Here is a 50,634-nt window from a genome sequence, read left to right on the forward strand (position 1 = left end):
GTCGAAATCCTTGTCCGTAAACCCATTACGCCCTGCGGACTTCTCCTTACCAGGCAGCAGACTGAGCTGGCAAAATGGGTCATATTAAAGGAAACGTGCTTTAGTTGGCTTCGGCTGTCTCACTGGGCTGATAAATAAACCCGTGCGACGGGTAAATTCGGCCAAATGTGCCAATGGTGTTCATCAGGCGTAACTGGGTCCAGTCATTTTTGGGCGAAACATCCTCGACCGGCTGGCGCAAATGCACCTTGCCACGCGTGCGCGAATCACTGCCCCAATTGGCCTGGTTTACCAGGATATGACGTTTATCAAGAACAGCCGCGACCACAGCAACATGGCCATAACGCAAGCGTTTGGTTTTTTTGAATGCCAGGACCGACCCGACAACCGGCACATGACCCCGTTTGAACTGGTTTTGGGCCTTGGACCACCAGGTCCAGGCATCGCCATAAATTTCAATACCCGAAACTGCGCGCGCATAAGGCACACATTGCAAAAACGCGTCGGTCGGGGGAAAATTGTTTAACCGCGAAGAAGGCAGCGAAACACGGGAAATCTGGGTAACACGCGCGTCGCGATCAAAATCGGGCTGAACAGATACACCGGTCGCACTATTGGCGGTAGAAAAACACCCGGCAAGAATCAAACTCAGACAAACAATCGCAACCTGACGCATTCCACGACCCCCAAATAACTGCATTCCACCATACCCTATCGATATTTAAACAAGTGTTTACACAGTCACTTCCACGCCATGCTTATGACCCGGAATTAAGTTACTCTGCCGCCGATAGGCGAGGTAACACAACCCGGCCAAGCTGCCAGATCGCTACCAATGCCACCAGCATAATCAATAATCCGGCACAACCCGCCGTTAAGCGGATGTCACTTCATTGCGAGATGGCGCCCAAAATGGTGCCCCCAGCGCAACGCCGCCAAAACTGGTTGCGCCCCAGAAGCTCATTACACGGCCTCGCAGGGTGTTGTCGACAGTCAATTGCAAGGCTGTTTGCCAGCCCACCCCCATCGCTGTCAGGCCAAACCCCGCCAATCCGACCAAAAACACCGCCAATTCAAACCACCGGCAAAAACACAAACCCCGATCCGAAATCACACCCAAAATCGGGCCGAGATTAAAAGCTGGTGCAAAATGCGGGGCGGCGCAGGGATATCGCAGGGCATAAAGGTGTCGTAATAATCTGTCGGTTAACAGGGACAATGCCGCCGGTACGTACCCGATGACCCATCAGCGCATATGACCATAACCATGGCACGCGGGTTGCTATCCTGATTGTGATATACCGGTGGCTGGCAACGCCATGATTTATCCACATATAAAGTATAATGTCAGATCAATAACAAGCACAAATGCGCAACCGCTTCGCAGGGAAAGGTTCGTCATGACGACTGATTTCAACCAGATTGAACGCGAACAGTTCGCCCTTCATCCTGCGGCCTGCGAATGGACGATGCGCGCCATGAGCGTGCTGCGCAACCGCGTTGACATTAATATCAAACTGCATGGCGACCGCGACCATATCGCCAAGGGCGACATTTTCATGTTCAACCATTTCGCCCGGTTTGAAACCTTTATCCCACAATATTTAATTGCACTGGAAACCGGCATCTATTGCCGTTCGGTGGCATCAGCCGAATTTTTTGCCGAAAACAATGCCCTGTCAAAATATCTGCGCGCACTGGGCGGGGTGCCCAACAATTACGTCCGGCTATTGCCATTTATGGCCGAAGAAATATTGCGCGGCGGCAAGGTCGTGATTTTCCCCGAGGGCGGCATGGTCAAGGATCGCCGGGTGATGACCGACGATAGCCCCTATGTCGGGGGCAAGCCCGATTACAGTATTTATTCGCGCTCGGCCGATCAAAGGCGCGCCCATCATACCGGGGCGGCGGTACTGGCACTAGGCCTTGACGGCTTTAAAACCGGGCTTGGCTGGCTGATCAATCATGGCTGCCCCGACGAGGCCCTGCGCTGGGCCGATATCATCGGTGTAAGCCCCGAACAGTTGCGCACCGCCATTGCCAAACCCACCCTGATGTTTCCCGCCAATATTACCTTTCACCCGCTGCGCGTTGACCAGAATTTTCTCGCCCGCGGGGCAGAAATGTTTATGGGCGGTCTCAGTCCGAAAATGGCCGAAGAACTTGTTATCGAAGGCAACCTGATCCTTAAGGAAACCGATATGGATATCCGCCTTGGGGAACCGGTTTTGCCCCATGAAAGATTTAACTGGCTGGACCGGCGCTTGCTGGCCCGCATGGTGCGCCACGCCAAAACCATCGACGACCTGTTTCGCCCGGCAAAAGACCTGCCACATCTAGGGGACCGGGTTATTCAAACTACCTTAACCCGGCATGTGCATCCCCTGCGCGACCAGTGCATGGCAGTGATGTATTCCAACATCACCCTGAATGTCAGCCATTTGGCCGCGCGGTTAATGAAAATGATGCTCGCCGATGGTGAAACCAGTGTTGATATCGACCGGTTTGATAAAATCATTTATCTGGCGATCAAAAATGTGCAGCAAGCCGCCAATGTGCATTTGCATCGCGGCATTCGCAACCCGGCAGCCTATATCGGTATCTTCAATCTTAAATGTCCGCAAATTCGCCAGTTCATCGACAGCGCAGTTCAGCTTGGCCTGATCGAACGCTGCGATGGAAAATATTGCTTTTTACCCAAATTGCAGGCCGAAGCCGGCTTTGACCAAATCCGTATGGACAACCCGGTGATGGTCTATGCCAATGAAATGGCCCCGATCCAACCGGCCTGGGATGCGTTAAAAGCCGCACGCAAACAAATCGATAAAAACCAGCCCGGCGACTATGCCCGCCTGCGTTTTGACGATGAAATACGCGCCTGGAAATGGAACTGGCAAAAATTTCACCGTCCCCGGTTTGCCGCCATCAACGATCAGGAAACGGCATCATTGTCGGGCGAACCCTATTTGCATTTGCCCCAACCCGCCCGGCACAGCAAAACCGGGATTCTGGTGGTGCATGGTTTTCTAGCCTCCCCGGCAGAGCTTCGCAATGTGGGCGATGCCCTTGGTGCCAAAGGCCATGCCGTGCTTGGCGTGCGCTTGTCCGGGCATGGAACATCGCCGCATGATTTGCAAACCCGTAACTGGCAGGACTGGCTGGCATCGGTCGCGCGCGGCTATGACATTCTGTCGGCCTTTTGCGACCGGGTTGTGATTGTCGGCTTTTCAACCGGCGCAGCCCTGAGCGCCATTTTCGCCGCCCGCCACCCCGAAAGGCTGGCCGGGCTGGTCATGGCCAGTTCACCGTTAAAATTTCGCAATCGCAATCTGATGTTTGTGCCCTTGTTATATGGTGCCAACAAATTAATGGGCTGGGTGCCCAATGCGGGCGAAATGCTGGGTTTTCGGCCCAACCAGTCCGAACACCCGGAAACCAATTACCGGCATATTCCGATTAACGGCCTGTATCATTTGCGCCGGGCTGTTGCCGAAATGAACGAAAAACTGGCCCATATTGATGTTCCGGTTCTGATCATGCAGGCCGACAATGACCAGGTTGTGGACCCGGCCAGTGCCAATATGATTGCCCGGCGTTTAACCGGCACCCAAAATAAAACCGTTAAAATGCTGCCATCTGACCGCCACGGCATTTTAAACGAAGACATCGCCGGTGCTGTTTATCTGGTGATGGAATTTGTTGCTAAAGCCGATCAGGCCGAACTGCCGATTTCATCGCCACCGTTAGAAATAACCAATGTGCACGACAACAAAACAGCGCAAATTGCGCCCCCTGACCCCGCAATTGCCGCCATCCCGGTGATCAGCGCCCGGGAAAAAAGCCGTTCAATACTGGCCCGCGCCGGATTTGGCAAATCAGCAACGGCCAACACCAAAGAACCCGCACAGACCGTACCGACCGATCCCGCCGAATTGCCCACAAACCTTACCCCGGCACAGCCGGAATAACCTGTTTCATATCAGGTTGACGATGAAGAAAGGTAATCTCGATCACGCCGGAAACCTCAATGTCATCTTGTGTCGAAATCACCTTGTGTCGCGATTTGCGCCCTTATGCAGCTGCCACAATTTCAATCTCCACCAGCCATTCAGGCATCAGCGTCTGCACAACAATCGCCGTGGTCGGAACGCGTCGTTCGCCGAGGATATGAAGACGGGCATTCTGGTTCGCCTCGACAAACGATACGTCTGACAAATAGCTTGTGACGCGGACGATATTTTCAGGCGTCATATCGGCCTCTGCCAGAATGCGGCGAATATTGGACCATAACAATGACAACTGGTCACCAAGGTCACCAGGCGCCGTGCCATCAATATCAAGCCCCATGGTGCCACTCACGAACAAGAAGCGGGCAGCGCCGGTCACTTCCATCGCATGAACATAATCGGGTGTGGCCGGGTAGATGCCATTGTCAGGATTTTTTGGTGTCATCTGCATGTTGAATCTCCTTTTGCCAGAGGATAAAATCACGGAATAATTTTCTGAAAAACAGGATTTTACCGAATGAATAAAGAAACAGATGATGTTCCGCAGAATGATCGACCGGCTCGCCCCCTGGACGCTTTTGACCGAAAAATATTAAGATCGCTTGTTGAGGATGCGCGCTTGTCCTATGCGGAAACAGGAGAAGCAGCAGGGTTATCTGCGCCAGCAGTGCATGAACGCGTCAAAAGGCTCCGGGCTTCCGGCGCCCTGAAGGGAATGCAAGCGACACTGGACGGCGCACTGGTGGGCAAACCATTTCTGGCCTTTGTCCATGTCGACGCGGACGGCTGGGGCAAAAGCCAGCGCATGATCCGGTTAAAAGCATTTCCCGAAGTCGAGGAAATGCACTCTGTGGCCGGGGATACCTGTGTGATCTTGAAGGTCAGAACCGCCAGCGCCCTGGCAATGGAGCAGTTCCTTTCACAGCTTTATGTCCTGCCAGGCGTCAGAGGAACGAAAAGCTATGTCGTTTTGTCGACTTATCTTGAACGACCGGTTCAGGCAGACGTTACCCGTGAATGGCCGCAAGTGCCAATGCCACCTGAATGAACAGCAACTAATCCCACAACATTCCTGTGAAAAATTTACACCCGAAGGTTCCTGTGAAACTCGATGCCATTTATCAAAACCGCGATTTGGTCGCCCTTTATGATGCCCTTAACCCGGCGGGTACGGACACCGCATTTTATGAGAAAATAGCCGAGGATGCCAACGCGATATTGGATATCGGCTGTGGCACTGGCCTGTTAACCGCGCGTCTGGCACAGCAGGGCAAAGATGTAACTGGCATAGACCCGGCTTTGGAAATGCTGACCATTGCCCGCCAGCGCCCGGCAGGCACGCTTGTCAACTGGCAGCAGGGCGATGCGCGTTCCCTGTCACTGGGCCGCACGTTTGATCTTGTCATTATGACCGGGCATGTCTTTCAGGTTTTCCCCGGTAATCAGGATGCATTGGCAGCCCTAACCACGGCCTTTAACCATCTGTCGCCGGGCGGAAAACTGGTATTTGAAAGCCGTAACCCGAAAATTCAGAGCTGGCGCGATTGGACACCGGAAAAAACCCGGAAAACGATCTACCTTGCCGATATTGGCGATGTCACGGTTGAACATGACCTGCAATCGGTTGACGGCGAATATGTGACGTTTCAAACCCGGCATTATTTCCCCGGCACACCCACTCCACAGGTCATCACCAGCCACAGCACCTTGCGCTTCATGGATCGCGATAGCATGACCAACCTTCTGATCAAGGCCGGGTTTGGTACAATTACCTGGCTGGGGACCTGGCAGGGCGACCCGGTGCAAGAAAACAGCCCGGAGCTGATCGCCATTGCTGTTCGTGAGTGATAGCATATCTCGACGAGAATAACGCATGGAGATCTGGTTGGGTGTAACAGTGCCGCGCGGCTTGTGAGCGATTGGCAAGGGCTCTATGAGCCCGCCCGTTGACTGAGGGCCTCATTGATCGGTTTCGATCAATAAAGTTTGCTATGGGTCCAAACGCAACACAATGCCATGCCATCATCTGCCGCCGCGCCGCCCCAACAAAGACCGGCGATCGCACCGCATCACAGAAAGGAACAAAACCATGCCGATCTATGACAAACAGGATTATCCAACGGTTGATGTGCGTCGTTTTCTGGAGCCCGGGCCCGTTGTGCTGGTCAGTTCGGCACATAAGGGCGAGACCGACATCATGACCATGGGCTGGCACATGATAATGGAATTTAGCCCCGCCCTGGTCGGCTGCATCATTTCACCCGCCAATCACAGCCACGAACTGGTCCGGCGCAGTGGCGAATGCGTGATCAACGTTCCCACAATTGAACTTGCCAACCAGATGGTTGATATCGGCAACAGCACCGGCACCCGGATCGATAAATTCAAGGAATTTGGCCTGACCGCGCACACGGGCAATATCGTACATGCCCCCATGATCGGTGAATGTTTTGCCAGTTTTGAATGTAGGCTGGCCAAGGACGACATGATTGATGAACTGGGATTTTTCGTCTGGGAAGTGGTCAAGGCCCATGTGGATCAAACCGTCACCGCCCCTAAAACCCTGCATTACCGGGGCCGGGGCGAATTTATGGTAGCCGGAGACAGCCTTGATTTAAGCGCACGTTTCAAACCGGAAATGCTTGTCTTATGATTTTTAAGCTTCATCTGCGAAGATGAAGCCCTGGCTACACCAAGCTTGGTGTAGCCAGGGCGGCGGCTGGATCGACATAGGCTGGGTCGCAAGGGACCGTTTTAAAGTATGATCAGCCACCGTCTTCGCATGAGGCCTGAACGGATACAGAGCGGCGCGAAGCCCTCTACGACAAGCATAGGACACGCGAAGACAATGAAAGATAGCATCGGAATCGATATTTCAAAAGCCACTCTTGACGTCCATCGTCTGAAGACTGGCGAGACCGCGCAATTTGCCAATTCCCCGACCGGTCTGCGTGCCCTGCACCGCTGGATCGGGACGCAGATGCCCGACATTGTTGTCTATGAGGCAACCGGTGCCTATCACCGTGCCCTTGAATGCAGTCTGTCGGGCAAACTGCCTCTGGTGAAGGTCAACCCGCTACAAGCGCGCTATTTTGCGAAAGCCTGCGGGACACGGGCCAAGACCGACACTCTGGATGCGCAGATGCTCGCGACAATGGGGAAGTCGCTCAACCTCTCCCCGGATATGCCAATCGACAAGGACCAGCATGTTCTCAAGGAGTTACAGGTCGCCCGCAAGGCACTCATCAAGGAGCGTACCCGGCTTGGGAACCGTGAGAAAACACAAACCTTTCCGCTTCTGAAACGCCAGTCCAAAGCCCGCCTCGACCAAATTGCACGTCAGCTAATGCAACTCGAAGAAGCCTTGCTGGCCTTGCTCAAACAGTCCCCGAAAAAGGCACGGGCATTTGATATTCTGTGCTCAATCCCCGGTCTTGGCCCCGTCACCGCGATGACCATTCTGGTCGAGTGCCCGGAAATCGGCACCATGACCCGCAAACAGATCGCATCCCTCGTCGGCCTTGCCCCGATGGTCCGACAGTCGGGGCAATGGCGCGGCAAGGCATTCATCCAGGGCGGGCGGAAATTTCTGCGCGATGCGCTTTATATGCCCGCGCTCGTCGCCGCACGCTACAATCCGGATTTGCGGCAGAAATACCAAACCATGACAAAAGCGCAAAAACCTGCAAAAGTTGCCTTGACCTGTTTGATGAGAAAGCTCATCGAACTGGCAAACGCCCTGATCAAACAGGACAGGAAATGGCTGCCAAAAACTGCTTGATCAAGACGGATACTTTAAAGGAAATATACTTTGAAAATGGCCCGAAACCGAATTACCGGGCGGGCCATTCAACGCGCGATGATCATGTTGCGCGCGGTCGCCATTCACGCCGAACCATGATCAGTTTTTGATAAACTTTTGCGCCTGTGCCAGGGCGTCGCTGCGTTCGCTTTCGTGCAGGGGCACAAGGCCGTTATCAACCAGCAACCCTTCGTCACCAATGATGGCATCGGAAACATAGCTGGCGATGAACGGGGCCAGATCGGGAACCAGCTGGCGGTGGTCATCCTTGACATACAGGAACAAGGGACGCGAGCCGGAATAACTGCCATCCAGAATGGTTTCGTAACTGGGTGCGATACCGCCAATTGGAATGCCCTGCATCGACACCATATTGCGTTCCAGGTTGTTAAACCCCATTACCGCATAGGATGTCGGGTCTTTTTCCAGTTTGCTGATCAAAAGCCGGTCGTTTTCGCCTGCTTCGATATAGGCACCATCTGTACGCATGGTCCGGCAGAGAAGGCGAAAGCTGTCAGGCTCGCCGGTTTCCATCGCATTGATGTCGGCAAAGGTTTTACAACCCCGTTCCATCAAAAGCTGGCCTAACAGGTCCCGTGTGCCGGATGTGGGCGGCGGGCCATAAACGCGAATGGCAAGCTCGGGCAAGGAGGGGTCGATGTCGGACCATTTCTGATAAGGGTTGGGCACGCTGGCACCCTGAACCGGCACCGTCCGGGCCAGGGCCAGATAAAGCTGACGCGGGCTTAACTTCATTGCCGGGGCTTCTTTGGAGCCGATCAGGACAATGCCATCATACCCAATGCGGATTTCGGAAATATTGCGCACGGAATTGGCAACACAGACCGCCCGTTCGCTGCCGGTCATCGGGCGCGATGCATCCACAATATCGGGAAATTCATCACCAATGCCACCACAAAACAGCTTGAACCCGCCGCCCGACCCCGTGCTTTCAACCACCGGCGACGGTTTGTCGGTGGTTTTGCCGTAATGTTCGGCAACCTTGGCTGTTAGCGGATACAAAGTAGATGATCCGACAATGCGGATCTGGTCGCGGGCCTGTGCAACATTGGCAGACAAAGCCACACCCAACACCAGTGCGATAACGGCAGAACAAACGGAACGGCGCATCATATCCCCCGATGCAAACACATACTAATCAGATCAGATTTACCAGCACCTTAGTTCTTCCTGGTCTTTTCTTCCATCTTCTTATCATTACCGTTTTCAGACTCGACATCCATTTTCTCGATATTGTCGCGTGCGGCCGTGGCCGCCGGGGTCCCGTCACCCTCCTCAATCACGGCGAGCCAATCCTTGCGGGCGGCGTCTTTATCGCCCGCAATACGGTACAGGTTGCCGCTTTCAAGGTGGGCCTGCAAATGGTCGGGTTGCAGTTCAAGGGCGCGGTTAATGTCGGCGCGGGCAAGGTCGTATGTTTCAAGCGCGCGCCATGCACTGCCGCGATAGACCAGTGCATCAACATTTTTCGGATCAAGGTCCAGCGCCTTGTTCAAATCATCAATGGATTCCCAGAACTGCCCGGCCATGCCCAGTGTCACCGCACGGTCAATCCATAATGACGGGTCCTTGTCGATCAGTTTTAACGCGCGCGTCTGGTCGCGCCAGGCAAATTGCAGGTTGTTCACCATCGTCCAGGCCTGTCCGGCCTGGCCCAGAAACCCGGCCACAATATCGGAGCTTGAGGAACTGTTATCAGCCAGATTATCAAGCTGGGTGGCGGCCTTGGTATAGTCGCCCAAGCCAATCAGGGCGACGGCTGCGCAATGCTGGGCCGGTTCGCCGCCGCCAAGGGCAGCCCACTGGTTGGCACTGTCATAGGCATCTTGCGGTTTTAAGCGGGCCAGTTTCAGGCAGGCGGTATATTGATGGGCGGCTTCGCTTTGCGCACCACCGCTATTGGATTGTGTTTGCGCCATGACAGATGCCGGGGCCACCATCAGCGTTCCCACAAATGCCCCGATCATTCCGCCACGAACGGCTGTAAACAGGGGCAGTCGGCGAAGGCCGGAAAAAGGCGAAACGGTGCGTCCGGGCATGAAATCCTCATTGTGTGACACGGCGTTAACAGAGACATCGATTGTCAGCTCAACATAACCGATTTGCCGACATCCCATGCGATGAAAACGGCAACAAGATGATAGTGTTCCCTTAAAGCCGGTTCATTTTGCGATAAATCTGTTTTTAATTCAGTTCAGGCTTTGCCATTGGCGGTAAAAATACAGGCCCGCACGCGCCATATTTCGGGTGCTCATTGTGCATGGCAGGATGGCAAAGCAAGAGTCTCCTTCTAATCGGGGTGAAAAAATCCTACTGTGCGGCAAAATCAGGTGAAAATCCTGCCTGCAATGAACAAGGCCGTTTTGTTATGACCAACAAGCTTTTTTGTTTCGGTGCCGGTTTTAGCGCCCGTCTGGTGGCGCGCACATTACGGACCGAAGGCTGGGATGTCGCGGGAACCACGCGCAGTGCCGATAAATGCGATGCCCTGATCGCCGATGGCATAACCCCCTATGTGTTCGCCGACGGAATGCCGGTGGCAAATATCGCCAAAGCCCTTACCGGTGTGACCCATGTGCTGGTATCGACCCCGCCCGGTGGCGATGGCGACCCGGTTTTAAACCTGCATCGCGGCGATCTGGCGGCGTTACCATCGCAAACCTGGATCGGCTATTTATCGACCACCGGGGTTTATGGCGACCGTAACGGCGCCGCTGTGGACGAAGATAGCGCCTTGTTGCCCAGTGGCAAGCGCGGCCGACGCCGGGTTGCGGCTGAAAAGGCCTGGTTTGATTTGGGAATGCGCCATGATTTATGCGTGCAATCGTTTCGGCTGGCAGGCATTTACGGGCCGGGGCGCAATGCGCTTGAAACCGTGCGCTCGGGCCGGGCGCGGCGCATTGTCAAACCGGAGCAGGTTTTTTCGCGCATCCATGTCGAGGATATCGCCCGCACCGTTCTGGCATCCATTGCCCGGCCTCATGCGGGTGCGGTCTATAATGTCTGCGATGATGATGCCGCCCCGCCCCAGGACGTGATCGCCTATGCCTGCGGGTTGCTGGGCATTGATCCCCCGGCCGAAGAAGATTTTGCCACCGCATCGCTAAGCCCGATGGCTGCCAGTTTTTACGAAGATAATAAACGGGTGGAAAACGGGCGCATCAAGCGCGAACTGGGTGTTAATTTGCGCTACAATAGCTATCAGGCCGGGTTGAACGCCCTTTTGGACGACATTTTACGCAAAAGCACCGGCGATATTGGGGGAAATTGATAAAACCACATTGTTGACGGGGCTATTGCGTCGTATATAACCCTTTGACAGATGTATCAAAGTGGCCCGCATATCCATGACGGTGACCACCCCCTGAATGGGCAGCCATCGGGCAGCCATCCCTTGGCACGCCATCAGCGCGGACCCTTGAGGCCGACGAGGAGAGAATTTACAATGGATCGTCGTATCATCACCGTATTTGGCGGCACCGGCTTTGTTGGCCGCTATATCGTCAAGCGCTTGCTGGAAGCCGGGTACACTGTACGCGTGCCAACCCGCTTTTTCGAGCGCACGAAAAAACTGAAACCGATGGGATATCTGGGCCAGATGGTTCCGGTGCATTGCGACATCAAGGATGCAGATGCGATTCGTCGCGCTGTGGATGGTGCGGATGCGGTTATTAATCTGGTCGGTATTCTTTATGAACGCGGTGCCAGCAGCTTTATGAACATGCATGTTCTGGCCGCCAAAAAAATTGCCGAGGCCGCAAAAGCGACCGGGGTGAAAACCTTTGTCCATATGTCGGCGCTGGGGGCCAACAAAAACCCGCATTCGCAATATGCCACTTCAAAGCTGGCGGGCGAAAAAGCGGTGCGTTCGGCTTTCCCCGAAGCGGTCATTTTCCGCCCGTCGGTGATTTTTGGCCCGGAAGATAACTTCCTCAACAAATTCGCCAGCATGTCGCGTTTCCTGCCGTTCATTCCGGTCGTCGGTACGCCAGCCTTGCCGCATGTCGATCTGGGCAAGGGATCGGTTGATTTCTTTGGCAAAGGTGGCCCGAAATTCCAGCCGGCTTATGTCGGCGACGTTGCCGATGCCTTTGTTAAGGCGGTCGAAGACAAACATCTGGCCGGTGAAACCTTCGAATTGGGCGGGCCGGAAAAATACAGCTTCCTGCAATTGCTTGAAGATATCCGCGCGTTGACGCGTCAGCGTGTGTGCCTGTTGCCGGTCCCGTTCTGGCTGGCATCGATCCTGGCGTTTTTCATGCAATTCCTGCCCACGCCGCCTTTGACCCCCGATCAGGTCCGGTTGCTGAAAACCGATAATGTGGTGTCCGATGATGCCAAGGGCTTTGCCGATCTGGGGATCGTTCCCAACTGTGTTGAAACGATTGCCCCGGCTTATCTGAAACGCTTCCGTCCGCCGCTTAAAAGTGGCGAGTTCCGCCGTTTTAGCTAAGGTTTGGCATTGGGGCGTAAATCGTCGCCCTGGGCGAACCGGTGATATAATAACGAAATACCCCGCGACAGAAATGTGGCGGGGTGTTTTGTTTGGGCAGGTTATACGAAAATCCGGATGGCAGGATATGCTGCTACATTTCGCCCAGGCCAAGGGCGCGGCCCCGGGCGTTATCCAAATGACGGCGCAGGGCCGTCACAGCGCGGTCCGGGTCACGCGATTCGAATCCGGTGATGATCTCGAGATGGTCGTTCATCACATTGGTCAGCAATTTTTCGTTCAGGCGAAACCGTTCCTGACGGATCAGGCGGATTTTAACGGAATTGACCCGGTAAACATTGGAAATGATCGCGTTATCAAGCGAGTCGATAATGCAGTCATGCAAGGACCAGTCGACAGTCTGGGCGCGTTCCAGCAATTCCGGGGTGATGCCTTTTTCGGCATCTTTTAAAACCGATTCGTGGGCGGCGCGAATTTTACCAATCATGGCATCGGTGGCATTGATGGTAAAAAGGGCGGCGGCCTCAAGTTCAAGAAACATGCGCAGCTGAAACGCATTGCGGACCAGGTCAAGGTCGATATGGGCGACCTGCATGCCGCGTTGGGGAACCGTCGCGATCAGCCCGTCTGCTTCCAGACGGGGAACCAGTTCGCGAATAGCGCCAAGCGGCATGCCGGTAATTTCAACCAGTTCACGCTGAGACAGAAATTGCCCGGGCAATATATCCCGGGCCAGAAGCCGTTCGGTAAAGCTGTCATAGGCGCGGCTGCGAAGGCTGCGTTCTCCTCTGGGCCGGGCGGCTTCTGTCATTGTCTTACCTCGTTGGCGATGCGAACAGGTCGTCGTAACGTTGTGCAAGGGCTTGATACTGCGCTGTGCTCAGTGCTGCAAGGGGCGTGCGTGCGGCGCGCCAGGATTGATCGTTGCCAAGATGGCCAACCAGAGCCTTTACTGCCGGTGTCACCGGATATTGCAGAATGGCTTCGACCAGTTCGGGCAGGCGTTCATCGGCCGGTTTGCCTGCGAGAATCGCGGTCAAAAGGTCGGGGCGGAAATTGGCAACACCGCTAATCGCACCCGCTGCACCCAGGGTAACGCCCCGTGCCAGCAGGCGTTCATCGCCAATCAGAATATCAAGATCGGCAAAGCGTTTCAGAAGTTCTTCGGTGTTTTCCCAGTTTCCTGCCGAATCCTTGACGCCTGTAATCAGGGTCGGAAATTCGGCTTTGAGTGTCGCAACCATGTCCGGCGTGACAGCGGCGGCTGTTACCTGCGGGATATGGTATAAAATGACCTTTAAGCCGCTGGTGGCAATTGCGGTTAACAAGGCGCGGAACCAGCCCAGTTGGCCGTCATCTGCGACACCTTTGAAATAGTAGGGCGGGGCCAGCAAAATGTGTTTGCTGCCCAGATCGGCCGCCTGACGGGCAAAGGCGACGGCATTGGTCAGGGACGATTCGATAATGGCCAATACAATTTTTTCCGCCGGAATGCCTGCGGCGGTCATGGCGTTGTGCGCGCTGACTTTTTCTTCCTGTGACAAAGACGGGCCTTCGCCGGTGGTGCCCCCCAGCGTTACCGAGGTGCAGCCCAGTTCCAGAACATGCTGAACGTGGCGCACAAGCAGGCCGTTATCGACGGTACCGGCAGCCGTAAAAGGGGTGGTCAGCGCGGCAGAAATGCCAAAAGGGCGGGTGGTGTCAAAAGTCATGGAACGTTCCTGTCAGGCAATAGGCCCAAAATAGTGTTTGTTGTTGATGGATTAACTGTTGTGTATCACTAACATGTTAGTTATACAATATGTTTGTTGGCACTATGAACCAGGTTGATTTTCCGCCGGTAGCCATCCAAAAAGAACAATAAACGAAAAAGTTCAGGTTAATAGTCCACGGGAGGACCCTAAATGTTCAAACATCTACCCAAATACACAGCCGGTATTGCAGCGGCGGCCATTCTGGCATTGTCTGGTGTGGCAAACTCGGCCATGGCGGACCCGATTAAATTGCGCATTTCGACCCCGGCGGTTGAAAGCGACTGGCATGCCAAAATGCTGACCGTTTTCAAAGACGAGCTTGAAAAGAAGGCACCGGGCGAGTTCGACGTTGAAATCCATTTGAATGCCAGCCTGTTCAAACAGGGAACCGAGCCCGCAGCAATGCAGCGCGGCAACCTCGATATGGCCATGATTTCCGCCCAGGACATCGCCAAGCAGATTCCGGCATGGTCCGTCTTTACCGCGGGTTACCTGATCCGTGACCCCGATCATCAGCGCCATGTTTTCCACAGCGACATCGGTAAAGAATTTTACAAGATTGTCGCCGATGACATGAATATCGAGATTCTCGATGTGGGTTATCTTGGCACGCGTCAGCTTGATCTGCGTGGCGACAAGAAAATTGAAACCCCGGCCGATCTTGCCGGTGTGAAACTGCGGATGCCGGGTTCCGATGCCTGGTTGTTCCTTGGCAATGCCCTGGGTGCGAATGCTACCCCGTTGGCCTTTGGTGAAGTTTACACCGGCCTTCAGACCGGCACGATTGATGCGCAGGACAACCCGTTGCCGACCGTTAAAGCTGCCAAGTTTTATGAAGTGACCAATCAGATTGTTCTGACCGGTCATCTGGTCGATGCCGTGTTCTTGTCGATGGCCAAGAAAACCTATGATGGCCTGAGCGAAGAACAGCAGAAAATCGTCCATGATGCGGCCGAAGTTGCGACACTTTATAACAATGTGCACCGCATTGGAGATGAAGAAAAGCTGATCGAATTTTTCAAGGAACAGGGCCTGAAGGTTTATAAACCTGATGTCGCAGCCTTCCGCGAAAAAGTTCAGAAAGCCTATCTGAATTCCGATTTCGCCAAAGACTGGCCGAAAGGCATTGTCGAGCGCATCAACGCAATTAAGTGAGCCTGGTTGTGCGATCATTTCGATCGATAATGAAAAAAGGTTGCGAGGGCATCGCGGTGACATTGTTCATCGCGATGTTCGCGACCTTTCTTTTGCAGATCTTTTCCCGCTATGTCCTGAATGCCCCCCTGGGCTGGACGGTCGAGGTCTGCGTTATTTTGTATATTTGGCTGGTGTTCTGGACTGCGGCCTTTTTGTTGCGCGATAGTGAACATGTTTCGTTCAACATGCTGTTTTTGATGGCCAATCCGCGTCAGAAACGGGTGATGGCGATATTGGGCATTTTCTGTATCGGTGCAGCGATGGCCGCAGGTCTGCCGGTGATTATCGATTATGTGCAGTTCATGCGCATTGAAAAGGCACCGGTCACACGCATTCCGCTTGATTACATTTATGCGATTTTCCCGGTTTTTGTCATCGCGGTGGTGATCCGCTCGGCGGTGTCCTTATATCGGTTGTTTACCCCGCGCTGGCGCGCTGAAGTCGACGCCATTGCCGGTGAGCAACAAGAAGAACAAGCACAAAGGGATCTGCCATGAGCCTGGCCTTTATGTTTAGCCTTGGCGGATTTTTGCTGCTGGGCGCGATTGGCATGCCGATTTCACTGGCGGCCTTTGCATCCTCCATCGCCTATCTGTTCATGACCGGGCAGGATGTGGGGCTGGTGGCCGAACAGTCGTTGAACGGGCTGTTTAACAGCTATGTTTTGCTGGCCGTGCCACTGTTCATTCTGGCTGCCAATTTTATGAATGCCGGGACGATCAGTGACCGGTTGCTGAATTTCTGCGTGGCCATTGTCGGCCGGATGCGGGGTGGGCTTGCCCATGTGAACGTGCTGGCAAGTTTGATCTTTTCGGGCATGTCGGGGTCGGCCATTGCCGACGCGGCGGGTATTGGCCGCGTGATTATTGACCTTATGTGTCGCAACAATCGTTATCCGCCGGGCTATGCGGCGGCATTAACTGCGGCATCAAGCGTGATCGGGCCGATCATTCCGCCCTCGATCCCCATGATCCTTTATGCCCTGATTTCCGATACCTCGATCGGGTTTCTGTTTTTGGGCGGGATTGTGCCGGGTCTGTTGCTGGCCCTGGTTTTGATGATTTTAAACGCCATTACCGCGCGGCGACGCAATTTTGCCCGCGATGAGGCGGTGCCCCTGCGCGATATTCCCAGGCTGACCATGCGGGCGTTTCCGGCCCTGATGTTGCCGGTTATTTTGCTCTATGGCATTTATGGCGGTGTAACAACCCCGACCGAGGCCGCCGCCGTTGCTGCGGTCTATGCCCTGATCCTGTCGGTGCTTTTCTATCGTTCGCTGACCTGGAAGGATTTTTACAAGCTGGTGCTGGACGGGGCCCGTTCGACATCGGTGGTGGGGTTGATCATTGCATCGGCACTGGTGCTGAATTATCTGGTCGCCAGCGAAAATGTTCCTGCGATGGTGGCAGGCCAACTGGCCGGGCTGGAAATGTCGCCGGTGGTGTTTTTGCTGGGCGTTAATGTGCTGATCCTGCTTTTGGGCTGTTTGTTTGATGCAACGACCCTGCTGCTTATCGTGGTGCCGCTGTTTTTGCCTGCCGCGAAAATGCTGGGCATCGACCTTGTGCATTTTGGCGTGGTGATCACGGTCAATATCATGATCGGTCTGGTGACACCGCCTTATGGCGTGGTGCTGTTTGTACTGAACGGTGTGACCGGCATTCCGCTGCGCGATATTATCCGCGAAATCTGGCCGTTTATCTTTGTGCTGCTGCTGGCCTTGCTGGCAATGACGCTGATCCCTTCCATCGTGTTGTGGCTGCCCCGCATGTTTGGTTATGGCGGTTAACCGGCCTGACTTTTTGATGGCGACCCGGAATAAACACACCCCCCGCAAGCGATGCTGCGGGGGGTGTGTCTCGTCCGCCCTCTGGAGAAGCTCTAAAGGGCAAAGCCGAACCTGGCCGGGGGTAAACCAGTTCGTCTTCTTTCCGGTGGTCAGTCGGCGCGCACGCGGCTGACAAAATTATTGGCCTCAAGTTGCAGGTTCTGCGTTCTTGTCAGCACATCATTTGCAACATTCCGGGCGTGGCTGGCAAGGTCCTGTACCATGCTGGCGGTTTGCGAAACACTTTCCATATTGGCCGATACATGGCGAACGCCATTGGCGGCTTCTTCGGAACCGGTGGCAATTTCGCCGGTCGCAGCCCCCTGTTGGCGCATTGCTGCCCCGATCGAGGCCGATATGACATCCATTTCGCCAATGGTCTGCGCGATTGCCGAGATCGTTTCAACGACCTCTTTGCTGACCGTGCGCATTTCTTCGATCTGGCGGCCAATATCGTCGGTGGCGCGCTGGGTCTGGGTGGCAAGGTTTTTGACCTCTCCGGCCACCACGGCAAAGCCCTTGCCAGCATCACCGGCGCGTGCGGCCTCGATGGTGGCATTCAGGGCAAGAAGGTTGGTTTGGTCGGCGATATTGGTGATCAGATCGATCACTTCGCCGATGCGCGATGCGGTTTCAGACATATGACGGACGGTTTTGTCCGAACTGCGGGCCTGATTGACGGCATTTTGCGAAATTTCCTCGGCCTTGCTGATCTGGCGTTCAATTTCGCGCACCGATGCGGAAAGTTCCTCGGTGGCCGAGGAGACCGAACTGACATTGCGCGATGCCTCGTGCGAGGCATTGGTGACTTCGCGGGCACGTTCGACATTGTTGCCCGCATTGTCGGCCATTTTGCTCATGGTTTCGCCAAGGTCGCCAGCGGCACCTACAAGTTCGGCGACCAGGGCATTGACCGTGGTTTCAAAACCGTCTGCCATTTCCAGCAGGGTCTGGCGGCGCAGTTGTTCGGCGCGTTCTTCGGCGGCTTCGCTTTTTGCCCGCTGGCGCCGGGCTTCCAGCCCGTTCTCGCGAAAGGTTTCAACCGCAACAGCCATATCGGCAATTTCATCATGCCCGTTATTAATAACCGGGGTATCAAGGTCGCCGCCTGCCAGGCGTGTCATGGCACGGTTCAGGCCGATCAGCCGACGCAGAAGGTTGCGCTGGACATAAAGCCACAGAATAAGACCGGAAATCACAATAACGGCCAGGATAACGGCCATCAAGACGGTTTTCGAGGCTTTGATCGTGTCCGCTACCGCGTGGTTGGCTGAGCCGATCTTGCTTTGCATTTGTTCAAGCACCTGTTGGGCGCTTTGGGCGATGTCGGCTGAAATGCTGTTATTCTGGCTGAGAATGTCTTTAAGCGTGGTGCCTGTTTCCAGGCGTTTGCGTTGCAGATCAAACAGGTTCTGATCGGTATTGGGGTTCAGATTGGCATGAATGAGGTCATATTTTTTTTGACTTGCCGTTTTTGCCTGTTCATCGGCAATGCGTTCAATGCCTTGTTTAACCTGGGTCAGTAACGGGTCGGCGCGAAACTTGATACGATCCAGTGCTTCGATATTGTTGGTGCCCAGTATCTGGTCGCCGGTTGCCGGAATTTGAAATGCGTTGGCGCGAAGATCGCCCATGTTCTGGACATTCAGGGCATCGACATCAAGCAGGGTGTTTAATGTATCCTCTGCCTTGGATTCCTGATCTGCATTGCCAATTATGGAATATAGCGAGCTTGCATTGTCGGTCAGATCCATCGCCGCGTTCACACCCAGATCATTGGCAATTTTTTCCAGGGCGATGGCTGCTTCGGCGTTTTGTCCGACCCGTTCTTCAAGTTTTGCTGTCTGGGCAAACAGTGATCGGCGTGTGTCGCTCAAAAGGCGGATATTTTTACCAAGCTGGCCGGTTTTGCTGGAAAAACTGTTTAAAATTTCGGCATCGACACCCAGTTGCGCCAGACGGGCAATATCTGCGCTAATGGTGTTTTCAACCGGTGCGAGCCGGGCCGTCGCGGTGTTGACGGCTTTTTCGTTTTCGGCCGCAGCAACCATGCGGCCAATTTCGGTCAGAGAATTGCTTCTGGCATAAAGTTGCTGGGCGGTAACAAGGGCCGGAATCGCCTTTTCCGATACAATATTTTGTTGTTGTTGTGTGGTTTCAAAAGAAAAAATGCCGATGCCAGCCGCGCTTGCGGCCAGCAGGGCAATCGGTACGATGGCAAGCATCAGGCGCCCGCGCAATCCAAGACGACCAGTCATTCCAACTTCCCCATATACTGGTTGATGTCGTCGTGCGGCAACTTTGGCCGTTCTATCGACGTGGACGTTCCCCCGCCCCTGTTGCGCTGCTAGCGGATATGGGGCCGCAGCCGCACTGTGCCTGTCGTGCGACCCGACCGTATTATCCGTTGCAAGGCAGCAGAAATATTCCGTCTCAGGCTGTCGCTGGCAAGGAGTTTAACCGATTTTTACCTTGTGGCGTGTACGTTGGGGAAAAGTGCAATTCAAGGTATAATATTTCTGGTAATATTGGTGCAAATGGGCAGTTTTCCGCCAATATTGTCATCTTGTTGAAATATTGGCCGGGCATGGCCGAACCCGCCCTTTGGGCAGATTCGGTCCCGTTTCAGTCCTGATGCTGCTTTTGGTCCGAGTCCGGGGCGTGTTTTGGCAAGAGGAAGATTATTGCAAGGCGTGGTGACGGGCGACCTTCTGGACGACGTCGTCGGCGCTGGTTGCATAATCGACAGCCTGAAGGGGTGGGCGTTCGATCATGATGACCGGAATATTCCGGTCGCGGGCGGCAACCAGTTTGCCCTCACTGGCATCCCCGCCACTATTTTTGGTGATGACAACATCAATGTCGTAGCGTTCAAGAAGTTCGTGTTCGCGTTCGACGGTGAAAGGCCCGCGCGCCGACAGCCATTCGCCATTGGCAAGATCAAACGGATGATTTGGGGCTTCTATTGTCCGCACCAGTAACCAGCAATCATGCAGGTTATTAAAATAGTGCAGGTTCCGGCGGCCTATGGCGACGAGCGCACGTTTGCCAACAGTTGGCAGTTTTTGTGCTGCCGCCGCAATATCGGTGGCCGGAATCCAGTTATCGCCTTCGGTCGCGGTCCAGGGTTGGCGATGAAACTGGATACAGGATGTGCCTGTCTGGTTGCAGGCCTCGGCAATATGGCTGGAAATGCGGGTGGCAAAAGGATGGGTGGCGTCAATTACCAGATCAATGCGGTCGCTTTCCAGGGTTTTGACAATCCCTTCCGGTCCGCCAAAACCCCCAATACGAACCGGTACGCCATCGGGCAGGTTGGGGGCACTGGTGCGCCCGGCCAGGGAAAGTTGCAAACGAATATGCGATCCAAATCTGACCAGAAGTTCACTGGCAATACGATTGGCATCGCCGGTGCCACCAAAAATAAGAACATTAAGCGGGGAAAGGTGGTTTTTCAGTCTCAGGTCAGGATCGGACATCGGCAATCAGTTTCCATTTGTTGTGGTGGTTTCAAACCAGACAGATAGCGAAAGGGTACTTTCGCTATCAAACAGGCAAGGTGGGCAAGGTACCAGGCGCATATAGAACGCTACCACGAGGCGACGACTTGCGACTTGCCTGGCGGGGCGGCGGGGCGTGGGGCAGCGGGGTTTTTTGCCTTTTCCGGTCAAAACTGCCCCGCCCGGCCAATCAACCCGCCCTGGCGGTCAAAGATGACCACCTCGATAGCGCAGGCACCATCAATGGTTGCCATGGCGGTTTCACGCGCCTGTCTGGCGATAACCCTGGCTATTGTAACGTTTTCGTCGGCACAAAGTTCCAATACATGGCGGGCAGTATTGGCGGTTTTTATGGCGTCGCACAGATTTTCGCTGGCACCGCTCTGCCGGGCGGTTTCTGCCAGCTTGGCCATATCGACCTGTGATCGGCTGCTATGAAGGTCCATATGCCCTTGTGCCAGCTTGACCAGCTTGGCAAATCCCCCGGCAATTGTGACCTGGGCAACGGGGTTCTTGCGCAGATATTTCAACATCCCCCCGGCAAAATCCCCCATATCAAGTAACGCTTCATCGGGCAGGCCATACAGGGCCTGTATGGCATTTTCCGATGTTTTGCCGGTGGCCCCGGCAACATGGTTGCGCCCGGTGGCGCGGGCCACATCAATGCCGCGATGGATGGAATGGATCCATGCCGAACAGCTAAACGGGATTACAACGCCGGTTGTTCCCAAAACCGATAAGCCCCCGACAATGCCCAGTCGGGGATTCCAGGTTTTTTGGGCGATTTCTTCACCGCCGGGAATGGAAATTTCAATTTCCACATCGGCGGCAACGCCAAACCGGGTGGCCAGTTCGGTAATTTGGCCGATCATCATTTCGCGCGGTTTGGGGTTGATGGCCGGTTCGCCAACTGCGACAGGCAGGCCGGGCTTGGTGACAATGCCCACACCCGCCCCGGCATGAAAGGATATGCCATGACCGGGTTGGGCGTGCCGGACGGTGACAATAATTTCGGCGTGATGGGTGACATCGGGATCGTCGCCTGCATCCTTGATCACGCTGGCACGTGCCCATCCCGGCCCGGTTTCGGCTTTGACCAAATCAAAACACGGGGTTTCGCCGCGCGGCAATGTGATGCAAACCGGATCGGGAAATGCGCCACCCAACAGCGCCTGCCAGGCCGCACGGGTGGCGGCAGTGGCGCAGGCCCCGGTCGTCCATCCTTTGCGAAGCGGGCCTTCGGGTTTGCGGGTCATGATTGCGGGTCTGGTTCCTGTCAGGTGATCGGGCGGGCTATCAAATCAAAGGGGTTATTTTTACCATGCTAGCGGTTTTGGCAAACGGGGGCCATGGTGTCGTTTGCTGAATTTATAACACAAAATAATTGTTCTATTTTTAATATTACCATAAATAATTGGATTTATCTGTTGCCCTGTAGTGGTTATTGCTGTGTAAGATAGCCGGTAACGAGCACCTGTAAAATAGGGATACGCGGCAAGGCCGTGGCGCGGCATCCCCCTCATTCGGATAAGTTTGGCGTATGACAGCACTTGGTATTGATTTTCCGGTATTTGAAGCAGGCTGGGTGTGGCTGGTGGGCGCAGGCCCGGGCGACCCCGGCTTGCTGACCCTGCACGCCGTGAATGCCATGCAGCAGGCCGATGTTGTTGTCTATGATGCCCTGGTGGATGACCGGATTTTAAACTTGCTGCGCCCGGATACCAAACGGATTTATGCCGGGAAACGGGGCGGGCGGCCTTCGGCCCGGCAAACCGACATTTCATTGGAACTGGTTGATCTGGCCCGCCAGGGATTGCGGGTGCTGCGCCTGAAGGGGGGCGACCCGTTTGTGTTTGGCCGGGGCGGTGAAGAAGGGCTGACGCTGGTGGATCACGGGGTGCCGTTTCGAGTGGTGCCCGGCATTACCGCCGGTATTGCCGGGGCGGCTTATGCCGGTATTCCCGCAACCCATCGCGATTGTAATTCAGCGGTGACGTTTGTGACCGGGCATGGGGCCAGCGGCGATGTGCCCGATAACATTAACTGGTCGGCACTGGCGCAAGGATCGCAGGTGCTGGTGATGTATATGGCGATGAAACACCTCGATCGTATCGCAACCGAATTGATTTCTCATGGCCGGCCAGGCGATGAATCTGTTGCCGTCATCAGCCGGGCCACCACCCCCCATCAGCAATTGCTGATTACCACCCTGGCAAAGGCGGCCCGCGACGTTGAAAATGCCAATATGGACCCCCCCGCCATTTGTATTGTCGGCAAGGTGGTTGATTTGCGCGACCGGTTAAACTGGCTGTCGCCACAAGATAATGTATCGGCCGTGCGCCATGTTGCCTTTGATCAGATTTTGGAACTGATCACGACGCCTGGTGAAACCCTTGAAACGCAGCCTGCCCCGAGCGAAAAATAAATCTGGTCATCAACAGATACCGCCGGGCGGGGATTGATCTATATCGTTGTGCTTTGATCGTCGCGCCGTCACAATCGCCGCCGGGCCGGGAAATGGCCGTTTCAACAGGTAGGCCGATGGACGAGCAGCAAATTCTTATTCGCATTATTGAAAGCGGCTGGGCACAGTGCAGTACCGCTGTACGCCAGGATGGCGGTGTGATGGTTACCGCTCTGTTGGCCGGGCTGGTGGGCAGTGTGACCCACTGTGTGGGCATGTGCGGGCCGTTTGTGGTGAGCCAGGTGACGGCGCGGATGGAAAAAATGCCGCTTGATAAAATGTCCGAGTTTCGCCGCTTAACCGGTGCTGCCCTGTTTCCATATCATTTCGGTCGGGTAACAACCTATATTTTCCTTGGGGTTTTGGCCGGTCTGTTTACCGATAGCATCACAGCCCTGGCAAAAGTTTGGTGGATTGGGCCTGTTTTGTTGTTGCTGGCGGCAGTGTTTTTTCTGGTTTATGGCGTGTCGGGCCTGGTTCCCCATCTTGGCGGGTTGCTGCCAGCCGGGGCGGTGGGCAAAACCCGGTCTCGAACGGGGGGATGGCAAATTTGGCAGCGCCATGTTTCCGGTCGGTTAAGTCCGTTTTTTAGCGCGCCGTTCGGGGCGCGGGGCTATGTTCTGGGCATATTGCTGGGGTTTATTCCCTGCGGGTTGATTTACGGGGCGCTGGTTCTGGCGGCGGCGGGCGGGTCGGCCCTTTCGGGTGGCATGGTGATGGCGGCCTTTGGGCTGGGAACGGTGCCGATGCTGTTTGCCACCGGGTGGATCGGCCAATATGCCAGCCGTAAATTTCGCGGTGTGATGGCCCCGGTGGGGCGCGGATTGATGGTGGCCAATGCGGTTGTGCTGGCGTTGCTGGCCTATCATCAGATCGCCTGATGCCCGCTCTTGATGAGGATGGTTCATGAAGAACCGGTTAGGCGCGACGGCGCCGCGCGGCTTGTGACGCGATTGGCAGGGGCTCAAGACCCCGCCCGCCGGTTGAAGGCTTTATTGGTCGGTTGCGATCCATAAGGTTTGGGGTGAATTATTTGTCAGACAGATCAGGTTCAGGGCAACATGTTGGCCCTGTCCCGGTTTCTGTTTTGGATAGGCCAATTGTCACAAATTGGTGTAGGTAAGGGCCAGGGCTTGCAACCATTAGTCAGCCTTTTATAGTGACGGTTGGTTGGGCCACAAATGCAAGGGATAGGTCACACGTGAACAGAAGAACCTGGCTGATTATTGTTGCCATTGTCGTGGTGCTGACATTTGGTTTTGGCTTTCGCCTTTATAATATGGGGCGCGATATTTCGGCGGAAAACGGCGGACAAACCAGTTCATCGGGTGTTGCCACCATTGGGGGCCCGTTTAATCTGGTTGATCAGAACGGCAAAGCCCGGACCGAACAGGATTTTCGTGGCGACTATATGCTGATTTATTTTGGCTATACCTATTGCCCGGATGTCTGCCCGACCGAATTGCAGGCAATGTCCAATGCGATGGATATTTTGCCTGCCGATGTGGCGAAAAAAGTGCAGCCGATCTTTGTTTCGGTGGACCCCGAACGCGACACGGTGGCCGCGATGGCCGATTATGTGCCGCATTTTCACCCGCGCATGTTAGGCCTGACCGGCACGCTGGAACAAACCAGTGCCGCAGCCAGGGCGTATCGGGTTTATTATTCAAAGGCGTTTGAAGAGGGCGAGCCGAAGGATTCGGATACCTATCTGGTGGATCACTCGTCCTTTATCTATCTGATGGGCCCCAATGGTGCCTATATTCGCCATTTCAATTATGGCGAAACACCGGAAAAAATTGCGGAAGGTATTGAAAAAGTTGTCGCAAACCAGGGCTGATCGCATCCCTGTTCCGGGTCTTTTAATTGCGGCTCCGGCGTCAAACAGCGGCAAAACCGTTGTGACGCTGGGCATCTTGCGGGCGTTGGCCAATCGCGGATTATCGATCCCGGCGGCCAAGGCCGGGCCGGATTATATTGACCCTGCCTTTCAACAGGCAGCCAGCCGTACCCCCTGTCTTAATCTTGATCCGTGGGCGATGACCCCGGATGCAATTTATGATCTTTCGTGCTGGCATGTTGGCATGGATGAAGGTCGTTTTTTGATCTGCGAAGGGGTGATGGGCCTGTTTGACGGGGCCGCAGGCGGTGGGGGTTCGTCGGCTGATTTGGCGGCAATGATGGGCTGGCCGGTGGTTTTGGTGGTCGATGTTCGCGGGCAGGCGGCGTCGGCGGCCGCGGTTATTCAGGGTTTTTCACGCTTTCGCCCCGATGTGCGGGTGGCCGGGGTCATTTTAAATCGCGTTGGCAGCGACCGGCATCAACAAATGATTATGGATGCCTGCGCGCAGGCTGTGCCCGATATTCCCGTTCTGGGTGCGGTGCGGCGCAGCAACGACCTTGTTTTGCCCGAACGGCATTTGGGTCTGGTGCAGGCGGGCGAACATCCCGAACTGGAGACGTTTCTGGACCGGGCCGCGATGATCATGGAGCATGATATTGACCTGGACGCGTTGATAACGCTGGGTCGTGCGGCGCGGCGCAGTGGCGACATTCAGGGCGGGTCCAGGGGTGAACCCCGGACTGAGGCTGGTGCACATCTTGGTGCGGCTTTTGAAAGGGGGGCGCAACTTTTACCGTCGCCTGCGTCTGCCACCACGGGCGGGCAGGGTACTGCACCGGTTACAATCGCTCCTTTGGGCCAGCATATTGCCGTGGCCCGCGATGCTGCCTTTGCCTTTTGTTATACGCATCTTCTGGCGGGCTGGCAGGCAGCGGGGGCAAAAATCAGCTTTTTTTCGCCGCTGGCCGACGAAGTGCTACCGGCGCAATGTGATGCAATTTATTTGCCCGGCGGATATCCGGAATTGCATGGGGCGGTTTTGGCAGCAGCACATAATTTTCGCGCCGGTCTGCAAGATGCGGCCCGGCGCCGGATTCCGATATATGGCGAATGCGGGGGCTATATGGTGCTAGGAAAATCTTTATGCGATGCCAAGGGCATAAGCCACGCGATGATGGCATTGTTGCCGCTGGAAACCAGTTTTTTTGATCGCAAGCTGCATTTGGGCTATCGTCAGGTTGAAATACGCCAAAGCTGTAAGCTTGGCGTGCCCGGGACGCGGTTGCGCGGGCATGAATTTCATTATGCCAGCACCGTGCGGGCGGATGGCGAGGGCTGGTTATGGGCGCAAACGGCGGATGGCCGTGATTTGGGGCCGGTTGGTCTGCAAAATGGATCGGTGTTTGGGTCTTTTTTTCATCTGATCTGTTAAGGCGCAGATCTACTTTCCACATCAGAACGTACATATTCGTGATAAGAGCAGGCCCATTGGTGTAATTGCGGCCTGAGACTGGATAAATAATGACTTTGCCTTTCTGGAAAACCAAACGCCTGGAGGAAATGAACCGGGACGAATGGGAATCGGTTTGTGACGGCTGCGGTAAATGCTGTCTGCACAAGTTGCAGGATGAAGACACCGATGTTCTGTTTTACACATCGGTCGCATGCCGATTGCTTGATTGCGACAGCTGTTTGTGCAGCGATTATCCTAACCGTCGAAAACATGTGCCGGACTGTGTGAAACTGACCAGAAAGAACATTAGCGATATCGACTGGATGCCCTCGACCTGCGCCTATCGGCTGTTACGTGACGGCGAAGACTTACCCGACTGGCACCCTTTGGTTACCGGTGATGCGAAATCGACGGTACAGGCGGGAATGTCTGTTTCGGGGCGGGTTACATCCGAGCTTGATGCTCATCCCAACCTGGAGCTTTACATCGTCGACTGGCCTTCCTGATTGTTTATTCGTGCGGGATAAATTCGGCACGGAAGACACCTTATGGACTTTTTCACCGATAAACTATACCATTATATATAATTCCTTCTTAAGGTCAGATTTTAATAACCCTTAAGTGTAGTTTTTTGGATTCTTGTCAGGTGGAAACAGAATGGTATTTTCGCGGTTTTTTCAGTCGAACAAAGCGCAAGAGTCGATTCAGGTTCGTGATGCCTTAAATCTGTCGATGGCTGTGATCGAGTTTTCGCTCGACGGGCGAATTTTGGATGCAAACGCGAATTTTCTGACGATTATGGGCTATTCCTTGTCGGAAATTGTTGGAAAACCTCACAGTATTTTTGTCCCCGTCGAAGAACGTGACACAGCAGAATATCAAAGTTTCTGGAAGCAATTGCGCGACGGAAAATATCAAAGTGCTGCCTTTCGCCGGATCACAAAAAAGGGCGATCAGATTTGGCTGGAAGCCAGCTATAATCCGGTTCTTGATCACAAGGGAAAGCCTGTAAAAGTTATTAAATTTGCCACCGACATTACCGAACGCCGCAAGGAACGTGCTGTCTTGCAAAGTGTGTTTTCGGCGATCAGTAAGGCGCAGGCTGTGATCGAATTTGACCTTGAAGGCAATATTCTAACGGCCAATCCGAATTTTCTGTCGCTGCTGGGCTATCAACTGAGCGAACTTAAAGGAAAGCATCATAGCAGCCTGGTTGAGGCCGGGGTTAAAGGAACGCGGGAATATACCGAGTTCTGGCGCGCCTTAAAGCGCGGTGAATTCCAGCAGGGCCAGTACAAGCGGATTGGTAAAGGCGGCAAGGTCATCTGGCTTGAAGCATCCTATAACCCGGTGCTCGACCCGATGGGAAAACCGTTCAAGGTGATCAAATTTGCCACCGATGTTACGGAACAGATCAATCTTTTGATTGAGCTTAAGTCCATGATCGACAATAATTTTTCCGATATAGATGTCAATATTGGCATGCTTGGTAAAACCGCGGATGATGCGGTAAAAGCGGCAACAAACACATCGGAAACCGTGCATACCGTGGCGGCAAGTGCCGAACAGCTTTCGGCATCAATTGCCGAAATATCGCGCAGTATGGCCCAGTCGCGCAACGCAACGGAACAGGTGTTTGACCAGACGGTGGCGGCTGATTCTTCAACCCAACGGATGTCGAAGGTTGTGGCGGCGATGGGGAATATTGTCGAGGTTATTCAGAATATTGCCGGGCAGATCAATTTGTTGGCGCTGAATGCGACGATTGAGTCCGCCCGGGCAGGGGATGCGGGCAAGGGATTTGCCGTGGTGGCCAACGAGGTGAAAAACCTTGCCAACCAGGCTGCCCGCGCAACGGACCAGATTGCCGACGAAATTGCGGGTATCCAGTCGATTACGACCGAAGTGGTTGATGTTTTGGGCACCATTCGCAACTCGGTTGAGATGGTGCGCGACAGTGTGACCAATATTTCATCTGCGGTGGAAGAACAAAGTGCTGTTACCGATGGTGTGTCGCAAAATATTCAGTCGATGCGCAATACCGTTGAATCGGTTTCACGCAATATTGGCGATATCCAGAAATCCGCCAGTTCGGTCGCGGCGTCGGTGGACCGTACCCGCAAAGCCGCCGAAGTGCTCACCCGTTAAACCAGGTTTGGTGCCAAGAGAAAGGCAGCCCGGATAAGGGGCTGCCTTTTGTGTATGACGGGTACCGCTGACCTGCGAGGGCAGGCCGGGCGGGGCCGGATCAATGGACCGAAAGCGGTTCCATATCATGCTGGCGAATGGCGGCATAGGCCACGGCATAGCTTTCAAATGATGCGATATGGGTTCCGTCGGCAGTGTAGACACCAAAAATTCTGGCGGCTTCGGCATCTTCGGGGTTCCGCATTTTGCGGACATAGGCAAAATCCTGGATACCCAGCAAGGCGAAATCGCCTGACGATAGCATATGCATATCCTGCTCGGCCGGGATGACACCTTCTGCGTCGTCATGGTCTGAGATGCGATTGCTCATATGAACCACTCCTTATAACTGGCCTTGCGGCTATTTAGACATTTGTCTCATTATCGTCGTCATCGGCCTTCATGTCGATGGTGCGTGACGGAACATTTTTTGGGCGGTTCGAATTGATGGCAATTTCACGGACAACCGGTTCGGGAACGGGGCGGTGCAGGTCAATATGCAGCAAACCGTTATCAAGATGGGCACCAACCACTTCTATTCCTTCTGCCAGAACAAAGGAGCGCTGGAACTGCCGCGAGGCAATGCCGCGATGGATATAGACCCGGTTGCTTTCATCTTCCTGGTGTTTGCCCCGAATGATCAACTGGTTATCTTCGGTCGTGACAGCAAGGTCATCATCGGAAAACCCGGCAACAGCAACCGTGATACGGATGTGATTGTCACCGATCTGTTCGATATTGTAGGGCGGGTACCCTTCAGCCTTGGTTTTGGAAACCTGATCAAGAACGCGTTCGATCTGATCAAAACCAAGCAATAAAGGGCTGTTAAACATTGAAATACGCGACATGGCGGTTACTTTCACCTCCTCTGACTGAGCGAGCGTGCAACGGATCAGATCCTTTCGGCATCTGTCTGCCCTGGCCCGGATTTCCGGCACCAAAGACGCACTTTCCTTATAATTACATGTTATTTTGTTAGGGGTAGTCAAGCCCCAACAATCGTACCCTTTACGCGGGGCAGCCCTGTTATCTGTTAATGTGTCCTCAGCCGGGGCTCTTTTGCCTGCCGGTTGTTTCGCGCTGCCGCAAATGGGGTAACCTGGACCGGGTTTTATCGAAATGCGCCTGAGGCAGGTTGTTTTTCGTCCCGTGCGGTTAGGGTTGGCAAGGTGGTCAGGGCATAATATTCCACTTCGCGATCCTTACCCCGTAACGATTCCCGGTACATCTTTGTTCCCTCGGGGATGTGCAGTTTGCCGCGCGTAATCACATCCTGGGAAATGATCAGCGGCACGCCATGTTCCTTGCATTTGGCCTCCAGCCGGGCGGCGGTATTGATGCTGTCGCCAATCGCGCTGATCTGTTCGTGCCGGGGAGGGCCCATTTCACCGACAATGGCATCGCCAATATGAATGCCCAGGCCGATCCGTAAATCAAACGGCAGTTCCGATTTCAGATGGGTATTGAGTTTTTCGATTCGCGCCAGCATTTCGGCGGCACCCCGAATGGCATTTTCGATGGCCCGACGGATATTGAGGTCTTCCAGGCCATAAAGGGCCATCAGGCCATCGCCGGTGAATTGGGCGTAATAGCCGCCCGTTGCCCGCAGGGCTTCGGTCATTTCGGTAAAAAACTGGTTCAGGATGAACAAAACATCATAGGGCATTTTGGTTTCGCCCAGTTTTGTCGAATCGCGTAAATCGGCAAAAATAACGACAACCTGTCGTTCGCTTCCCGTCAGGCCACCGGGGCGTCGGCCATCGCTGGCGGTGGCGTTGGCGGGCAGAAGCGGGGTAATGGCAAGGTCGGCTTGCGGGCGGATCTGGCAGGCCAGACGCCAGTCGCCAGGGGCATTAATGCTTCGCAGGGCTGCACTTTCAACGGGGTTGGGGGCTGGCAGGTCAGACAGGCCACCACGGCAATGCAGGCGACATGTGGTGCAGCGCCCACGGCCCCCGCAAACCGATGCGATGGGGACTTTGGCTTCGCGTAGCGCCTCAAGGGCAGTGGCCCCCGGTGCCACCCGGACTGTCCGCCCGCCGGGCAAATGCAGGGTGTGTGCCTGGCGAACCCGGTCTGCGATCAGGCGGACCTGGCGCACGACAAAAGGGCTGAGGGCCAACAATATTGTGATGACCAATAAATACTCAGACATGCGGGTATAGAAGGCAAAGGATTGCGCTGTGCGGCCTGCATCCTTGATCAGGTTTTCCAGATAGGGATTGCCGCCTGCTGCCGCACGTTGCAGCACGGTATTGGCCGCAGATGTATAGCCAGCCAGGGCCAATGTCGGAATGATTACAGCCAATGCGCCGAGCAAAGCACGGTAACGCGGGTAAAATGACTTGACCGATAACCAGTAATGAATGCCGATGCAGCCGTGGCTCCAGACGACAAGCAGGCTGATCGCCTGCAATATGCCGATGTCGGGGCGAAAAACGGTGATGTCGGCCAGAACCCGTTCATAAAGCGGGTCGACATGCCAGAAAATTTCGGCAACCCGCGTGCCCAGAATATGCTGAAACAGCAAAATCGGAATGAGCAGGCCCAGAGCCGTTTGCAGCCATTCCTTGGGCTTTAGACGCAAGGTGCGACGGCGCACCAGCCGCCCGGTTGCCAGCAGAAAATGGGTAACAACCGCCAGCATCAGCAATTGTTCAAGCGGTGGATATTTCCAGGGCCCTGTCAGCAAATCCTCTACCTCGTCCATCGCTTCGGGCGAAATGATGCCAAAGGCATGGTTGCAAAAATGCATCAGAACATAGGCAAACAAAAATAGCCCCGAATACAGGCGCATTGCGGGAACACGTGCCGCCAGTTTTGCATAGACCGTATTGGCAGAAGGGGCTGCGAGCATGAGATGACCAATTGCTGGAATAAAAAATCACTCTATCGGGGGTTTGCTCTGGCCCAAAGGTGTGAATTGCCAGAACACATAAAATTTATGGCGACCGGGTAACGGGCCCGGTCGCCATTGAGCTGTTTTACAGCCTGTAGCTGTAGTGTCGGATGTCGGGCGGTGGCACCCTGTTTGGTGGTCAGGCGGCCTTGCGGTTACGCTGACCTTGCAGAAATGACAGCAGCCAATGGGCGAAGCTTTTGCCGTCGGCCTGGTTTTCCATCGATTTTTCGGCAATGGCAGCGACACTTTCGTCAATGATAATGCCACGGCGCGATTGCAGCAGGGCGTTTTCATAATCACGCGAAAATTCGGGATGCGGCTGGATCGAGGCGGCATTGTCGCCATAGTTCAAACCGGCATAGGGGCAGAAATCAGAACTGGCCCATATTGTGGCATTTTTTGGAAGGTCAACCACCTGGTCCTGGTGAAAGGCGTGCAGCTTCATCGTCGCGGGAGCATTTTTCACCCATTGCGGGGCGTTATGTGCCAATTGATATTCATGCACACCAATGCCCCAGCCCTTGTCGGACTTAACGACCTTGCCACCCAGTGCCTCGGCCAGGATTTGATGGCCGAAACAGACGCCAAATACCGGGATATCGGCGGCAACAATGTCGCGCAACAAGGCCTGAAGGCGAATCATCCACGGCAGGTTTTCATAAACCCCGTGTTTTGACCCGGTGATGATCCATGCATCGGCATCAGCGATGCTGGCGGGAAACTGGTCAATCAGAACAGACCAGCTTTCAAACTGCAAGGAAGGGTCAAGGGACCCCAACATGTTTTGAAACATCACGGGATAGCTTTTGAACTCGCCCTGCATGTCTTCGGGGACGAAACCGGTTTCGAGAATGCCGATCTTCATGGTTTACCTTGTGAGGCTGCGGGAATGCTTTTTCACAGGTAGGCCAGACGGTTTCCAAAGACAAGGTTTAAGCCATGCGCCCGACGGAATACCTGCCATGCCTGCAACCGGCCATCAAAATGGATGGCCGGGGCATCGCGGGGACGGGCCAGCAGAACGGGGGTTATTTGCGCAGAAAACCCCGGTGCAACGCCATACCAGATAGCATGGCGAGCACAAACACCAGTGATTTGATCTGGAGTTGTGACAGTGCGGAAATGGCCGGACCCGGGCATAAACCGACCAGCCCCCAACCAACACCGAACAGCAATGATCCCATAATCAGCGGGCGATCGAGGGTGCGTTTGGTGGGCAAGCTTACCGTGCCGCCGAGCAGGGCATTCGAGTGGGTTTTTGCCCAGATGAAAAACGGTGTGGCAACGATCAGCCCGCCGAGCATGACCAGGGCCAGACTGGGGTCCCAGCTATTGGTGGCGATGGCAGCGACATCGAGAAATGCCAATACCTTTTCCGGGTTTATCATACCCGAAACAGCAAGCCCGGCCCCAAACAGGGTGCCGCAAAACAAAGCGCCTAAAATACGCATGTCAAAACCCCGCCAGATGACGCATCAGATATGTTGTCGCAACGCCACTGCCCATGAAAGCCAGTGTTGCGACCATTGAACGCGGCGAAAGGCGTGCCAGCCCGCAAATGCCATGGCCGCTGGTGCAGCCACTGCCAAGGCTGGTGCCAAAGCCGACCAGAAGCCCGGCAATAACAAGCAAGGGCAAGCTGGCATTGATGATGATCGCGGGGCTGCTCTGGGTCACGATGGTGACAAGTAACGGGCCAAGGATCAAACCTGCAACAAAGGCCATTCTTTCGAACTGTTGCTTGCGCGGGCCACTTGCAAGGTTGCCAACGATACCGCTTATTCCGGCGATCCGGCCATTCAGCATCAGGTATAAGCCTGCCGCCAGTCCGATCATGGCGCCGCCGCAAAGGGCACTTATCGGGGTGAAATTTTCCATGGTGATGTCCTGTTGGTAACCAATTAATTTGTATATTTTAATATGTTAATTTAATTCAGAATCAAACCCAAGCCATTTTGATGTTTTGCATGCCTGACATATTGGGACTGCGCGATCCGGGCACAAGCACGCCGTTTTTGGCACTTATTTCCCAGTTTGGCGCATCGACATTGCAGGTTTAATCGTAAGTATCTGTTTTAAAACAATTTAATCCATCTTGCCAAAAGCCCGAAACAGGCAGATACAGCGGTTGGTATTAATTGCATCCTGTGCGATGCCTTTCCGGGATTTCATATCCATGAGCAATGACCGGCTTTCGGCAAGTCGGCGACTTGATGTCGCCCTGGCGATGGCAGAACGTGGCGATAGCGAAGCGGCAATCGAGGTTGCCACTGCCGCGATCGAGGCAGATTCTGACTGGGACGAAGCCTATTTTGCCTTGGGCGAGATTTTGGAAAAAGCCGGTCGAAAAGACCCGGCGATTGACGCCTATCGCCAGTATCTGATGCGCGATGCCACCGACCGTATGGGGGCCGAAGTGCGCCTGATGCTGTTAGGGGCGGTTGCCATGCGCGACCGGTTGCCGCCGGAATATGTGCGTGCCCTGTTTGATGACTATGCCCCGCGATTCGAAAACTCGCTGCGCGACAAGCTGACATACCGGGCACCCGAATTGATGTTTGAAGCGGTGCGTACCTTGCTTGCCGATATGCCCCATCCGCTTGAAGTGCTTGATCTGGGCTGTGGCACGGGCCTGGTTGCCGATGTTTTCGCCGGAAAAATCGATGTTATAGATGGTGTTGATTTATCGCCGCGCATGTTGAACCGGGCGCGCGCCAAAGGAAGCTATCGCGATCTGGTGGTCGCCGATATTACCGCCATGCCCGATATGGCAACATCGCGTTACGGCATGGTGATTGCGGCCGATGTGTTGAATTATTTGGGGGACCTTGAACCGGTGCTGGCGATGATCCATGCGCGGTTGCTGCCTGGCGGCATTTTGGTGATGTCGCTGGAAGAAGGTGCGGTTTACCCGTTTGACCTGGGGCCGGGGCAGCGGTTTCGTCACCATCCCGATGTGATTGCCGGTTGGCTTAAACGGGCCGGGCTGGAAGTGATTTCGGACCAGCAAGGAACCTTGCGTCAGGAAAAGGGCAATGCCGTGACCGGGCGGATTGTGGTTGCACGGGCTGTTTCTGCGATTATTGGTCCGACCTTGTTGCCTGAACTGGCTGTATCAGCGGTGGAAGGTGACCCCGGCGCGCCGATTGTTCTGCATTAGGACAAACACCGGACCTGGAACCTACGCGCTCGCAGATGCTGTGCGTGCAGATATGAAATTTTAGCTGCTAAAAAAGGCGGACCGCACCGGGACCGCCTTTTGTTTGGGTTGGGTCAACGCGCTTTGGTCCTATTCGGCCGCACTGGGCTGGTTTTTGGGCCGGGCCGTTTGGGCGGCGGCGCGTTTGCTGATTTTGCTGGCCAAGGTGATGACGATAATGGTGACCAGATACGCAATGATCTGGGTCAGCGTCGGGCGATCCATATAGCCCACCAGCGTATGCAGGGCTTTGCCCACCAGGCTATCCTGGCTTAACAGCCATGAACTGTCCCACAGAACCGGGCCGAGATCGAGGATGTCGGCGGCAGAGAGAAAATTCATCGCCTGTGCCGCCATGCCAGCGGCCAACAGCGTGATCATGATGCTGGTGACAGAAAACAGATAGCGGGTGGGAATGCGCAAAAGGCCCAGATACATGGCGGCCCCCACAACAACCCCGGCCGCCAAGCCAATACCGCCGCCGATCAGTGTGTTGGATAACCCGCCATCGGCCATGGCAAGCCCGTATAAAAACAGTACGATTTCCGAGCCTTCGCGCAAAACCGCAACGCCCACCACAATTGCCAGTGCCGATAATGATTTTTGGCCATTGCGCACGGCATTGCCTGCATCGCGCATTTCCATCGCCATCTCGCGACCATGCACCGACATCCAGGCGTTATGCCAGCCCAGCATCAGCACCGCGATCAGCAGGATCGCGGCATTGAAAATTTCCTGCCCGTATCCGGCCAGTGCCCCGGCAATGGCTCCGGCGAAATAGGCAACAATGGCGGCTCCGGCAATGCCGCCTGCAATTCCGGCGACGATCCAGCGGCGCGCGCCTTGCACACCGTTAACCGCAGCCAGAACAATTCCGACAATCAGGGCAGCTTCAAGAACTTCGCGAAAGACAATGATCAGGGCAGCGGACATGGGATCAATCCCGTTTGTGACAGCAACAAAATGAAAGGGTTGTGGGCCATGCGGTGGTTATGTGACGGGGAGGGCAAGAATTATAAGGAAGGGGGCCTTTTAACGGGCGTGTTCGTGCTTATTGAACATGGACCTTGCCCTGGGCGGTGCGGGCGTGAAATTCACCCATAAAGCTGTATTCACCGGGGCGAAGGCCATCGAGCTTGATCTTTGCCGTCATGCCGGGTGCAATGATTTTTTCGCGGCGCAGATCGTGGCTGTCAAATTCCTCGACAGCGGCGTCGGCATTTTTAACCTGCAAAATCACGGGCGTATTGGCCGGGATGGTGATTTCAGCCGGGGTGAATTTGTGATCCTCGATCACCATCTCGATGGTCCGGGTATCGTCGGCATGGGCGGTGGCTGACAGAGCGGTGCCAACCATAAGAACGGACAACGCAGCAAAGAATTTGGTCATATCGGAACCTGATGAACCTGAAGGAAGGATATGGGCAAGACGGGCTGGACAGCCACAGAAGAAGACACGCAATTGCAACTGACTTGCGATTGCGTCCTTCATACGCCCGGAAAGCGGTCAGGGTCAAGTCTGGAACCAAAAATGTGATCCTGGAGGAGGTCAGGATGTGAAAACACAAATCTCTTCACCTGACATATTATTATGGTGGCAGTTGTTGGAGGTGGTTTTGTTTGCCGCACCGGGCAAGTCACAAAACAGTCAGCAGAGACCGGGGTGATTTACGGCACAGACAATACACTTAACCGTTCAGGAATGTCGCGGCTTGCGGCTGACGCGAGGGGGATATGCCTGTGTTGTTTTCAGCATTTCTGTGCACCAGATACAACAAAACCCGACGCTTTAGGCGACGGGTTTTGATTGGTGGAGCCGATCAGGATCGAACTGACGACCTCTACAATGCCATTGTAGCGCTCTCCCAACTGAGCTACGGCCCCACAATATTTTAGTATCGTCCGCGCTGCAATTTTCAAGTGCTTGTCCGTTGCAGCGCGGGGATATTTAGAAGGTTAGGCGACGGTTGGCAAGACCTAATTTTAAAAAAAACTAGCGGTCTTCGTTGTTACTTTCGACATGTTCAAGAACCTCGCCGAGATCGTCATCGTCCTCGCCCAGGTCTGATGCGTCTTCGAGAAGATCGTCGTCGATTTCGGCATCGACATCGTCGTCGAGATCCACAACGTCATCAATGTCGTCGTCCTGTTTTTTCGGCTTTGCCGCGGCTACCCGTTTGGGTTTGGCGACGCCGTCTGCCGTGCCACATTTCGGGCAGACAACCGGTGTCCGATTCAGGTCATAATATTTGGTGCCACATGCAAGGCAGTGACGTTTCTTACCGCGGGCTGACATTACGGTAGACCCTCTTTAATACCAAATTTTTACAAAAGTGGGACGAAGGACTACCGCCCTTCAATCTGAAGGGCCCAATTGCCATCTTGTTACAGGCTTGTCAAAAGGAAATTGCACCTGTTTTAACAATGGGTGCCATTGTGATTATCCACAGGCTGTTGCCGGGCGATTTGTGTTGCGATAAATCCCAAGGATGCTGGTCTGTCGGGCATTCTCTATGCTAAAAAACGACCACAGGCGATTTTGCGTATTTTTACCCGGTTTTCGCCGGGGCATTTTCGTGCATATTGCCGTTTTGGAAGTTTCTTTTATCAAAAGGTCCGGTTCGGGTATCCATCAAAGTCTCGCCCCGGCGGTCCGGTTCGCAGCAAATGACAGGCAGTTCAGATGAGTTCAGCGCAAATCAAACGTCCCTTGCAATCCGCCAGATGCGGCGCCCTGACCGGTGATGTGCGTGTGCCCGGTGATAAATCGATTTCGCACCGCTCCTTGATGTTTGGCGGTCTGGCCGAGGGGGAAACCCGCATTACCGGCCTTTTGGAAGGCGAAGATGTGCTGGCAACCGCCGAGGCCATGCGCAAGCTGGGGGCGATTGTGACCCGCGACGAGGACGGTACCTGGCATGTGCGTGGTGTTGGCGTTGGCGCCCTTCGCGAACCCGATTCGGTGATTGATATGGGCAATGCCGGTACCGGAATTCGCCTGCTGGCCGGGATTGTAGCGACCCACCCGATCACCACGTTTTTTACCGGCGATGCGTCATTATGCAAACGCCCGATGGGCCGCGTTGCCGATCCGCTGACCGAATTTGGCGCAAAGTTCATCACGCGCGATCTGGGCCGCCCGCCGATGGCCGTGATTGGCACTGACGAAGCCTTGCCGGTTACCTACACCCTGCCGATGGCATCCGCCCAGGTGAAATCGGCTGTTTTGCTGGCGGGCCTGAATACGGCGGGCACCACCACTGTGATCGAACCCAAACCGTCGCGTGACCATACCGAACGCATGTTGCGCCATTTTGGTGTCGATGTGGATGTGCAGGTGAACGCAGATGGCGGTCGCACCGTGAGCCTGACCGGGCCGTGCCAGATGACGGCGGCCGATATTGTGGTGCCGACCGACCCGTCTTCGGCGGCGTTTCCGCTGGTGGCCGCATTGATCCATCCTTCCTCGAACGTGACGATTCGCGATGTGTGCCTGAACCCGCTGCGCACCGGCCTGATCACCACCCTGATCGAGATGGGCGGCGATATTACCATCACCAATGAACGCGAAGAAGCCGGGGAAACCATTGGCGATCTGGTGGTGACCGGTAAAAACCGTTTGAAAGGCATTGTGGTGCCCGCCGAACGGGCGCCGTCGATGATTGATGAATATCCGGTGCTGGCGGTGGCGGCGGCCTATGCCGAGGGTGAAACAAGGATGTGCGACCTTGAAGAATTGCGTGTCAAGGAATCGGATCGTTTGGCGGCGGTGGCTGCCGGTCTGGCAGCAAACGGTGTTGTTCACCGCATCGAAGGCGATGATCTGATTGTGACCGGCGGTGTGGTGCCGGGCGGCGGCACGGTGGAAACCCATCTTGATCATCGCATTGCCATGGCGTTTCTGGTGTTGGGGCTGGGCGCCGAGCAACCGGTAATGGTTGACGATGCAGCCCCGATTGCGACAAGCTTTCCGATCTTTGAGCAACTGATGGCGGATCTGGGGACAAATTTTGCCCCGGTAAAAAACTGACCATCGGGCTGTGACGGTTGGGGGCGGTTTTGGGGGGCTTGTTGTGCCAGGATCGCCATCGTTTTTGTCATTATAAAATCGGGATCGGAAACGTGTATGATCATTGCTATTGATGGGCCGGCAGCATCCGGCAAAGGGACTTTGGCGCGCCGAGTCGCTGCTGCCCTGGACTATGCCTATCTTGATACCGGCCTTTTATACCGGGCAACCGGGGCAAAAGTATTGGCAATGGGCGGTGACCCCGATGATGCCGCCGTGGCGGTTGAGGCGGCGCAAAACTTGCAGCCTGAAGAACTTGAAAACGAAGATTTGCGTGGCGAGGATGTTGGGACGGCCGCGTCGCGGGTGGCGGCAATCCCGCAGGTTCGTGCGGTGTTGCTGGATTTTCAACGTCGGCTTGCAAAGACCCCGCCGGGCAATCGCCACGGGGCGGTTCTTGATGGTCGTGACATTGGTACGGTGGTGTGCCCGGATGCCCCGATCAAGTTTTTTCTGACCGCCAGCGTTGCCGAACGGGCAAACCGACGGTTCAAACAGTTGCAGGAAAAAAATCCCGCTGCTATATACGAGCGCGTTCTCAACGAGCTTGAAGAACGGGACGCCCGCGATAGTGCCCGCGACGTTGCACCGCTGAAAATGGCAGACAATGCGATCCACATTGATACGGACCGTTTGAATGCCGATGCCGTGTACAACGCCGTTATGGCGCATATCCGCACCCATATGGGAACGGATGACTGATCGGGGGTTGTTTCAAACCGTCAGGCGATAGAACAAGGCTGTAAGGTGAACGACATTGTCGTTCGCCTTTTCGTGCATGTGAAACCCGTTGGGTTTGGCAGGTGCCTGCCTGTTACATCATTTGGCAAAACCCGCTGTAATTTTACGGCAAGACCATCGGATACAACCGATTGGCCGGAATAGTGTCGATACTCGAAAGGAAGTCTGCTTAATGGCAACCGCTGAACAAGCACAATTTACCACCGGCGAAAGCTTCGCCGATCTGCTGGCCGAAACCCTTGGTTCTGAAGACGAAGGATTTGTTGGTCGTGTGATGACCGGTACGGTCGTCAAGAAAACCGACGATGATGCCATCGTTGACGTTGGTTTGAAATCTGAAGGCCGCGTACCGCTGAAAGAATTTGGTGCTGGTGAAGTCAGCATCGGTGACACCGTTGACGTTTACGTTGACCGTTACGAAAACAAGGACGGCCTGATCGTTCTGTCGCGTGAAAAAGCCCGTCGTGAAGAAGCCTGGGTCGAGCTGGAAAAACAGTTCAACGAAGGCAAGCGCGTCGATGGTACCATTTTCGGTCGCGTCAAGGGTGGTTTCACTGTTGATCTGTCAGGCGCCGTGGCATTCCTGCCGGGCAGCCAGGTTGACATCCGTCCGGTCCGTGACGTTACTCCCTTGATGAACAACCCGCAGCCGTTCCAGATCCTGAAAATGGATCGTTCGCGCGGTAACATCGTGGTGTCGCGTCGTGCCGTTCTTGAAGAAACCCGTGCTGAACAGCGTGCCGAGCTGATCCAGAACCTCCAGGAAGGTCAGGTTCTTGACGGCGTGGTTAAAAACATCACCGATTATGGCGCATTCGTCGATCTCGGCGGCGTTGACGGCCTGCTGCACGTTACCGACATTGCCTGGAAGCGTATCAACCATCCGTCTGAAGCCCTTCAGATCGGTCAGACCGTCAAGGTTCAGGTTATCCGCTTCAACAGCGAAACCCAGCGTATTTCGCTTGGCATGAAACAGCTTGAAGCTGATCCGTGGGAAGGTGTCGAAGCCAAATACCCGGTCGGTTCCAAGTTTGAAGGCCGCGTGACCAACATCACTGATTACGGCGCATTCGTCGAGCTTGAAGCCGGTGTTGAAGGCCTGGTCCACGTTTCTGAAATGTCCTGGACCAAGAAAAACATCCATCCGGGCAAGATCGTTTCGACCTCGCAGGAAGTCGAAGTTATGGTCCTCGATGTTGACAGCCAGAAACGCCGCATTTCGCTTGGTCTCAAGCAGTGCACCTCTAACCCGTGGGACGCTTTCCTTGCTGCTCACCCGGTTGGTTCGGAAATCGAAGGCGAAGTCAAGAACATCACCGAATTCGGTCTGTTCATTGGCTTGCTTGGCGGTATCGATGGTATGGCGCACCTGTCCGATCTCTCGTGGGATCGTCCGGGCGAAGAAGTCATCAAGGAATACAAGAAGGGCGACGTCGTCAAAGCCAAGGTTCTTGACGTTGACGTTGAAAAAGAACGCATCTCGCTGGGCATTAAACAGCTCAACGAAGATCCGTTCAAAGAAGCTGCTTCCGGTATCAAGCGCGGTGACACCGTTACCTGCGAAATCCTTGAAACCAATGACGGCGGCATCGAAGTTTCCGTTGGCGAAGGCGATCTGAAGGGCTTCATCCGTAAGGCTGAACTCGCACGTGATCGTTCGGACCAGCGTCCGGAACGTTTCGCTGTTGGCGAAAAAATCGACGCCCGTGTTATCTCGGTTGATCGTAACTCGCGCAAGGTTTCGCTCTCGGTCAAGGCTCTTGAAGTCGCTGACGAGAAGAAAGCCATGGCTGATTACGGTTCGGCTGACAGCGGCGCATCGCTTGGGGATATCCTCGGTGAAGCCCTGCGTAAAAAACAGCAGGACGCTGAATAAGCATCGCTTGCTAATGAACTTGCCCTTTGGGGCGCAGAACGGGTCGTGCTTTGCACGGCCCGTTTTTGTTGGGCCCTGTTTGCGGTGATGGAAACTATTCCGGGTCTGGATTAATTCTCGCTGATTAAAACCACTTTTCAGGCGGCGTCGATGCACCAGTCAAGGCAGGTGTTGCTGCCGCTATGATTGGCTTGGGTGCGTGGTGGGCCGGGTTTGGGGATCAAATCGGGCTGATATGGGGTAACAGGCCAGGGTATCTGCGAAAATTTTGGTCAGGCTGCTTTTTTTCCTTGCCAAGCGGGTGAAGAGAAACCATTTGAAAAGGCACAGTTTTTTTCTTTCAGTCAGGTAAGTAAACTTCAATGGCCCTTGATGCCGATTTCATTCTTGACCGTCGCCGTTTGAAAAAATCGATCCTGCGGTGGCGCGTGCTTGCCCTTGTGGCGATTTTGATCGCGATTGTCGTTGGTCTGGCGCGAAGCGGGGTGTTTACCGGCATGACCGGCCCCTATATTGCCGAAGTAACGGTAGAGGGGATTATTGAATCCGACCCGTTGATGCTGGCTGCCCTTGATAAGCTGGAGCGCGATACAGACGCCGTGGGCGTGATTGTGCATATTGACAGCCCCGGTGGCACCATGGTGGGCGGCGAGGAGCTGTATGAAGCCTTGCGCCGGATTGGCAAGACCCGACCGATTGTTGCCGAAATGGGGACGGTGGCGGCTTCGGGCGGTTATATGACAGCGATTGCTGCGGATCATATCATCGCCCATCGCGGCACGGTTACCGGGTCGATCGGGGTTATTTTTCAGTCGATGAATGTAACTGCGGCGCTTGAGAAGCTGGGTGTTGAACCGGTCACGGTGAAAAGTGCGCCACTTAAGGCATCGCCCAATCCGTTCGAGCCGACAACAGATGAAGCCCGTAACGTGATGAAAGGCCTGATTTCTGACATGTTTAACGTGTTTGTCAGCATGGTTGCAGAACGGCGCGATATGACGGTTGAACACGTTACGACGCTGGCCGATGGCCGGGTCTATACGGGGCGGCAGGCGGTTGAAAACGGCCTGATTGATGAGATCGGCGGTCGTCGCGAGGCTTTGCACTGGTTGGAACAGGAAAAAGGCATTGCAGCGGATACGCCGGTTGTACCCATGAAGGTTGAAGATCCTGATGGTTCACTCATGACGGATCTGCTTAAGGGAAGTATCGGAAATATGCTGTCATCTGAGGGGCTTAAACTTGACGGGCTGCTAACTGTCTGGCACCCTTAAAAAAAGCGCCGACTTTCCAAGTGTGAACCAAAGGTTGATACCCAACAACTGCGTAACCGAACTGGATGGGGCTTGAATATGACGAAATCAGAACTAATCGCCCGGTTGGCCGAATTGAACCCGCACCTTTACCAGCGGGACGTCGAACGGATTGTTGCCACGATTTTCGACGAAATCACCGAAGCGCTCGCGCGGGGGGACCGGGTCGAATTGCGCGGATTTGGCGCTTTTTCGGTTAAGGATCGTGAATCGCGTGTCGGGCGTAATCCGCGCACGGGCGAAGCCGTGCCGGTCAGCGAGAAAAAAGTGCCCTATTTCAAGACGGGTAAACAGCTGCGCGAACGGTTGAACTGATACCGGCTTTAGGCACAAAGCCCGGAAAGGGTGCGGGTTCGTTTAAACAAACGGGGCGCGCCAACGCAGTCTTGGCTTGTTTTTTATTTGAAAATGGCCGGTAGATGCCCGGTTCTTTGTGGGGCCGTGTCGCGTTTATGTGTATTGCGGTATCATGCCTTGGCGGTTGGCAAACCGGTCGCCAGCCATTATTGACGACATGACGGTATAAAGATCCGGCCAGATTGCCGGTTACGATGCTGGCTTGGCCTGCGATACGGCAGAACAGCGTCAGACATCGGAAAGCAGGAGGTTGAGTTGCGCGTTCTTTACTGGATCATTGCCATTCCCTTGACGATTCTGATCACGATTTTTGCAGTTGCCAACCGTCAGGCGACAACCTTGTCCTTGTGGCCGCTGCCCTTTGAAATCGATCTGCCGCTTTTTGTGCCGGTTCTGGGTGCGCTGCTGATCGGGTTGTTGATCGGATTGCTGTTTGAGTGGCTGCTAACCGGCAAACATCGCCGTGCTAACCGCAAAATGGGCTCGGAACTTGCCCGCATTCAGCGCCAGCAAGAGGCCGCCCGCGAAGAAGAACGCGCCGCCATTGCCAGCCAAAAATCATCTGGTGTGCCGCCAGCGGTGAATGCGGGGTCAAAAGCAGACACTAGCAATACGGCACCGGTTCAACCCGCCGGGGTCTGACCGGTGCGGTAAATGGTGGCAACACAACCGTTAAACATGCGGTTCCTGGCTGCGAACTCAAACCGAATCGAAGGCGGTTTTCCCCAACAGGAAGCCGTCTTTTTTTATTGGCGCTTTTTGTGCCAGAACGGGTGGCAAAAGGAATGGTTTTTACGCGCCGAATCGACTAAAGCCTGTGTCACCCGATGCGTGTGTGCGTGCCTGTGGGCAGGTTTTGATGGTTTGTCGGGGGTCGTTTGGTCAGTATCGCGTCGCGGTTGCACCTGCTTGTTGGGTTGGTGCCCCTTGTTTGTGACCAAATGCTGCCCGTTGCTTTGTCATCGCAATCCCCTGGGCCAGCCCCGCATTTTAGCCAACCGGAGGATGCCATGACCGCCCAAAATTCCCAGATTGCTGCGAAAGACCGTATTTTTTGCGCCATTGATACCACCGATCTGGATCATGCGATTGATCTGGCGAAAAAACTGTCGGGCGTTATTGGCGGGGTGAAACTGGGCAAAGAGTTTTTTGCCGCTCATGGCCCGCAGGGTGTGCGCGCCGTTGCTGCGAAGGGCATGCCGGTTTTTCTCGATGTGAAATATCACGATATTCCCAATACGGTTGCCGGTGCCATTCGTGCGGTTACCCCGCTGGGTCTGAAAATTGTTAATCTGCATGCGGCGGGCGGGCACGAAATGATGAAACGTGCTGGTGAAGCCGCGCGTGAAGCCGCCGACAAGGCCGGTATTGCCGCCCCGTGGGTGATTGCGGTGACGATTTTAACCAGCCTGGATCAAAATGATCTCGACGAGATCGGTTTGCGCGGCCCGCTGAGCGAACGGGTGGTAAAAATGGCCGAACTCACCCAGAAATCCGGCCTTGATGGCATTGTGTGCTCGGCCCGGGAAATTGAAGCGGTACGTGCCGCCTGCGGCCCCGATTTTAAATTGATTACGCCCGGTATTCGCCCGTCATGGGCCAGCAGTGATGACCAGAAACGAATCGTCACCCCCAGGGATGCGGTCGCCAGCGGGACGGACATATTAGTGATCGGCCGCCCGATTACCAAGGCCGATGACCCGGTTGCCGCCGCACAGCGCATTGTCGCCGAGCTGTCCTGATTTCCAGATACCAGCGAAATTACCCTTATTATACAGGCCTCCATCACCCGATGGGGGCCTGCTTTGTAATAAAGGCCGGGATATTGGCGGGTGTTATGATGTGAATATCGCTGGGCGGGGCAATGGCCGTTTCGGGCAACAAGCGGTGCCAGGCCATGACATGATGGCAGGCTGTGCGCATGTCCTGGCGCAAATCATGATGCAAAACCGCACTCAGCCGACCTTGCTGTAACAGGGCGATGTTTTCCAAATCCAGATCATGGGCGATATAGACCGACGGCGTTAAGTCATGATCGGCCAATGTTTGTAAAATTGCCCGGTTGCCCCCGCCCATCGAATAAACCGCCTGAATGTTACGGCAATCATCCATCATGCTTTCCAGGCGCCGGGCCGTATCCCCGTCAAGCCCGGCCCCGCCGCTGGCATCAAGGATTGGAAGGTGCGGGGCCAGTTGGGCCATTGCCTCGACAAAGCCTGCCTTGCGCGATTCTTCGCCGCGAAAATGTGCGTCGCTCATGGTGATTAAAACCGGGCCGGTTTCACCGCCGGGGCCAAGGCTGGAGCCGGAGGATGTGGGGGATGACAAAAAGTGATGGATCAAATAGGCCGCTGTTTCGCCCGCCGCCCGGTTATTCGCCCCGGCATAGGCCACATGCGGGGCATTGGGAATGTCGGTAAAAATGGTAACAACGGGAATGTTGCGCCCCCCAAGCTCGGCCATTGCCGCGCGAATGTCGGGTTGGTCGCGTGCCTTTAGCAAAACCCCCTGACTGCCGCGTTTGCCAATGCGGTCCAGAATGGCAACAATATCGCCCGTCCGCATGCGTTCCTGCATCATATAGCGCGGGCGGATAATGGCAGGGTGCAGGCTGGGCAGTTCGGCTTCCAGGGCATTGCGAATTTCGCGGCTAAAGCGGGTCGGTGCCTCGACCACCACATCGATAAACAACCGTCTGCCCCGCGCGGCCAACTGGCTTTCCTGCGTGGTCAGTTCATCAATTGCATCGCTAACCCGGCGCTGTGTTTGCGCGCTGACATTGGGCCGGTTGTTTAACACCCGGTCGATTGTTGCGGTGCTTAACCCGGACTGACGGGCAATTTCCTTGATTGGGAAGCGATGGGTCATGGAACCTCCATTGATGTATTTTTGATGGATTCCAAACCTTAACGCAAAGCATTTTCGCGTTAACATCCCTGGGGTCGGCGGGCACATTTAACGATCCGCCGCAAAAGGAGGAAACAGCAATGAACCACATGGATGCGCCCCGCCCAAACGCGGACCAGCCCCGATTTACCGGATATTACCGCGAAGCGGACTGTAAAACCGACGACCTGTTCGCCTTGCTGGCACGCGAAACCGTTGCCCGTGATGTTCCCCATGCCTGCGATATTGTTAAAAACGTACCGGTCTATTCGGGCGATATGCTGCGCGAATTACAAGGCGACCCGCAAGCGCGCACTGCCGTGATGGCGCAATGGGCGCGCGTGATGATGAAAGGGGCCGGGGTTTTGGTCATTGCCGGGGCCTATGACGATGTCGCCGTGATTGATGCCGCAACCAGCGAATATGCGGGCATTATCGCCGATGAAAAAGCCGCCAATGGCACCGCGTCAGACCATTTTGCCACAGCCGGTGCCAATGACCGGATCTGGAATTCATTACAAAAGCTGTGTTTGCGCGCGCCCGATGTGTTTGCCCGTTATTTTGGCAACCCGGCGATTGATATGGTGTGCGAAGCCTGGCTGGGGCCCAATTACCAAATGACGGCACAGGTTAATCTGGTGCGGCCAGGGGGGCAGGCGCAACAGGTTCATCGCGATTATCATTTGGGTTTTCAAACGGTGGATGAATGCGAAAAATACCCGGCCCATGTCCATCATTTATCGCCGGTTCTGACCTTGCAAGGGGCAGTGGCCCATTGTGATATGCCTGTTGAAAGCGGACCGACCTTGCTGTTGCCGTTTTCGCAAAACTACGCCGAAGGGTATCTGGCGTGGCGACGCCAGGATTTTCGCGATCTGTTTAACGCCCGCCATATTCAGTTGCCGTTAAAAAAGGGCGATGCGCTGTTTTTTAATCCGGCTTTGTTTCATGCGGCGGGCACCAATTTCAGTGCCGACATTCAACGCATGGCAAATTTGCTTCAGGTATCCTCGGCTTATGGTCGCGCGATGGAAGCGATTGACCGCCTTGCGATGTGTAAGGTGCTGTATCCGGTGTTAAAGCAGGAAATGCAAAAAGGTGCTTTGACGCAAAGTCAGCTTGATGCTGCCATTGCCGCCTGTGCCGAAGGATATGCGTTTCCCACCAACCTTGATACCGATCCGCCAATTGGCGGGCTGGCACCCGAAACGCAAAACCGGCTGTTTCACCGTGCGCTGGCCGAAAACATGACAGACGCACAGTTTGAAAATGCATTGATCTCCCAACAAACCCGCCAGAAACCCTGACCAAATAAAAATACCGGTTTGGGGAGGTTGGCGGGAAAAGGCATGAAGGGTGATCAATTCGCGGGCGTGTTTTTGATATTTGCCGAATTTGCATAGATTCTATGCGTAGAAAGCGATAGTTCCCGGCAGCCTTTACAGGCAATTTTGAATCGGTTCAGAGATGTTCTGAATGTGCGGTGTCTGCGATAAGCGAGGCACCGCCTTTTTCATTTTCGGTCGGTTTTGCCGCAATTGCACGGGTGTTTGATGTCAAAAGCTGAGTTCAGCCAGGGTTTTTTTGCCCGCCTGCCTATACTGGCGTTGGCGATGGCGTCGTTTGGCATCGGCACGACCGAGTTCGTGATCATGGGCCTGTTGCCCGATGTTGCTAGCGATCTGGGGGTCAGCATTCCCGGTGCCGGGCTTTTGGTGACGGGTTATGCGCTGGGGGTGACGTTTGGCTCGCCTTTTTTGGCGATTGGCACGGCAAAAATGGAACGCCGGCGGGTGTTGCTGTTTTTGGTGCTGTTGTTCTTGCTGGGCAATGTCTTGTGCGCCATTGCGCCGAACTATGCCTTCCTGATGGTGGCCCGCGTGATTACCGCGTTGGGGCATGGGGCGTTTTTTGGTCTGGGGTCGGTGGTGGCGGCCGGGCTGGTGCCGCCCCATAAACGGGTTCAAGCCGTGGCCCTGATGTTTTCGGGGCTGACATTGGCCAATGTTTTAGGGGTGCCGTTTGGCACCGCGTTGGGGCAGGCCTTTGGCTGGCGTTCCACCTTTTGGGCGGTGGTTGCCATTGGTGTGGTTGCCTTTGCCGCCCTTTATATCTTTGTCCCGCGTAACATAAAGGCCGAAGGCACCAGCCTGATGGCCGAAGCCCGCGCGCTGGGCAAGGTGCAGGTTATTCTGGCGATGTCGTTAAGTGTTTTGGCATCGGCCAGCCTGTTTAGTGTCTTTACCTATATCACCCCGATCCTTACCCAGATTACCGGCGTTTCGGCGCAAAACGTTACACTGGTTCTGTTGTTGTTTGGCGTTGGCTTGACGGTGGGTAATTTTGTCGGGGGCCGTTTGGGCGACTGGCGGTTGATGCCCGCCATCATCGTTACTTTTATCGCCCTTGTGCTGGTTTTGATGATGCTGACCGAAACGATTTATCAGGTCTGGCCTGCGATTGTGTCGATTTTTGTGTGGGGTGTGGTGATGTTTGCCCTGGTATCGCCCTTGCAAATTCGGGTGGTGAACGAGGCAACTGGCGCGCCCAACCTGGCATCAACCCTTAATCAGGGGGCGTTTAACCTTGGCAATGCCGCCGGGGCGTGGCTGGGCGGCGTTGCAATTACCGCTGGTGTCAGCTATGGGCAAATTCCCTGGATCGGTGCCATCATCGCGGTTGTCGGGCTGGCGGTTGCTGTTCTGTCTTATGTTTTAGATCGTAAAACAGTGATGGGGGCAGAAACGCCGCTCGGCGCATAATCGTTTCAGGTAATTGATTTTATAAAAACGGCCCGTTGCCATAGTTATCGTGCGCGGGCCGTTTTGCTGTTTGATGCGGATGGGGTAGGGGAATCAGGCAAATGCCGTTACCAGATTGTGCCAATAGGCCCCGATCATATCGCCATATTGTTCGATAATCAGTTTGATCGAGATGGCGATAGAGACAAACACCAAAAGCGGGCGCACCAGTTTGGCCCCAACCTTCATCACCATGTGTGATCCAAGCGTCGCACCAATGACCTGCCCCACAGCCATGGCAAGGCCGATTTCCCACACCACTTCGCCGCCGACAATAAAGGTGGCAAGGGACGCCACATTGGCAACAAAGTTTAAGACCTTGGTATGCGCGGTGGCCTTGGTCAGGTTAAAACCCAGCAGGGCAACAAAGGCGATGGAAAAAAACGACCCGGTGCCGGGGCCAAAAAAGCCGTCATAAAAGCCAATGCCAAAACCCGCAGTAAAGGCAAACAGGGTTTTGCCGATTTTTTGGTGGGCATCAATATCGCTGGCGCGCGGGGAAAACAGAAAATACAGGGCAATGGCAATTAACAGGCCCGGCAGCAGGGTCATCAAAATACCCGGATCTATCATCTGGATCAGGGTTGTGCCCAATACCGACCCCAGCAAGGTCAGGATAATGGCCAGCACCATATCACCCGGATGAACCAGCCCGCGCCGCATGAAATTGACCGAGGCGGAAAAACTGCCGCAACTGCTTTGCAGTTTGTTGGTTGCCAGGGCCTGGGTCGGGGTGATTCCGGCCCATAACAGGGCGGGAATGCAGATCAACCCGCCGCCACCGGCGATCGAATCAACAAAGCCGGCCACCAGTGCCACGGCAAAAAGGATCAAAAGCAGATCGACGCCAAATTCCATGCGAATGTTCCGATGTTCTGTGCGATAGATTGAAAAACCTTGGCAGAATAAGCAGTTCCGTGATTTCTGCCATTCATTCTTTGTCACCATGACAATGTGAGAATTGTTTTTGGTGTGACGTTTGCCAAAACGGGCCGACACCATTAGATATTGCCCTGCCTGATCAGATAACCCGTCACGAGGTCGACATGCCCGAATTGCCAGAAGTGGAAACAGTTTGCCGGGGACTGGCCCCGGTTATGGAAGGGCATGTGCTGACCACCGTTGTGCAGCGCCGCCCCAATTTACGAACCCCGTTTCCCGACGATTTTGTCGCCCGCCTGACGGGCCGCCGGGTGAACCAGCTGACCCGGCGGGCAAAATATGTTGTCGCCTATCTGGATGACGGGCAGGTATTGCTGATCCATCTTGGCATGTCGGGGCGGATGACCGTGATTGAACCGGCGGGCGTTGACGGTGCACTTCCTGTTGCGGGTAAACATGACCATGTTGATTTTGTCATGGAGACCGGTGTTTTGGTCCGGTTTAACGACCCCAGGCGGTTCGGCCTGATGGCTCTGTCGCATATTGATGAATTAGCGACCCTTCCGATGTTAGCGGGAATCGGCCCTGAACCGTTGGGCAACCAGTTTAATGCCCAGATGCTGGCCGATGCGCTGGCAAAACGCAAAAGCCCGATCAAGACGACATTGTTAGATCAGCGGCTGGTGGCGGGGCTTGGCAATATATATGTGTGCGAAGCCTTGTTTCGGTCGCGAATCGACCCTGTCCGTGCAGCCAACAGCCTGACACCCGCCGAAACAGACCTTTTATATCGCGAGATTCGGGACGTTTTGGAAGATGCAATCAGGGCGGGCGGGTCTTCGTTGCGCGATCATCGTCAGGCCAATGGCGAGTTGGGATATTTTCAGCATAATTTTCGCATTTATGGCCGTGAAGGCGAACCTTGCATTGCCCCGGAATGCGATGGCACGGTGGGGCGGCTGGTGCAGGGTGGGCGGTCGACATTTTTTTGTGCCAAATGCCAGCATTAAAGCATATTTCCTTTAATATGGCCCATTTTGTTTAATTTTGGCGTGTCGTTTGGCAAGGCACAGCGCGCGGCGCGATGCGGCGCATCGGG

Annotated in this window: 48 protein-coding genes, 1 tRNA gene and 1 pseudogene; 28 read left to right on the top strand and 22 right to left on the bottom strand. The window is 54.8% G+C overall.

Annotated features, from left to right (window positions below; translation table 11 throughout):
* Positions 1-100: 100 nt before the first annotated feature.
* Together AAC086_RS21930 and AAC086_RS21935 are read right to left on the bottom strand one after the other, a co-directional pair.
* Positions 101-700: a CHAP domain-containing protein gene (locus AAC086_RS21930; protein WP_339782025.1), complete on the bottom strand. Its 600-nt coding sequence runs from the start codon at positions 698-700 to the stop codon at positions 101-103.
* Between the two features lie 174 nt (positions 701-874).
* Positions 875-1,072 (bottom strand): hypothetical protein, encoded by a 198-nt coding sequence (locus AAC086_RS21935; RefSeq protein ID WP_339782027.1) that lies wholly within the window; start codon positions 1,070-1,072, stop codon positions 875-877.
* A 328-nt stretch (positions 1,073-1,400) separates the two neighbouring features.
* Between AAC086_RS21935 and AAC086_RS21940 the strand changes: the two genes are divergently transcribed.
* Complete coding sequence (locus tag AAC086_RS21940; protein WP_339782028.1) at positions 1,401-3,968, top strand: alpha/beta fold hydrolase; 2,568 nt, start codon at positions 1,401-1,403, stop codon at positions 3,966-3,968.
* 103 nt (positions 3,969-4,071) lie between these two features.
* Here the strand turns inward: AAC086_RS21940 and AAC086_RS21945 are convergent, their stop codons facing one another.
* The gene (locus AAC086_RS21945) at positions 4,072-4,458 is read right to left on the bottom strand and encodes a RidA family protein (protein WP_339782029.1); all 387 of its coding nucleotides are present in this window, start codon (positions 4,456-4,458) and stop codon (positions 4,072-4,074) included.
* 66 nt (positions 4,459-4,524) lie between these two features.
* Between AAC086_RS21945 and AAC086_RS21950 the strand changes: the two are divergent.
* The 5 genes and pseudogenes from AAC086_RS21950 to AAC086_RS21970 all read left to right on the top strand — a co-directional run.
* Positions 4,525-4,698 (top strand): annotated as a pseudogene (locus tag AAC086_RS21950) (AsnC family transcriptional regulator); the annotation flags it as partial.
* Positions 4,699-4,722: 24 nt separating this feature from the next.
* Positions 4,723-5,055 (top strand): Lrp/AsnC ligand binding domain-containing protein, encoded by a 333-nt coding sequence (locus tag AAC086_RS21955; protein WP_339782103.1) that lies wholly within the window; start codon positions 4,723-4,725, stop codon positions 5,053-5,055.
* A 53-nt stretch (positions 5,056-5,108) separates the two neighbouring features.
* A complete protein-coding gene (locus AAC086_RS21960; RefSeq protein ID WP_339782030.1) occupies positions 5,109-5,855 on the top strand; it encodes a class I SAM-dependent methyltransferase in 747 nt (248 codons plus the stop codon).
* 241 nt (positions 5,856-6,096) lie between these two features.
* Positions 6,097-6,660: a flavin reductase family protein gene (locus AAC086_RS21965; protein ID WP_339782032.1), complete on the top strand. Its 564-nt coding sequence runs from the start codon at positions 6,097-6,099 to the stop codon at positions 6,658-6,660.
* A 108-nt stretch (positions 6,661-6,768) separates the two neighbouring features.
* Positions 6,769-7,788, top strand: coding sequence for an IS110 family transposase (locus AAC086_RS21970; RefSeq protein WP_339782034.1), 1,020 nt, complete (start codon positions 6,769-6,771; stop codon positions 7,786-7,788).
* A 120-nt stretch (positions 7,789-7,908) separates the two neighbouring features.
* Here the strand turns inward: AAC086_RS21970 and AAC086_RS21975 are convergent, their stop codons facing one another.
* Both AAC086_RS21975 and AAC086_RS21980 read right to left on the bottom strand, forming a co-directional pair.
* Positions 7,909-8,943: a substrate-binding domain-containing protein gene (locus tag AAC086_RS21975; RefSeq protein ID WP_339782035.1), complete on the bottom strand. Its 1,035-nt coding sequence runs from the start codon at positions 8,941-8,943 to the stop codon at positions 7,909-7,911.
* Between the two features lie 47 nt (positions 8,944-8,990).
* Entirely contained in the window at positions 8,991-9,869 is an 879-nt protein-coding gene (locus AAC086_RS21980; protein ID WP_339782037.1) for a tetratricopeptide repeat protein, read from the bottom strand.
* Between the two features lie 329 nt (positions 9,870-10,198).
* Here AAC086_RS21980 and AAC086_RS21985 point away from each other — a divergent pair, with 329 nt between their 5' ends.
* Positions 10,199-11,101 (top strand): SDR family oxidoreductase, encoded by a 903-nt coding sequence (locus tag AAC086_RS21985; protein ID WP_339782038.1) that lies wholly within the window; start codon positions 10,199-10,201, stop codon positions 11,099-11,101.
* 174 nt (positions 11,102-11,275) lie between these two features.
* Complete coding sequence (locus AAC086_RS21990; RefSeq protein ID WP_339782039.1) at positions 11,276-12,283, top strand: complex I NDUFA9 subunit family protein; 1,008 nt, start codon at positions 11,276-11,278, stop codon at positions 12,281-12,283.
* 133 nt (positions 12,284-12,416) lie between these two features.
* Here the strand turns inward: AAC086_RS21990 and AAC086_RS21995 are convergent, their stop codons facing one another.
* Positions 12,417-13,094 (bottom strand): GntR family transcriptional regulator, encoded by a 678-nt coding sequence (locus AAC086_RS21995; protein WP_339782040.1) that lies wholly within the window; start codon positions 13,092-13,094, stop codon positions 12,417-12,419.
* Between the two features lie 4 nt (positions 13,095-13,098).
* Entirely contained in the window at positions 13,099-13,995 is an 897-nt protein-coding gene (locus AAC086_RS22000) for a dihydrodipicolinate synthase family protein (RefSeq protein ID WP_339782042.1), read from the bottom strand.
* Between the two features lie 192 nt (positions 13,996-14,187).
* On the opposite strand from AAC086_RS22000, the gene AAC086_RS22005 reads away from it, so the two are divergent.
* From AAC086_RS22005 to AAC086_RS22015, 3 genes are read left to right on the top strand one after another with little or no spacing between them, the layout of a single operon-like run.
* Positions 14,188-15,192 (top strand): sialic acid TRAP transporter substrate-binding protein SiaP, encoded by a 1,005-nt coding sequence (locus AAC086_RS22005; protein ID WP_339782044.1) that lies wholly within the window; start codon positions 14,188-14,190, stop codon positions 15,190-15,192.
* Positions 15,193-15,248: 56 nt separating this feature from the next.
* Positions 15,249-15,731 (top strand): TRAP transporter small permease subunit, encoded by a 483-nt coding sequence (locus tag AAC086_RS22010; RefSeq protein WP_339782045.1) that lies wholly within the window; start codon positions 15,249-15,251, stop codon positions 15,729-15,731.
* Positions 15,728-17,023 carry a TRAP transporter large permease gene (locus AAC086_RS22015; RefSeq protein WP_339782046.1) on the top strand — a complete coding sequence of 432 codons (1,296 nt, stop codon included), beginning with the start codon at positions 15,728-15,730 and terminating at the stop codon, positions 17,021-17,023. The genes AAC086_RS22010 and AAC086_RS22015 overlap by 4 nt, the downstream gene beginning before the upstream one ends.
* Positions 17,024-17,172: 149 nt before the next feature.
* On the opposite strand, the gene AAC086_RS22020 is transcribed toward AAC086_RS22015, so the two are convergent.
* From AAC086_RS22020 to AAC086_RS22030, 3 genes are all read right to left on the bottom strand, one after another.
* On the bottom strand, positions 17,173-19,320 hold the full coding sequence (locus AAC086_RS22020; protein ID WP_339782047.1) for a methyl-accepting chemotaxis protein: 2,148 nt from the start codon (positions 19,318-19,320) through the stop codon (positions 17,173-17,175).
* Between the two features lie 423 nt (positions 19,321-19,743).
* Entirely contained in the window at positions 19,744-20,541 is a 798-nt protein-coding gene (locus AAC086_RS22025; RefSeq protein ID WP_339782049.1) for a cobalt-precorrin-6A reductase, read from the bottom strand.
* 188 nt (positions 20,542-20,729) lie between these two features.
* Entirely contained in the window at positions 20,730-21,818 is a 1,089-nt protein-coding gene (locus tag AAC086_RS22030) for a cobalt-precorrin-5B (C(1))-methyltransferase (protein ID WP_339782050.1), read from the bottom strand.
* A 284-nt stretch (positions 21,819-22,102) separates the two neighbouring features.
* On the opposite strand from AAC086_RS22030, the gene cobA reads away from it, so the two are divergent.
* The 6 genes from cobA (at position 22,103) to AAC086_RS22060 (ending at position 28,470) form a co-directional block, all read left to right on the top strand.
* The gene (gene cobA, locus AAC086_RS22035) at positions 22,103-22,987 is read left to right on the top strand and encodes a uroporphyrinogen-III C-methyltransferase (RefSeq protein WP_339782052.1); all 885 of its coding nucleotides are present in this window, start codon (positions 22,103-22,105) and stop codon (positions 22,985-22,987) included.
* Between the two features lie 116 nt (positions 22,988-23,103).
* Complete coding sequence (locus AAC086_RS22040) at positions 23,104-23,907, top strand: sulfite exporter TauE/SafE family protein (protein WP_339782054.1); 804 nt, start codon at positions 23,104-23,106, stop codon at positions 23,905-23,907.
* Between the two features lie 320 nt (positions 23,908-24,227).
* Entirely contained in the window at positions 24,228-24,866 is a 639-nt protein-coding gene (locus AAC086_RS22045) for an SCO family protein (RefSeq protein WP_339782055.1), read from the top strand.
* On the top strand, positions 24,847-26,301 hold the full coding sequence (locus AAC086_RS22050) for a cobyrinate a,c-diamide synthase (RefSeq protein ID WP_339782057.1): 1,455 nt from the start codon (positions 24,847-24,849) through the stop codon (positions 26,299-26,301). Before AAC086_RS22045 ends, AAC086_RS22050 begins: the two co-directional genes overlap by 20 nt.
* Positions 26,302-26,390: 89 nt before the next feature.
* Complete coding sequence (locus AAC086_RS22055; RefSeq protein ID WP_339782059.1) at positions 26,391-26,828, top strand: YcgN family cysteine cluster protein; 438 nt, start codon at positions 26,391-26,393, stop codon at positions 26,826-26,828.
* 151 nt (positions 26,829-26,979) lie between these two features.
* On the top strand, positions 26,980-28,470 hold the full coding sequence (locus tag AAC086_RS22060) for a PAS domain-containing methyl-accepting chemotaxis protein (RefSeq protein WP_339782060.1): 1,491 nt from the start codon (positions 26,980-26,982) through the stop codon (positions 28,468-28,470).
* Positions 28,471-28,570: 100 nt separating this feature from the next.
* Here AAC086_RS22060 and AAC086_RS22065 read toward each other — a convergent pair whose 3' ends face one another.
* The 6 genes from AAC086_RS22065 to AAC086_RS22090 form a co-directional block, all read right to left on the bottom strand.
* A complete protein-coding gene (locus AAC086_RS22065; RefSeq protein WP_339782062.1) occupies positions 28,571-28,840 on the bottom strand; it encodes a DUF1150 family protein in 270 nt (89 codons plus the stop codon).
* Between the two features lie 34 nt (positions 28,841-28,874).
* On the bottom strand, positions 28,875-29,357 hold the full coding sequence (locus AAC086_RS22070; RefSeq protein WP_339782063.1) for an Hsp20 family protein: 483 nt from the start codon (positions 29,355-29,357) through the stop codon (positions 28,875-28,877).
* A gap of 263 nt (positions 29,358-29,620) precedes the next feature.
* Positions 29,621-31,366 (bottom strand): adenylate/guanylate cyclase domain-containing protein, encoded by a 1,746-nt coding sequence (locus AAC086_RS22075; protein WP_339782064.1) that lies wholly within the window; start codon positions 31,364-31,366, stop codon positions 29,621-29,623.
* 181 nt (positions 31,367-31,547) lie between these two features.
* A complete protein-coding gene (locus AAC086_RS22080) occupies positions 31,548-32,276 on the bottom strand; it encodes a gamma-glutamyl-gamma-aminobutyrate hydrolase family protein (RefSeq protein ID WP_339782065.1) in 729 nt (242 codons plus the stop codon).
* 163 nt (positions 32,277-32,439) lie between these two features.
* Entirely contained in the window at positions 32,440-32,862 is a 423-nt protein-coding gene (locus AAC086_RS22085; RefSeq protein WP_339782067.1) for a DUF6691 family protein, read from the bottom strand.
* A 1-nt stretch (position 32,863) separates the two neighbouring features.
* The gene (locus tag AAC086_RS22090; protein ID WP_339782069.1) at positions 32,864-33,289 is read right to left on the bottom strand and encodes a YeeE/YedE family protein; all 426 of its coding nucleotides are present in this window, start codon (positions 33,287-33,289) and stop codon (positions 32,864-32,866) included.
* A 298-nt stretch (positions 33,290-33,587) separates the two neighbouring features.
* On the opposite strand from AAC086_RS22090, the gene AAC086_RS22095 reads away from it, so the two are divergent.
* A complete protein-coding gene (locus AAC086_RS22095; RefSeq protein WP_339782071.1) occupies positions 33,588-34,571 on the top strand; it encodes a methyltransferase domain-containing protein in 984 nt (327 codons plus the stop codon).
* 129 nt (positions 34,572-34,700) lie between these two features.
* On the opposite strand, the gene AAC086_RS22100 is transcribed toward AAC086_RS22095, so the two are convergent.
* The 4 genes from AAC086_RS22100 to AAC086_RS22115 form a co-directional block, all read right to left on the bottom strand.
* On the bottom strand, positions 34,701-35,543 hold the full coding sequence (locus AAC086_RS22100; RefSeq protein WP_339782073.1) for an FTR1 family protein: 843 nt from the start codon (positions 35,541-35,543) through the stop codon (positions 34,701-34,703).
* Between the two features lie 118 nt (positions 35,544-35,661).
* Positions 35,662-36,000 carry a cupredoxin domain-containing protein gene (locus tag AAC086_RS22105; protein ID WP_339782075.1) on the bottom strand — a complete coding sequence of 113 codons (339 nt, stop codon included), beginning with the start codon at positions 35,998-36,000 and terminating at the stop codon, positions 35,662-35,664.
* A gap of 418 nt (positions 36,001-36,418) precedes the next feature.
* Positions 36,419-36,494: transfer RNA gene (locus AAC086_RS22110), tRNA-Ala, on the bottom strand.
* A 109-nt stretch (positions 36,495-36,603) separates the two neighbouring features.
* Positions 36,604-36,906, bottom strand: coding sequence for an FYDLN acid domain-containing protein (locus tag AAC086_RS22115; protein ID WP_339782077.1), 303 nt, complete (start codon positions 36,904-36,906; stop codon positions 36,604-36,606).
* Between the two features lie 387 nt (positions 36,907-37,293).
* Here AAC086_RS22115 and aroA point away from each other — a divergent pair, with 387 nt between their 5' ends.
* The 7 genes from aroA (at position 37,294) to pyrF (ending at position 44,708) form a co-directional block, all read left to right on the top strand.
* Entirely contained in the window at positions 37,294-38,640 is a 1,347-nt protein-coding gene (gene aroA, locus AAC086_RS22120; RefSeq protein WP_339782079.1) for a 3-phosphoshikimate 1-carboxyvinyltransferase, read from the top strand.
* 96 nt (positions 38,641-38,736) lie between these two features.
* Complete coding sequence (cmk, locus tag AAC086_RS22125; RefSeq protein ID WP_339782081.1) at positions 38,737-39,381, top strand: (d)CMP kinase; 645 nt, start codon at positions 38,737-38,739, stop codon at positions 39,379-39,381.
* A gap of 211 nt (positions 39,382-39,592) precedes the next feature.
* A complete protein-coding gene (rpsA, locus tag AAC086_RS22130) occupies positions 39,593-41,296 on the top strand; it encodes a 30S ribosomal protein S1 (protein ID WP_339782082.1) in 1,704 nt (567 codons plus the stop codon).
* A gap of 362 nt (positions 41,297-41,658) precedes the next feature.
* Entirely contained in the window at positions 41,659-42,570 is a 912-nt protein-coding gene (sppA, locus tag AAC086_RS22135; protein WP_339782084.1) for a signal peptide peptidase SppA, read from the top strand.
* A 78-nt stretch (positions 42,571-42,648) separates the two neighbouring features.
* Entirely contained in the window at positions 42,649-42,924 is a 276-nt protein-coding gene (ihfB, locus tag AAC086_RS22140; RefSeq protein WP_085584332.1) for an integration host factor subunit beta, read from the top strand.
* Positions 42,925-43,221: 297 nt separating this feature from the next.
* On the top strand, positions 43,222-43,608 hold the full coding sequence (locus tag AAC086_RS22145) for a lipopolysaccharide assembly protein LapA domain-containing protein (RefSeq protein ID WP_339782086.1): 387 nt from the start codon (positions 43,222-43,224) through the stop codon (positions 43,606-43,608).
* A 368-nt stretch (positions 43,609-43,976) separates the two neighbouring features.
* Complete coding sequence (gene pyrF, locus AAC086_RS22150) at positions 43,977-44,708, top strand: orotidine-5'-phosphate decarboxylase (RefSeq protein WP_339782087.1); 732 nt, start codon at positions 43,977-43,979, stop codon at positions 44,706-44,708.
* 43 nt (positions 44,709-44,751) lie between these two features.
* Here the strand turns inward: pyrF and AAC086_RS22155 are convergent, their stop codons facing one another.
* Positions 44,752-45,834 (bottom strand): LacI family DNA-binding transcriptional regulator, encoded by a 1,083-nt coding sequence (locus AAC086_RS22155; protein WP_339782089.1) that lies wholly within the window; start codon positions 45,832-45,834, stop codon positions 44,752-44,754.
* Between the two features lie 119 nt (positions 45,835-45,953).
* Here AAC086_RS22155 and AAC086_RS22160 point away from each other — a divergent pair, with 119 nt between their 5' ends.
* Together AAC086_RS22160 and AAC086_RS22165 are read left to right on the top strand one after the other, a co-directional pair.
* Positions 45,954-47,159: a phytanoyl-CoA dioxygenase family protein gene (locus AAC086_RS22160; protein ID WP_339782092.1), complete on the top strand. Its 1,206-nt coding sequence runs from the start codon at positions 45,954-45,956 to the stop codon at positions 47,157-47,159.
* Positions 47,160-47,405: 246 nt separating this feature from the next.
* Complete coding sequence (locus AAC086_RS22165; RefSeq protein ID WP_339782094.1) at positions 47,406-48,614, top strand: MFS transporter; 1,209 nt, start codon at positions 47,406-47,408, stop codon at positions 48,612-48,614.
* Positions 48,615-48,707: 93 nt separating this feature from the next.
* Here AAC086_RS22165 and AAC086_RS22170 read toward each other — a convergent pair whose 3' ends face one another.
* Positions 48,708-49,511 (bottom strand): TSUP family transporter, encoded by an 804-nt coding sequence (locus AAC086_RS22170; protein ID WP_339782097.1) that lies wholly within the window; start codon positions 49,509-49,511, stop codon positions 48,708-48,710.
* A gap of 188 nt (positions 49,512-49,699) precedes the next feature.
* On the opposite strand from AAC086_RS22170, the gene mutM reads away from it, so the two are divergent.
* Positions 49,700-50,545, top strand: coding sequence for a bifunctional DNA-formamidopyrimidine glycosylase/DNA-(apurinic or apyrimidinic site) lyase (mutM, locus tag AAC086_RS22175; protein ID WP_339782100.1), 846 nt, complete (start codon positions 49,700-49,702; stop codon positions 50,543-50,545).
* Positions 50,546-50,634: the final 89 nt, after the last annotated feature.

The sequence above is a fragment of the uncultured Thalassospira sp. genome (genome assembly GCF_963976115.1).
Classification (GTDB): Bacteria; Pseudomonadota; Alphaproteobacteria; order Rhodospirillales; family Thalassospiraceae; genus Thalassospira.

Coding starts and splice junctions, on each gene's coding strand:
- AAC086_RS21930 (WP_339782025.1), bottom strand. CDS start 700: ATGCAGTTATTTGGGGGTCGTGGAATGCGTCAGGTTGCGATTGTTTGT.
- AAC086_RS21940 (WP_339782028.1), top strand. CDS start 1,401: ATGACGACTGATTTCAACCAGATTGAACGCGAACAGTTCGCCCTTCAT.
- AAC086_RS21945 (WP_339782029.1), bottom strand. CDS start 4,458: ATGCAGATGACACCAAAAAATCCTGACAATGGCATCTACCCGGCCACA.
- AAC086_RS21955 (WP_339782103.1), top strand. CDS start 4,723: ATGCAAGCGACACTGGACGGCGCACTGGTGGGCAAACCATTTCTGGCC.
- AAC086_RS21965 (WP_339782032.1), top strand. CDS start 6,097: ATGCCGATCTATGACAAACAGGATTATCCAACGGTTGATGTGCGTCGT.
- AAC086_RS21970 (WP_339782034.1), top strand. CDS start 6,769: ATGATCAGCCACCGTCTTCGCATGAGGCCTGAACGGATACAGAGCGGC.
- AAC086_RS21975 (WP_339782035.1), bottom strand. CDS start 8,943: ATGATGCGCCGTTCCGTTTGTTCTGCCGTTATCGCACTGGTGTTGGGT.
- AAC086_RS21980 (WP_339782037.1), bottom strand. CDS start 9,869: ATGCCCGGACGCACCGTTTCGCCTTTTTCCGGCCTTCGCCGACTGCCC.
- AAC086_RS21985 (WP_339782038.1), top strand. CDS start 10,199: ATGACCAACAAGCTTTTTTGTTTCGGTGCCGGTTTTAGCGCCCGTCTG.
- AAC086_RS21990 (WP_339782039.1), top strand. CDS start 11,276: ATGGATCGTCGTATCATCACCGTATTTGGCGGCACCGGCTTTGTTGGC.
- AAC086_RS21995 (WP_339782040.1), bottom strand. CDS start 13,094: ATGACAGAAGCCGCCCGGCCCAGAGGAGAACGCAGCCTTCGCAGCCGC.
- AAC086_RS22000 (WP_339782042.1), bottom strand. CDS start 13,995: ATGACTTTTGACACCACCCGCCCTTTTGGCATTTCTGCCGCGCTGACC.
- AAC086_RS22005 (WP_339782044.1), top strand. CDS start 14,188: ATGTTCAAACATCTACCCAAATACACAGCCGGTATTGCAGCGGCGGCC.
- AAC086_RS22015 (WP_339782046.1), top strand. CDS start 15,728: ATGAGCCTGGCCTTTATGTTTAGCCTTGGCGGATTTTTGCTGCTGGGC.
- AAC086_RS22020 (WP_339782047.1), bottom strand. CDS start 19,320: ATGACTGGTCGTCTTGGATTGCGCGGGCGCCTGATGCTTGCCATCGTA.
- AAC086_RS22025 (WP_339782049.1), bottom strand. CDS start 20,541: ATGTCCGATCCTGACCTGAGACTGAAAAACCACCTTTCCCCGCTTAAT.
- AAC086_RS22030 (WP_339782050.1), bottom strand. CDS start 21,818: ATGACCCGCAAACCCGAAGGCCCGCTTCGCAAAGGATGGACGACCGGG.
- cobA (WP_339782052.1), top strand. CDS start 22,103: ATGACAGCACTTGGTATTGATTTTCCGGTATTTGAAGCAGGCTGGGTG.
- AAC086_RS22040 (WP_339782054.1), top strand. CDS start 23,104: ATGGACGAGCAGCAAATTCTTATTCGCATTATTGAAAGCGGCTGGGCA.
- AAC086_RS22055 (WP_339782059.1), top strand. CDS start 26,391: ATGACTTTGCCTTTCTGGAAAACCAAACGCCTGGAGGAAATGAACCGG.
- AAC086_RS22060 (WP_339782060.1), top strand. CDS start 26,980: ATGGTATTTTCGCGGTTTTTTCAGTCGAACAAAGCGCAAGAGTCGATT.
- AAC086_RS22065 (WP_339782062.1), bottom strand. CDS start 28,840: ATGAGCAATCGCATCTCAGACCATGACGACGCAGAAGGTGTCATCCCG.
- AAC086_RS22070 (WP_339782063.1), bottom strand. CDS start 29,357: ATGTCGCGTATTTCAATGTTTAACAGCCCTTTATTGCTTGGTTTTGAT.
- AAC086_RS22075 (WP_339782064.1), bottom strand. CDS start 31,366: ATGCTCGCAGCCCCTTCTGCCAATACGGTCTATGCAAAACTGGCGGCA.
- AAC086_RS22080 (WP_339782065.1), bottom strand. CDS start 32,276: ATGAAGATCGGCATTCTCGAAACCGGTTTCGTCCCCGAAGACATGCAG.
- AAC086_RS22085 (WP_339782067.1), bottom strand. CDS start 32,862: ATGCGTATTTTAGGCGCTTTGTTTTGCGGCACCCTGTTTGGGGCCGGG.
- AAC086_RS22090 (WP_339782069.1), bottom strand. CDS start 33,289: ATGGAAAATTTCACCCCGATAAGTGCCCTTTGCGGCGGCGCCATGATC.
- AAC086_RS22095 (WP_339782071.1), top strand. CDS start 33,588: ATGAGCAATGACCGGCTTTCGGCAAGTCGGCGACTTGATGTCGCCCTG.
- AAC086_RS22100 (WP_339782073.1), bottom strand. CDS start 35,543: ATGTCCGCTGCCCTGATCATTGTCTTTCGCGAAGTTCTTGAAGCTGCC.
- AAC086_RS22105 (WP_339782075.1), bottom strand. CDS start 36,000: ATGACCAAATTCTTTGCTGCGTTGTCCGTTCTTATGGTTGGCACCGCT.
- AAC086_RS22115 (WP_339782077.1), bottom strand. CDS start 36,906: ATGTCAGCCCGCGGTAAGAAACGTCACTGCCTTGCATGTGGCACCAAA.
- aroA (WP_339782079.1), top strand. CDS start 37,294: ATGAGTTCAGCGCAAATCAAACGTCCCTTGCAATCCGCCAGATGCGGC.
- cmk (WP_339782081.1), top strand. CDS start 38,737: ATGATCATTGCTATTGATGGGCCGGCAGCATCCGGCAAAGGGACTTTG.
- rpsA (WP_339782082.1), top strand. CDS start 39,593: ATGGCAACCGCTGAACAAGCACAATTTACCACCGGCGAAAGCTTCGCC.
- sppA (WP_339782084.1), top strand. CDS start 41,659: ATGGCCCTTGATGCCGATTTCATTCTTGACCGTCGCCGTTTGAAAAAA.
- ihfB (WP_085584332.1), top strand. CDS start 42,649: ATGACGAAATCAGAACTAATCGCCCGGTTGGCCGAATTGAACCCGCAC.
- pyrF (WP_339782087.1), top strand. CDS start 43,977: ATGACCGCCCAAAATTCCCAGATTGCTGCGAAAGACCGTATTTTTTGC.
- AAC086_RS22155 (WP_339782089.1), bottom strand. CDS start 45,834: ATGACCCATCGCTTCCCAATCAAGGAAATTGCCCGTCAGTCCGGGTTA.
- AAC086_RS22160 (WP_339782092.1), top strand. CDS start 45,954: ATGAACCACATGGATGCGCCCCGCCCAAACGCGGACCAGCCCCGATTT.
- AAC086_RS22165 (WP_339782094.1), top strand. CDS start 47,406: ATGTCAAAAGCTGAGTTCAGCCAGGGTTTTTTTGCCCGCCTGCCTATA.
- AAC086_RS22170 (WP_339782097.1), bottom strand. CDS start 49,511: ATGGAATTTGGCGTCGATCTGCTTTTGATCCTTTTTGCCGTGGCACTG.
- mutM (WP_339782100.1), top strand. CDS start 49,700: ATGCCCGAATTGCCAGAAGTGGAAACAGTTTGCCGGGGACTGGCCCCG.